This window comes from Kocuria sp. (assembly GCF_030538595.1).
Lineage (GTDB): Bacteria > Actinomycetota > Actinomycetes > Actinomycetales > Micrococcaceae > Kocuria.
On record NZ_JAUNTS010000013.1, the window covers coordinates 1 to 57,671 of the forward strand.

General features: G+C 61.6%; 53 protein-coding genes, 1 tRNA gene and 1 other RNA gene. 6 read left to right on the top strand and 49 right to left on the bottom strand.

The window, feature by feature from the left end:
* The first annotated feature begins 190 nt into the window (after positions 1-190).
* Complete coding sequence (locus Q4G32_RS10795) at positions 191-1,672, top strand: alanine/glycine:cation symporter family protein (protein WP_303351336.1); 1,482 nt, start codon at positions 191-193, stop codon at positions 1,670-1,672.
* A 113-nt stretch (positions 1,673-1,785) separates the two neighbouring features.
* Here Q4G32_RS10795 and Q4G32_RS10800 read toward each other — a convergent pair whose 3' ends face one another.
* From Q4G32_RS10800 to Q4G32_RS10820, 5 genes are all read right to left on the bottom strand, one after another.
* Positions 1,786-3,246 carry a cryptochrome/photolyase family protein gene (locus Q4G32_RS10800; protein ID WP_303351338.1) on the bottom strand — a complete coding sequence of 487 codons (1,461 nt, stop codon included), beginning with the start codon at positions 3,244-3,246 and terminating at the stop codon, positions 1,786-1,788.
* Between the two features lie 93 nt (positions 3,247-3,339).
* The gene (locus Q4G32_RS10805; RefSeq protein WP_303351340.1) at positions 3,340-4,038 is read right to left on the bottom strand and encodes a 2Fe-2S iron-sulfur cluster-binding protein; all 699 of its coding nucleotides are present in this window, start codon (positions 4,036-4,038) and stop codon (positions 3,340-3,342) included.
* Positions 4,039-4,077: 39 nt separating this feature from the next.
* Positions 4,078-4,881 carry a succinate dehydrogenase cytochrome b subunit gene (locus Q4G32_RS10810; protein WP_303351342.1) on the bottom strand — a complete coding sequence of 268 codons (804 nt, stop codon included), beginning with the start codon at positions 4,879-4,881 and terminating at the stop codon, positions 4,078-4,080.
* A 55-nt stretch (positions 4,882-4,936) separates the two neighbouring features.
* On the bottom strand, positions 4,937-6,553 hold the full coding sequence (locus tag Q4G32_RS10815; protein ID WP_303351343.1) for a glycosyltransferase family 39 protein: 1,617 nt from the start codon (positions 6,551-6,553) through the stop codon (positions 4,937-4,939).
* 88 nt (positions 6,554-6,641) lie between these two features.
* Complete coding sequence (locus Q4G32_RS10820) at positions 6,642-7,043, bottom strand: hypothetical protein (protein ID WP_303351344.1); 402 nt, start codon at positions 7,041-7,043, stop codon at positions 6,642-6,644.
* A gap of 243 nt (positions 7,044-7,286) precedes the next feature.
* Between Q4G32_RS10820 and Q4G32_RS10825 the strand changes: the two genes are divergently transcribed.
* Entirely contained in the window at positions 7,287-8,762 is a 1,476-nt protein-coding gene (locus Q4G32_RS10825) for an anion permease (protein ID WP_441327498.1), read from the top strand.
* A 79-nt stretch (positions 8,763-8,841) separates the two neighbouring features.
* Here Q4G32_RS10825 and Q4G32_RS10830 read toward each other — a convergent pair whose 3' ends face one another.
* The 14 genes from Q4G32_RS10830 to ffs all read right to left on the bottom strand — a co-directional run bounded on the left by Q4G32_RS10830 (position 8,842) and on the right by ffs (position 24,975).
* Positions 8,842-9,594, bottom strand: coding sequence for a succinate dehydrogenase/fumarate reductase iron-sulfur subunit (locus Q4G32_RS10830; RefSeq protein ID WP_303351497.1), 753 nt, complete (start codon positions 9,592-9,594; stop codon positions 8,842-8,844).
* 34 nt (positions 9,595-9,628) lie between these two features.
* Positions 9,629-11,575, bottom strand: coding sequence for a fumarate reductase/succinate dehydrogenase flavoprotein subunit (locus Q4G32_RS10835; protein ID WP_441327500.1), 1,947 nt, complete (start codon positions 11,573-11,575; stop codon positions 9,629-9,631).
* Between the two features lie 221 nt (positions 11,576-11,796).
* A complete protein-coding gene (locus Q4G32_RS10840) occupies positions 11,797-12,540 on the bottom strand; it encodes a succinate dehydrogenase cytochrome b subunit (RefSeq protein WP_303351348.1) in 744 nt (247 codons plus the stop codon).
* A 192-nt stretch (positions 12,541-12,732) separates the two neighbouring features.
* Positions 12,733-13,248 (bottom strand): GNAT family N-acetyltransferase, encoded by a 516-nt coding sequence (locus Q4G32_RS10845; RefSeq protein WP_303351349.1) that lies wholly within the window; start codon positions 13,246-13,248, stop codon positions 12,733-12,735.
* A 53-nt stretch (positions 13,249-13,301) separates the two neighbouring features.
* Positions 13,302-15,677: a phosphoribosylformylglycinamidine synthase subunit PurL gene (gene purL, locus Q4G32_RS10850; RefSeq protein ID WP_303351350.1), complete on the bottom strand. Its 2,376-nt coding sequence runs from the start codon at positions 15,675-15,677 to the stop codon at positions 13,302-13,304.
* Entirely contained in the window at positions 15,674-16,447 is a 774-nt protein-coding gene (purQ, locus tag Q4G32_RS10855) for a phosphoribosylformylglycinamidine synthase subunit PurQ (RefSeq protein ID WP_303351498.1), read from the bottom strand. Before purQ ends, purL begins: the two co-directional genes overlap by 4 nt.
* A gap of 31 nt (positions 16,448-16,478) precedes the next feature.
* Positions 16,479-16,751, bottom strand: a complete 273-nt coding sequence (locus Q4G32_RS10860; RefSeq protein ID WP_303351351.1) for a phosphoribosylformylglycinamidine synthase subunit PurS — start codon at positions 16,749-16,751, stop codon at positions 16,479-16,481.
* Between the two features lie 96 nt (positions 16,752-16,847).
* Positions 16,848-17,711 carry a lipid II:glycine glycyltransferase FemX gene (locus tag Q4G32_RS10865; protein WP_303351352.1) on the bottom strand — a complete coding sequence of 288 codons (864 nt, stop codon included), beginning with the start codon at positions 17,709-17,711 and terminating at the stop codon, positions 16,848-16,850.
* Positions 17,712-17,717: 6 nt separating this feature from the next.
* Complete coding sequence (locus Q4G32_RS10870) at positions 17,718-17,882, bottom strand: hypothetical protein (RefSeq protein ID WP_303351353.1); 165 nt, start codon at positions 17,880-17,882, stop codon at positions 17,718-17,720.
* Between the two features lie 619 nt (positions 17,883-18,501).
* Positions 18,502-19,374, bottom strand: a complete 873-nt coding sequence (locus Q4G32_RS10875; protein WP_303351354.1) for a 3-methyladenine DNA glycosylase — start codon at positions 19,372-19,374, stop codon at positions 18,502-18,504.
* A gap of 65 nt (positions 19,375-19,439) precedes the next feature.
* Positions 19,440-20,732 carry an aspartate kinase gene (locus Q4G32_RS10880; RefSeq protein WP_303351355.1) on the bottom strand — a complete coding sequence of 431 codons (1,293 nt, stop codon included), beginning with the start codon at positions 20,730-20,732 and terminating at the stop codon, positions 19,440-19,442.
* Positions 20,733-20,890: 158 nt separating this feature from the next.
* On the bottom strand, positions 20,891-21,487 hold the full coding sequence (gene recR / locus Q4G32_RS10885) for a recombination mediator RecR (protein ID WP_303351356.1): 597 nt from the start codon (positions 21,485-21,487) through the stop codon (positions 20,891-20,893).
* Between the two features lie 145 nt (positions 21,488-21,632).
* The gene (locus tag Q4G32_RS10890; protein WP_303351357.1) at positions 21,633-24,725 is read right to left on the bottom strand and encodes a DNA polymerase III subunit gamma and tau; all 3,093 of its coding nucleotides are present in this window, start codon (positions 24,723-24,725) and stop codon (positions 21,633-21,635) included.
* A gap of 153 nt (positions 24,726-24,878) precedes the next feature.
* An RNA gene (gene ffs, locus Q4G32_RS10895) (signal recognition particle sRNA small type) lies at positions 24,879-24,975 on the bottom strand.
* Positions 24,976-25,084: 109 nt separating this feature from the next.
* Here ffs and Q4G32_RS10900 point away from each other — a divergent pair.
* From Q4G32_RS10900 to Q4G32_RS10915, 4 genes are all read left to right on the top strand, one after another.
* Positions 25,085-26,026 carry a capsular polysaccharide synthesis protein gene (locus tag Q4G32_RS10900; protein WP_303351358.1) on the top strand — a complete coding sequence of 314 codons (942 nt, stop codon included), beginning with the start codon at positions 25,085-25,087 and terminating at the stop codon, positions 26,024-26,026.
* Between the two features lie 130 nt (positions 26,027-26,156).
* Positions 26,157-26,244 (top strand) — tRNA-Ser (locus Q4G32_RS10905).
* Positions 26,245-26,329: 85 nt separating this feature from the next.
* A complete protein-coding gene (locus Q4G32_RS10910; RefSeq protein ID WP_303351359.1) occupies positions 26,330-27,451 on the top strand; it encodes a tyrosine-type recombinase/integrase in 1,122 nt (373 codons plus the stop codon).
* A 169-nt stretch (positions 27,452-27,620) separates the two neighbouring features.
* Positions 27,621-28,061: an MmpS family transport accessory protein gene (locus Q4G32_RS10915; RefSeq protein WP_303351360.1), complete on the top strand. Its 441-nt coding sequence runs from the start codon at positions 27,621-27,623 to the stop codon at positions 28,059-28,061.
* A gap of 89 nt (positions 28,062-28,150) precedes the next feature.
* Here the strand turns inward: Q4G32_RS10915 and Q4G32_RS10920 are convergent, their stop codons facing one another.
* The 30 genes from Q4G32_RS10920 to Q4G32_RS11065 all read right to left on the bottom strand — a co-directional run bounded on the left by Q4G32_RS10920 (position 28,151) and on the right by Q4G32_RS11065 (position 57,476).
* The gene (locus Q4G32_RS10920) at positions 28,151-28,621 is read right to left on the bottom strand and encodes a hypothetical protein (RefSeq protein WP_303351361.1); all 471 of its coding nucleotides are present in this window, start codon (positions 28,619-28,621) and stop codon (positions 28,151-28,153) included.
* Entirely contained in the window at positions 28,618-30,168 is a 1,551-nt protein-coding gene (locus Q4G32_RS10925) for a GH25 family lysozyme (RefSeq protein ID WP_303351362.1), read from the bottom strand. Before Q4G32_RS10925 ends, Q4G32_RS10920 begins: the two co-directional genes overlap by 4 nt.
* Before the next feature lie 76 nt (positions 30,169-30,244).
* The gene (locus tag Q4G32_RS10930; RefSeq protein WP_303351363.1) at positions 30,245-32,461 is read right to left on the bottom strand and encodes a spherulation-specific family 4 protein; all 2,217 of its coding nucleotides are present in this window, start codon (positions 32,459-32,461) and stop codon (positions 30,245-30,247) included.
* 11 nt (positions 32,462-32,472) lie between these two features.
* Positions 32,473-33,435, bottom strand: a complete 963-nt coding sequence (locus Q4G32_RS10935) for a hypothetical protein (RefSeq protein ID WP_303351364.1) — start codon at positions 33,433-33,435, stop codon at positions 32,473-32,475.
* A complete protein-coding gene (locus Q4G32_RS10940; RefSeq protein WP_303351365.1) occupies positions 33,432-34,292 on the bottom strand; it encodes a hypothetical protein in 861 nt (286 codons plus the stop codon). Before Q4G32_RS10940 ends, Q4G32_RS10935 begins: the two co-directional genes overlap by 4 nt.
* Positions 34,292-34,945 carry a hypothetical protein gene (locus Q4G32_RS10945; protein WP_303351366.1) on the bottom strand — a complete coding sequence of 218 codons (654 nt, stop codon included), beginning with the start codon at positions 34,943-34,945 and terminating at the stop codon, positions 34,292-34,294. The genes Q4G32_RS10940 and Q4G32_RS10945 overlap by 1 nt, the downstream gene beginning before the upstream one ends.
* 23 nt (positions 34,946-34,968) lie before the next feature.
* On the bottom strand, positions 34,969-35,349 hold the full coding sequence (locus Q4G32_RS10950) for a hypothetical protein (RefSeq protein WP_303351367.1): 381 nt from the start codon (positions 35,347-35,349) through the stop codon (positions 34,969-34,971).
* Complete coding sequence (locus Q4G32_RS10955) at positions 35,339-35,677, bottom strand: hypothetical protein (RefSeq protein WP_303351368.1); 339 nt, start codon at positions 35,675-35,677, stop codon at positions 35,339-35,341. Before Q4G32_RS10955 ends, Q4G32_RS10950 begins: the two co-directional genes overlap by 11 nt.
* Positions 35,678-35,861: 184 nt before the next feature.
* A complete protein-coding gene (locus Q4G32_RS10960) occupies positions 35,862-36,092 on the bottom strand; it encodes a hypothetical protein (protein WP_303351369.1) in 231 nt (76 codons plus the stop codon).
* A gap of 11 nt (positions 36,093-36,103) precedes the next feature.
* On the bottom strand, positions 36,104-36,847 hold the full coding sequence (locus Q4G32_RS10965) for a pyocin knob domain-containing protein (RefSeq protein ID WP_303351370.1): 744 nt from the start codon (positions 36,845-36,847) through the stop codon (positions 36,104-36,106).
* Positions 36,848-36,850: 3 nt separating this feature from the next.
* Complete coding sequence (locus Q4G32_RS10970) at positions 36,851-38,635, bottom strand: glycosyl hydrolase family 28-related protein (protein WP_303351371.1); 1,785 nt, start codon at positions 38,633-38,635, stop codon at positions 36,851-36,853.
* 252 nt (positions 38,636-38,887) lie between these two features.
* The gene (locus Q4G32_RS10975; protein ID WP_303351372.1) at positions 38,888-41,212 is read right to left on the bottom strand and encodes a hypothetical protein; all 2,325 of its coding nucleotides are present in this window, start codon (positions 41,210-41,212) and stop codon (positions 38,888-38,890) included.
* The gene (locus Q4G32_RS10980) at positions 41,205-41,681 is read right to left on the bottom strand and encodes a hypothetical protein (protein WP_303351373.1); all 477 of its coding nucleotides are present in this window, start codon (positions 41,679-41,681) and stop codon (positions 41,205-41,207) included. Before Q4G32_RS10980 ends, Q4G32_RS10975 begins: the two co-directional genes overlap by 8 nt.
* A gap of 338 nt (positions 41,682-42,019) precedes the next feature.
* Positions 42,020-46,510: a hypothetical protein gene (locus Q4G32_RS10985; RefSeq protein WP_303351374.1), complete on the bottom strand. Its 4,491-nt coding sequence runs from the start codon at positions 46,508-46,510 to the stop codon at positions 42,020-42,022.
* Between the two features lie 53 nt (positions 46,511-46,563).
* Complete coding sequence (locus tag Q4G32_RS10990) at positions 46,564-47,016, bottom strand: hypothetical protein (RefSeq protein WP_303351376.1); 453 nt, start codon at positions 47,014-47,016, stop codon at positions 46,564-46,566.
* Entirely contained in the window at positions 46,920-47,354 is a 435-nt protein-coding gene (locus Q4G32_RS10995) for a hypothetical protein (RefSeq protein WP_303351378.1), read from the bottom strand. The genes Q4G32_RS10990 and Q4G32_RS10995 overlap by 97 nt, the downstream gene beginning before the upstream one ends.
* A 145-nt stretch (positions 47,355-47,499) precedes the next feature.
* Positions 47,500-48,105: a phage tail tube protein gene (locus tag Q4G32_RS11000; protein ID WP_303351380.1), complete on the bottom strand. Its 606-nt coding sequence runs from the start codon at positions 48,103-48,105 to the stop codon at positions 47,500-47,502.
* Between the two features lie 79 nt (positions 48,106-48,184).
* Positions 48,185-48,595, bottom strand: coding sequence for a hypothetical protein (locus Q4G32_RS11005; protein WP_303351382.1), 411 nt, complete (start codon positions 48,593-48,595; stop codon positions 48,185-48,187).
* Positions 48,592-48,888: a DUF5403 family protein gene (locus tag Q4G32_RS11010; protein WP_303351384.1), complete on the bottom strand. Its 297-nt coding sequence runs from the start codon at positions 48,886-48,888 to the stop codon at positions 48,592-48,594. Before Q4G32_RS11010 ends, Q4G32_RS11005 begins: the two co-directional genes overlap by 4 nt.
* The gene (locus Q4G32_RS11015; RefSeq protein WP_303351386.1) at positions 48,869-49,231 is read right to left on the bottom strand and encodes a hypothetical protein; all 363 of its coding nucleotides are present in this window, start codon (positions 49,229-49,231) and stop codon (positions 48,869-48,871) included. The genes Q4G32_RS11010 and Q4G32_RS11015 overlap by 20 nt, the downstream gene beginning before the upstream one ends.
* Complete coding sequence (locus Q4G32_RS11020) at positions 49,228-49,644, bottom strand: Gp19/Gp15/Gp42 family protein (protein WP_303351388.1); 417 nt, start codon at positions 49,642-49,644, stop codon at positions 49,228-49,230. The genes Q4G32_RS11015 and Q4G32_RS11020 overlap by 4 nt, the downstream gene beginning before the upstream one ends.
* A gap of 58 nt (positions 49,645-49,702) precedes the next feature.
* Positions 49,703-50,023 carry a hypothetical protein gene (locus tag Q4G32_RS11025; RefSeq protein WP_303351389.1) on the bottom strand — a complete coding sequence of 107 codons (321 nt, stop codon included), beginning with the start codon at positions 50,021-50,023 and terminating at the stop codon, positions 49,703-49,705.
* Positions 50,024-50,029: 6 nt separating this feature from the next.
* Complete coding sequence (locus Q4G32_RS11030; protein ID WP_303351391.1) at positions 50,030-51,076, bottom strand: major capsid protein; 1,047 nt, start codon at positions 51,074-51,076, stop codon at positions 50,030-50,032.
* Positions 51,077-51,093: 17 nt separating this feature from the next.
* A complete protein-coding gene (locus Q4G32_RS11035) occupies positions 51,094-51,462 on the bottom strand; it encodes a hypothetical protein (RefSeq protein ID WP_303351393.1) in 369 nt (122 codons plus the stop codon).
* Between the two features lie 26 nt (positions 51,463-51,488).
* A complete protein-coding gene (locus Q4G32_RS11040; RefSeq protein ID WP_303351396.1) occupies positions 51,489-52,544 on the bottom strand; it encodes an AAA family ATPase in 1,056 nt (351 codons plus the stop codon).
* The gene (locus tag Q4G32_RS11045; protein WP_303351397.1) at positions 52,541-53,626 is read right to left on the bottom strand and encodes a hypothetical protein; all 1,086 of its coding nucleotides are present in this window, start codon (positions 53,624-53,626) and stop codon (positions 52,541-52,543) included. Before Q4G32_RS11045 ends, Q4G32_RS11040 begins: the two co-directional genes overlap by 4 nt.
* Before the next feature lie 10 nt (positions 53,627-53,636).
* On the bottom strand, positions 53,637-55,043 hold the full coding sequence (locus Q4G32_RS11050; RefSeq protein WP_303351398.1) for a phage portal protein: 1,407 nt from the start codon (positions 55,041-55,043) through the stop codon (positions 53,637-53,639).
* Positions 55,044-55,055: 12 nt separating this feature from the next.
* On the bottom strand, positions 55,056-56,771 hold the full coding sequence (locus tag Q4G32_RS11055; protein ID WP_303351400.1) for a hypothetical protein: 1,716 nt from the start codon (positions 56,769-56,771) through the stop codon (positions 55,056-55,058).
* A complete protein-coding gene (locus Q4G32_RS11060; protein ID WP_303351402.1) occupies positions 56,771-57,244 on the bottom strand; it encodes a phage terminase small subunit in 474 nt (157 codons plus the stop codon). Before Q4G32_RS11060 ends, Q4G32_RS11055 begins: the two co-directional genes overlap by 1 nt.
* 25 nt (positions 57,245-57,269) lie before the next feature.
* Positions 57,270-57,476 (bottom strand): hypothetical protein, encoded by a 207-nt coding sequence (locus tag Q4G32_RS11065; RefSeq protein ID WP_303351404.1) that lies wholly within the window; start codon positions 57,474-57,476, stop codon positions 57,270-57,272.
* Positions 57,477-57,671: the final 195 nt, after the last annotated feature.

Sequence of the window (57,671 nt, forward strand, 5' to 3'; positions counted from 1 at the left end):
TGCGCAGTTTGATCCCCCATCAGCGCTGATGGGGTATCAAACTGCGCACGGCTTGTTTTGTGTCCGGGTGTTGGTGCAGCTCAGGGGCTTGAAACATCCGAGACAAGCAAGCTGATGTACAGTTCCCCGATCGGGTGCAAGCGTCCATGGTCTGCTCCCGTTTTCTGTCCCTCTCACCAACGGAGGAACCGTGGAACAGCTCATTGAACTGATTGGCCGGGTCGACACCTGGGTCTGGTATTTCGTTTTCGTCATTCTGGTGGGCTCGGGTCTATTCCTGACCATCCGCACCCGCGCCGTTCAGTGGCGCTCCATCCCCGAGATGTTCCGTGTTCTGGGGGACCCTCCCGGCGAAGACCCCGACGGCAAGAAGGGCATCTCCTCCTTCCGGGCATTCACTGTCTCAGCAGCTTCACGCGTGGGTACGGGCAACATCGCTGGTGTTGCTTTGGCTATCAGCCTGGGCGGCCCAGGTGCGGTGTTCTGGATGTGGGCCATTGCCGCGATTGGTGGCGCCAGTGCTTTTGTGGAGTCCTTGCTGGGTCAGCTCTACAAGCGGACTGGCAAGCACGGTTACTACGGTGGACCCGCGTATTACATGACGCATGGCCTCAACGCCAAGTGGATGGGTGCGTTGTTTGCAGTCATCATCACGGTGACCTACGCCTTCGTGTTCAACTCCGTACAGTCCAACGCGATCGTCGATGCACTGGCTGGCTCCTTCAATGTGGACACAGCCTCTGAGGACAGCCTCATGTTTCGGGTCCTGGTGGGCCTGGCCATCGTGATCCTGACTGCGCTGATTATCTTTGGTGGTATCCGCCGGATTTCCGCGTTCACCCAAGCAGTCGTGCCGATCATGGCGATTCTGTATGTGTTCCTGGGTCTGCTAGTCGTTGTTCTGAACATCACCGAGGTCCCCGGCATGATCGCCGACATCATCCTGGGTGCCTTCGGCCTCCGGGAGTTCGCGGTGGGCAGTTTGTTCGGTGTGTTCATGTTGGGTATGCAGCGTGGCCTGTTCTCCAACGAAGCCGGTATGGGCTCTGCTCCCAACGCCGGTGCCACGGCCTCCATCTCCCACCCCGCCAAGCAGGGTTACGTGCAGTCCTTGGGCGTCTACTTTGATACCTGGCTGATCTGCTCGATGACCGCGTTTATCGTATTGCTCTCAAACCCCACGTTTGGTGAGAGCGCTCAGGGGGCCGCGCTGACTCAGTCCGCCCTTGCTACTCAGCTGGGCACCTGGGCCATCCACTTCCTGACAGCGGCCATCTTCCTGTTCGCCTTCACCTCGGTGATCGGCAACTACTTCTACGGTGAAGCCAACATCATGTTTCTCACGGGGTCTCGAACCGCCATGACCATCTTCCGTGTACTGGTTCTGATGTTCGTGATGATGGGTGCTGTTGCAGCGCTTGAGTTGGTGTGGGCACTGGCTAACGTGTCCATGGCGTTCATGGTCACCATCAACCTCATTGCCATCGTGCTGCTCTCCGGTGTGGCCGTGAAGGTGCTGAAGAATTATGAGGCGCAGCGCCGCCGCGGCGAGGAGCCCATCTTCACGGGCTCCGACATTCCCGGCCTCAAGGGCCTGGATGCCTGGGACGGTTCCGATCGGGTGACCACCAGCATGTTCTGGACTCAGCAGTTGAAGAAGGTCAAGCGCTGATCTCCTGATCGGTACTTGGCTGCAGTTCACTTCACTGCAACAACGACGACGCCGGCCGCTCACCTCACCAGGTGGGCGGCCGGCGTCGTTGTTGTGATGTTGGAGACGCTCCGCTACTTGATGGACTGGTAGGCGTCCAGGGCATCGGCCCGTGAGGTCTTGAGGTCCACAATGGGCGCCGGGTAAAGCTCCACCGTTTGGGCCGGTCGTAGGTCGGCATGGGCAGGAAGAGCGGAGTCCGCCTCGTAGAGCTTCATGATGGAGCTGGTCTCCACCTCCGCCAGTTCAGGAACCCAGCGGCGGACGTAGGTGGCGTCGTCGTCAAATCGTTCGGCCTGGCGGCGCGGGTTGAAGATGCGGAAATAAGGGGCCGCATCCGCGCCGGTTCCGGAGGCCCACTGCCAGTTGCCCGGGTTGGAGGCGGGGTCGGCATCCACCAGGGTGTCCCAGAACCACTGCTCACCCAGGCTCCAGTGGACCCCCAGATTTTTGGTCAGCAGGGAGGCCACCACCATGCGCACGCGGTTGTGCATCCAGCCGGTCTCCCACAGCTGACGCATGCCTGCATCCACGATTGGATGCCCGGTGTGCCCGGAGCGCCACAGGGCCACTTGATCGGCTACGGGCTCCTTCTCCGGGGACTTCCACGGAAAGGCGTCAAACCGGGAATTGAGATTGCGCTCATGCAGGTCAGGGTAGTGATACAGCAAGTGATAGTTGAACTCGCGCCACAGAAGCTCAGTCTTGAACGTCTCCGCAGATTCGGAGGGCGCCCCCAAGGCGTGCTGCTGGGCCATCTCCCAGGCGCGGCGAGCGCTGATCTCCCCGTGGGCCAGATACGGAGACAGCCCCGAGGTTCCGGGTCGATCCGGAAGGTCCCTGGCGCTCGCGTAATCCTCCACGGGACCGCTGAGGAAATCCTCCATCCGTTCGACGGCGGCCACCTCCCCGGGCTGCCAGGTGAACTTGGCGGCCCAGTGGGGTTCTGTGGAACTCTCCAGTGGAGTGCCGAGCTCCAGACCGGACACGGTCTTGAACAGGGAGGTCTGTGATGTCACCGGTTCCGGGACACCCACCGGCTGCCCGTTGAAGGCTTCCTCCGATTCCATGAACCGTTTGGAGAAGGGCGTGAACACTCGGTAGGGCCCACCCTGGCCTGTGCTAACCGCCCAGGGGTCATGCAAGGTGTGGGCGGTGTGCCCCCGTACCGTGATGCCCTGCTCTTTGAGGGTTTCGGCCCAGCGCCGGTCCACGTCCAGGGCTGATTCACCCCACCGGCGGTTGGCGTGCACCGCGCTGAGTTGAAGTTCTTTTACCAACCGGGGGATGAGTTCATCCACGGGAGCGCTCACGGCCAGCATGGGGATGCCCAGGCTTTCCAACTCCGAGCGGAACAGGGCCAAGGACTGGGAGGTCCACCAGGTGAATGCCGCACCGGGTGCACGCACGTTGGTGTCTTGGCAGACCAGCGCCACCACGGACTCCCCGGAGGTGCTGGCCTGTTCAGCCGCGTGGAACAGGGCGGGGTTGTCATCAACCCGCAGATTCATGCCGAGCACGGCCAAGATTGTCATGAAGCAACCTTATCGTTCGGCTGGAATCCAAACTCTCTGGGCCCCATGCACCCCTGGCTGTAGTGGCCGATCACGGTCGGCACCGGTGGTGGATCAGCGCTTGCTCTGATTGCGCAGATACTCCCGTGCCACGGCGGAGAGGTTTTCCACCGGCAGACCTGCAGGGCACACTTCCGTGCAGTCCCCGTAGGTGGAACACGGGCCAAAGGTTTCATCGGCCGTGGTGATGACTTTGTCGGTGCGCTCACGCCGTTCGTCGTCGTCCTTCATCAGCGGAGGAAGTTCGGTGAGCAAAGAGCCCACGAACAGCTGCCCCGAGCCGTTGGGGCAGGCTGCCACACACGCACCGCAACTGATGCAGCCGGCGTTGCTGAGAGCTTTCATGCCGGCCGGTCCGCGGGCTGCCTTGACCACGGTCCGCAGGGCTTTGTTCTTGTCCACGGACAAATCGGCTTTGACCGGAAAAGCTACAGCGCGCAGCGGTTCTAATCGCACCCGGTCTCCGTTGCGGAATGCCCGAACGTGCTGCTGGCAGGTGGCTTTGTTGTACTCGGGACCGTGAGCCACACCGTCCACCATCACACCGCACTTGCCGCAGTTGCCCTCGCGGCAACCGTCGTCGTACGTGACAGGTGCAGCGCCGTCCGGAAGCTGTGCGTTGAGTAGGTCCAAGAGCTCCAGGACGGTGGTGTCCGGGCTGACTCCGGTGACGTCGTAAGTGACAAATTGGCCCTGTGCCTGGGCAGCGGACTGGCGCCACACTTCCACCGTCACGGTCTTGGTGATCTTCACGCTGAATTCTCCTGCTTGGAACGTTTGCGGCGGCGGCGCTCAGCGCACCAGCCGCAGCTGGATGGCCACGGGAATGCTCGCGTTGCCCAGGGCCACACCGGTACCCACCAGGCGCCCCGCAAGCTCCAAGACCTGGCGAGTGCGGCGATCTGCGGACAGTCCGGTGTCATTGCCCACCTGGGTGATCCCCTGCGCCGTATGCGCTGCCAACGCCACCATGGCAGCCAGGTACAGGGCGGCCACGGACGGCCTCTGCAGGGAAGTCACCAGGTTGCGGTAGGCGGCACCGGGTGTGTGCTGGGCGGCTGCGGGCCGGACCCCCAACGTCAAATCGGCAAGATGGTGAGCGGCAAACAGGCCCAACACCGTGCCCGTGGAGCGCATGGAGCGCTTGGCCACCTCCCACGCCGTACGACGACGCCCCCGCGGTTGCGTTCGTTTCTGGGCCCGGGGACGTGAGGCGGACTGCTGCGCCCGCACCGTCAACGCCGCAGCGCAACTGAGGTGTGTGGCGGTGCTGGCCAACAGCCCCACGCGGAAGAACCACAGGACGGTTCCGCGCGGCAGGACCGGGGCCCCTACGGTGCGTAAGAAGTGGGCGTAATCGTCAAATTTTTGTTGACCCAGATAGACCTGAAGGTTGCCCAGCATGTGCGCCACCGTGAAGGCAGAGAAGATGGTGCCACTGGATGCCATGGCCAACTTCAACTGCGGGGAGGGCGGCATCTTGTCCACGGCGTTCTGGGCAAGCTCCAGCACGGCACGCAGCTGAGGCTGGGTTGCGGCTGCCGAGGTGGTCCCGCGAGCGCTGGCGGGAGCCGCTGCTGAAACGGAAGAGGTCATGCCCAGAAGCCTATGCCGTGGTGGCTACCGATCAGGAACTCGGCGTAACAGGCTCTCACTGACCGGCAGGTTGAGCTTGGTCCGCCGGGTTGGTTTGGTCGGTCTGGTCGGGATCGGTCTGGTCCCCCGGAGCTGTCTGGTCGGGATCGGTCTGCGGGCAGTCGAAGGTGGTCACCCGGAAGCGCAGGTATTGCGGTTCCCGCCTGGTGTCATCCGTCAGGGTGCACTGGTTTTCCAGCAGGTGATCTTCTACCAGGGGGTAATTGGGGTCGTCGCTGTAGGAGACCACGGCAACGGAGCCGGTTTGATCCATTTCCCAAGCCTGCTCGTAGGGGATGTTCACACCCCACAGGCTTTCCGAGTCCTGCGGGTCGATCGCCAGCATGGGATCGTTGTAATCCTCCTCCGGCGGGTAGGCGATGAACAGCCCACGCAGCGGTGGAGCCATGAACACCACGGTGTCTGCCTGAGCGGCTTCCTCCGCGGAGGTCCGGTAACCGTCCTCCTTGGCGTACTCGCCGTTTTGAGCCAGCAGGGAGGGAACGGACAAGCCCACCAGTGCGGCAGCCAGCACGGCGCCCAAAACCCGCCACGGGATGGCCGCCAAGCCCATGGCAATCAGCAGGATCAGTGCCGGAGTGGTGAAGGTCAGATAGCGTTCCTGAAAGAACTGACGCCCGGACATCTGAGCTGCCAGCACAATGGCGCACGGGAGCAGAATCATGCTGGCCACCCACAGCAGCATCCACCGGGCCCGGCTCAGTGCAATGCCCGCCACCACCACCAGCGCAGTGAGTGCCGCCAAATACGGAGCCACGGCAAAGACGGCGTCGGAATACTCGCCCGTGATGTTGCGGGGGCTGATGAAGTACAGGGTCAGCACCATGGCCCGGAAGACATCCGCAGTTGTCAGGTTGATCCAGTCCACCTGCGCACTTTGGGTCATGCCAATGAAAGCCAGGGGCAGGCAGGCGGTGGCCACCAGGGCACACGCAATCAGAATGTTGAGCCAGTGCCGCCATCCCCACCGCAGGGAACGGAGGAAAAACACCGGCAGCAAAAAGATCGAATACATGGAGAAACCCGTGGCAGCTGCCATGCTGACGCCGAACCCCACCACGAGCAGCCCGTTGCGAGTGGCCGCATAGCGTTCAAAAGCCCACCAGGCCAGAGCCACACTCATGACCGCCATGGCGTAACCGCGAGCCTCCTGACCCGCCCAGCTCAGCCCCGGCAGCACCGCACCGACCACAGCGATCATCAAGCCGGTGAAAACCACCCGCTGTGTCATGAAGCGCTGGGCATATGTCATGCCGATTCGGGTCAGGGCAAAGGCTGCGATCATCAGCGCAATGGCCGAGGGGGTCCGCATGGCCAGCTCGGAGGTGCCGAACACCCGAACCCACGGAAACATCACCGCGTAGTAGAGACCGTGGACGGCATCAATGTCTGAGAGCATGCCCACCAATGAACTCAGCGGGCGCTCCACCGCGGAGATGGTGGCGGTTTCATCAAACCAGAACTGGGGTTTGGTCATCCCCCAAAAGGCCACCACTGCGGTGAGGGCGGCTGCCAGCCAGGCGGGCCACCACGGAAGCCGAAGCACCGGTGCAGCAGAACTGCCGCGTTCCCGAGTCTGGGTGGCGTCCGCCTGTTGTGAACTGATGCTCATTGCACTCCTAGAGAAGATCAGAACATACAGTACGACGCCGGGTAGGCACCCGGGTGCGTAGGCCCACCCCCTGCCCTACAAAAGTGGTTCAGACCCAGCCTTGTTCGCGTGCTTTGAGGGCCAACTGGAACCGATTACAAGCCCCCAGGTGGGTGGTGAGTTCCCCCAGCAGGCCCCGGTACGTGCACATGTCCAGGTTGAGGCGGTGGGCAATGATGTCATCCGTGCAGCCGATGCTCAGCAACTCCAAGATGACCCAATGCACCTCTGTGGGGAAGTCCTGGTCAGGATCGTCCTCCGTAGGGAGGGCGGTGACATCCATGGGCTGCCCCGTCTCCGGGGCCTCTGCGTTGCCGGTGGGTTCTTGGGCCTGCCGTCTGGCGTGGCCAGCGGTGCGGAATGCGGCTGAAATGGGCACCACGACGTCGTCGGAAATCGCCGGCGCACGGTGGCCGTTCGATGGATGCAGATCCCGCGACAAAGGTGTCATAGGTCTCATCATGGACTGTGGGAGCGCAGTTCGCCACACGGGCAGACACCTGTCAGCGCAATATTGCGCGGGGTTCCCCACGGCCTGCGGTGGTGGAGGCAGTTCGATGTTGGGTTGTGTGGGTATTCGCGGCAACCGAATGAACTGTGAAAACAACCGGAGTAGCGTGAGAGTTGCGCCGTGGTCAGGCCACACGATTGACCGTGACGGTGCGGTTACTCCTAGAGAACAGAGAACATTGTCATGACACCCTCGGCCCCGAAAGACACCACCGAGGCCCCGGCGCCCACCGCAGCAAACACACTCAACCGCAACATGATCATCAAAGTGGCCGTGATTTTGGCTACGGTGCTGATCATCTGGTTCATTCCTCCGCCGGAGGGTGTGGACCCGCGCGGCATGCACATGGCCGCCATTTTTGTGGGCACCATTCTGGGGCTGGTGCTGCAACCGTTGCCCACCGCAGCAGTGTCCATCATCGGTTTGGCCGTAGCAATGATCACGGGAACCATGAACGTTGGGGAGGATGAAGCTCTCACCGGCTTTTCCTCCAGCGCCGTGTGGCTCATTGTGGCGGCGTTTTTCATTGCGGACGGTTTCCTGCTGACCGGACTGGGCCGCCGTATTGCCCTGTGGTTCGTGACCAAACTGGGGAGATCTTCATTGGGCCTGGCCTACGGCATGGCCGCAACTGACCTTCTCATGGCCCCGGCAACGCCGTCGAACACCGCACGCGCCGGTGGCGTGGTTTTCCCCATTGTGAAGTCCCTGGCCGTGGTGCAGGGTTCCACCCCGGAAACCGATGAATCACGACGCCGCTTGGGCGCCTTCCTGTCCATGTCCACCGTTCAGGTCAACACCATCACCTCCGCCATGTTCCTGACTGCCATGGCCGGTAACCCGCTGGCCCAACAGTTTGCCGCGGAACAAGGCGTGGACATCACCTGGGGCAACTGGGCCCTGGCCGCGGTGGTCCCCGGTCTTGCCGCCCTGATTGTGGTTCCGTGGGCGCTGTCCAAGGTGTATGCCCCCACCCTCAAGAAGACTCCGGAAGCTCCGGCTCAGGCCAAAGAGGAGCTGGCCAAGCTGGGCAAGCTCACCCGCCCTGAACTGATCATGGCCCTGACCTTTGTGCTGCTGTTGCTCATGTGGTCCGTGGGCGGCTCCTTCGGTGTCAATGCCACGGCTACTGCCTTTGTGGGGATCGCCATTTTGCTGTGCACCCGCGTGCTGACCTGGAAGATCATGGCTGCCAACGGCGGTGCATGGTCCACTCTGATCTTCTTTGGTGTGCTTGTGGGGATGGCAGGCCACCTCAACACTTTGGGAGTCATCACCTGGATCGGTAACTCAGTGTCCGCAGCTGTGGGGCACCTGCCGTGGGGCCTGGCTTTTGTGGTGCTGGCACTGGTCTACTTCTACGTCCACTACTTCTTTGCCTCCAACACCGCGCAGATTGTGGCCATGTACGCCGTGTTCTTGGCGGCAGCCATTGCGGTGGGCACTCCGCCGTTGCTGGCCGCGCTCATGCTGGGCTTTGTGGGCAACCTGTTCGGCGGCCTGACGCACTACTCCTCCGGTCCGGCCGGCGTGATCTTTGGCTCCGGCTACGTCAAAACCCCCGAATGGTTCCGAGTGGGCTTCATCATGTCCGTGGTGAGCATCCTGGTCTTCGGGCTGGTGGGCTTTGCCTGGATGGGCGTGATCGGGATGCTCTGACCCAGCGACGACGACGTCCCGGGAACCTCACGTTCCCGGGACGTCAGTTGGTTGGACGGTTAGTTGTCTGGCTGGACGATCAATTGTCCCGATTGCGCAGCACGGCGGCGCGGGCTGCCTCCCGGTTCACAGCGCTGATCGCGGAGATGGGAATGCCGGCCGGGCAAACCTCCACGCATTCGGCGTAGACGGAACAGGGCCCGAACTCCTCCTCCGTGGTGGCCACCACCTTGCGAGCCCGCCGCGCCCGTTCCGGTTTTCCCTGGGGCAGCACGGACATGTGAGACAACAGCGCCCCGGAGAACAGATGAGCGGCACCGTTGGGGCAGGCGGCAATGCAGGCGCCACAGCCAATGCAAGCGGAAAAATCCAGGGCGGTTTCCGCCACTTTGAACGGTACCTGCCGGGTGTCTGCATCCGGGGCGGTCCCGGCATCCACGGAGACATACCCCCCGGAGGCAATCACCTTGTCCAGGGCGGAACGATCCACCACCAGATCACGCACCACTGGGAAGGACGCCGCACGGAAGGGTTCCAACTTGAGGTGGTCGCCGTCGTTGTAGCTGCGCAGATGTTGGCGGCAGGTGGGGGTGTTGGGCACCTTGCCGTGCGGGACGTTGTTGACGGTGATCCCGCAGGTCCCGCAAATGCCCTCCCGGCAGTCGGTGTCAAAGGCAATGGGCTCTTCCCCGGCTTCCACCAGTTGATCGTTGAGCCGGTCCAGCAGCTCGGGCAGGGACATTTCCGGGGTGGCGTCGTCCACCTGGTAGGTCACGAATCGCCCGTCAGCTTCCGCGTTCTCCTGCCGCCAGACCTCGATTGTCAGCTTCATCATGTTCTCCTCGTCACGCCAGCTCCCGGCGGGCTCAGGCGTAGTTTCTGGTCTGTAGGGGCACGGCCTGGAAATCCAGGGGCTCCGCGTGCCGTACGGGGCGTCCCGGGTGCATGTGGTCACCGGTGGTGTGTTCCCAGGCGGAGACAAAACACCACTGGTCGTCATTGCGCAGGGCTTCACCGTCCGGGGTCTGGTGCTCTTCCCGGAAGTGAGCGCCGCAGGATTCATCCCGGTCCAGAGCATCCAGGCACATGAGCTCGGCCATTTCCAGGTAATCCGCAATGCGGCCTGCCCGCTCCAACTCCTGATTCAGTTGCCGGCCTGTGCCTGGAATGCGCAGATCTGTCCAAAAGGCTTCCCGCAGCGCCTGAATCTCCTTGATGGCGTTCTTCAAACCGCCCTCCGTGCGGGCCACGCCGCAGTCGGTGTAGAGAATGTCTCCCAGCGCACGGTGGAAGTGATCGGCACCTTTGGTGCCGCCAATGCTCAGCAGTTTTTCGGTGCGCTGTTTGACCTCCGCCACCGTGCGTTCGACGGCGGGGGAGTCCAGCCCCAGCGGTTCCTCACCCAGATGGTTGGCCAGGAAGTTGGGTACCGAGTACGGCAAGGTGAACCAGCCGTCCACGCAGGCCGACAGCAGGGAGTTGGCTCCCAGTCGGTTGGCGCCGTGATAACCCCAGCCGGCTTCACCACCCACGAACAGACCGTCCACGGAGGTCATCATGTTGTAATCGCTCCACAGCCCGCCCATGGCAAAGTGAGCGCCCGGCGCAATGCGCATGGGTTCGGTGTAGGGATCCTCACCGGTGGCATCAAAGTACATCTCAAAGAGGTTGCCGTAGCGCTCCTCAATGGTATTTTTCCCCAGGCGATCAATGGCATCGCGGAAGTCCAGGTACACGCTGTTCTTCAGCGGCCCCACGCCGTGACCGGATTCGATCTGTTCGCGGGCTGCCCGGGAGGAAATGTCACGCGGGGACAGGTTTCCGTAGGAGGGGTATTTGCGCTCCAGGTAGTAGTCGCGTTCCTCCTCCGGTATCTGGTTGGCCGGGCGGTCATCATCTGGATTCTTGGGCACCCAGATCCGGCCGTCATTACGCAGGGACTCACTCATCAAGGTGGTCTTGGACTGCCAGTGCGAACTCACCGGCAGCGCCGTGGGATGGAACTGGATATAGGACGGGGAGGCAAAATACGCCCCGCGCCGGTGCGCCCGCCAGGCTGCCGTCACATTGGAGTTGTGCGCCAACGTGGAGCGGAAATACACGTTGCCGTAGCCACCCGTGCACAGCACCACCGCGTGGGCTGTCTCAGCTTCGATCTCACCCGAGTACAGATCCCGGACCACCACACCCTGAGCGCGGCCGTCGTCCACAATCAGATCCAGGACCTCACGGTGGGTGCGCAGATCCACGGTGCCCAATCCCACCTGGCGTTGCAGGGCGCGGGCAGCGGCCACCTGGAGCTGCTGCCCGGTCTGGCCACGGGTGTAGTACGTGCGGGACACCTGGACACCGCCGAAGGAGCGGGTGCGCAGTTCGCCACCGTATTCGCGGGCAAATGGTGCACCAATGGCATCCATGTGGTCGATCACCCGTACGGATTCTTCACCCAACCGGAAGCAATCCGCCTCCCGGGCGCGGAAGTCACCACCCTTGACGGTGTCTTTGACAAAACGTTCCAGGGAATCGTTGTCCACCTTCTTGGCACGGGCCGAGTTGATGCCACCTTGGGCAGCCACCGAGTGGGCGCGGCGTGCGGCGTCGTGAAAAGTGTAGGAGACCACGTTGTAGCCAAGCTCTCCCAGTGCGGCAGCGCACCCGGCGCCGGCAAGGCCGGTGCCCACCACAATCACCTTGAACTTGCGCCGGTTCAGCGGGCTGACCAGTTTGTAGTCGAGTTTGCGTCGGGCCCAGGCGGTGAGGGGGTCGCCGTCGGGAACATTGCCGTTGAGGGGTTCGGGGGCGTAGCTGACCAAGCCGTCCGTGCTGGTGGGCTGCTGCTGGGTGAGGCCACGAGTGCTGGCTGGGGGTGTTCCGTCACCAGCGGCACTTTGCTGTGCGGAGGCCCGCTCCTGGGGAGCCTGCAGATCAGGTGAATCTTGCTGAGGCTTGGCCACCGCGGTCTGCTCAGTGGTTTCCGCAGGCTGAGTCTGCCCCACCGCTGCCCGGAGCTTGGAACCAAAATTGCGGAAAGTACTCACTGGATCACTCCTGTCAGAACGGCCACGGGAATGGTGATGTTGCCAATGGCCACGATCAGTCCGAACAGCAGCCCTATACCGGCCAGGGCTGAGAAGACACGGGGCCGCAAGCCCACCCCAAAATCGACGACGGCGCTGACCACCCCGTGGGCCAGGTGCAGGGCCAGGCAGGCCATGGCGATGATGTAGAACAACGCCACCGGCCATCGGCTGAAGGAGGCCACCAGATTGGCGTAGGCGTAGGAGGCATCGTGAGTGGCGTGCTCAAAGCCTTCCGGACCAGCCGGGGCCATGCCCAAGGTCAGATCCAAGATGTGGAAGATGATGAACAGCAGCAGCACCACGCCCGTGACCATCATGGTGCGCGCAGCAAACACATCCAGCCCCAAGCCTTTGCGCTTCCAACGGCCACGAGCCGTGGCACCCCGGCGCCGTAGCAGCAGCGCGCAGTAGACGTGGGCCACCAAACAGGCCAAAAGCACCACGCGCATGATCCAGAGCAGACCCTCGTAGGGAAGCACCGGATAGAAAGCCACCCGCAGCCAGTGAGCGTAACTGTTGAAAGCCTCTTCACCCTGGTAGATCTTCAAATTTCCGATCATGTGCACCAGAACAAAGATGGCGAAAATGGCGCCTGTGGCGGCCATGATGAGTTTGGCGTAGACAGATGGAAGGCCACCGCTGCGCCCTGCGCGCGGTGTTGAACTGACCTGAGACCCTGCATTCAATAACGTGGACATGGCGGCTCCTGGCGGCATTAACAGGCGCCGGTTCCGTCCGGATGGTCCGGTAAAACACCGGCACCTGTTTCAACCCTATGGACAGGTGCCCGGGGGGCGAAGTCAGTTGCACAGTTGCCAGGTGGGCCGTCCCGTCACATGACAGGACTCATGTGTTTTGGGTGTGGGCAGGGCGCCGGGAGCGCGGGGAACTTACCGGTTCATACGGTATTCGGCCTCCGGACCCACCGCCTCCGACTTGGTGAAGCCGGCATCCACCAGCAGATCCTCAATGTGCTGATTGTCCTGGGGCACGGAGGCTCGAATGACCGTCACGTGAGAGTCGGCAAAAGCCAGTGCCGTCAGCGCTGCCAACCCTTCAGCGGCAAATCCACGGCGCCTGCTTTCGGGAGCCAAAAATCCCACGATCTCCAGGGCACCCTCAATGGGGGCAGCTGCAAAACCTGTGGAGCCAATGACCAAACCGGTCTCCACTTCAATGCAGGCCAGCGCCGAATACATGGTTTCCGTGAAGAAGTAACCGCCCGCTTGGGCAATGTCCTTGAGTTGGTCCACTGACTCTGGAATGGGGAACCCTTGCGCAAAGTGTTCCAGACTCACTCCGTCAATGACTGCCTCAATTTCCTCCGCGGTGAAGGGCCGTAGGAGCAACCTTTCGGTGCGAACGTGCTGGGCACCCGGAGGGTCCTGCTGCAGGTTGTGGGTCACGTGAATCGAGTACCTTCCAATGCGGTCCCACCCTTTGGGCTGGGCCTGAACTATTAGCCGAAGTAGCGCGGGAGCGTGGATTCGTGGGCTGCACGCAACTGCGGTAGCGCAATACGTGCGGTGCCCATGAGATCGAGGGCGTCATTGACTGCGTCAACAACACCAATGCGTGCGAACGGGTAATTGCGCATGGTGCACATGTCCTTGAAGCGGACCTCCTCCGAACGCGGAACGGAGACCACCGCGCGGCCTTGGGACTCGGAGAACAGCATGGTGAATTCATCCACGCCGTCGCGCTCTGCCACTTCCCCCAGGCCGATCCGCGCTCCGGTACCAAACCGCAGGCACATCTCTGAGAGGGTGGCTGCCAGCCCACCCTCGGAGACGTCATGGGCGGCATCAATCATGCCGTCCCGGGACATGTTGATCAGCAGATCGCCCAAGAGCTTTTCCTGCGCCAGATCCACCGCGGGCGGGAGGCCACCCAGATGCCCGCGCAGCCGCGCCCACTCGGAACCATCCAGTTCATCGGCGGTGGTGCCCAGCAGGTACACGGCTTGACCATCAGCACTTGCGTCCCAGCCGGAAGGGGTACGACGACGAACGTCGTCGAGCACGCCCATCAACGCCACCACCGGGGTGGGATGAATGGCCTCCGTGCCGGTCTGGTTGTAAAGAGAGACGTTGCCGCCGGTCACGGGAACACCGATCTCCAGGCAGCCATCCGCCAGCCCACGTACTGCTTCGGCGAACTGCCACATGACTTCCGGGTCCTCCGGGGAGCCAAAGTTCAGGCAGTCGGAAACTGCTGCGGGCCGGGCCCCCGCGGTGGCCACGTTGCGGTAAGCCTCAGCCAGTGCCAATTTGGCACCGTTGTAGGGGTCCAAGTAGGCGTAACGGCCGTTGCAATCGGTGGACAGCGCCACCCCCAGGCCGGTCTGTTCGTCCACGCGGATCACGCCGGCGTCATCGGGCATGGCCATGGCGGTGTTGCCCTGGACGTAGCGGTCGTACTGGCTGGTCACCCAGTCCTTGGAGCACAGGTTGGGGGAGGCCATCAGTTCCAGGACGGCGTCCTTGATGGCGGAGCCTGCCGGACGATCCGTGTCTGCGGCGGAGCCGGTGAAGTGATCGGCCTGCACGGCATCCTGGCGTTCGGGGCGGTGATACGGGCGTTCGTAGACGGGACCGTCATGAGCCACGGTGCGGGGATCGACGTCCACGATCACCTCGCCCTGCCAGTCAATGATCAAACGGCCGGTGTCCGTGACCTCACCGATCCAGGAGTACTCGACCTCCCACTTGTCCAGGACGGCCTCAAAATCGGCAACCTTCTCCGGGGTGACCACGGCCATCATGCGTTCCTGGGATTCAGACATCAGGATCTCACCCGGGGTCAGGGAGGGATCACGCAACAGCACGGAGGACAGGTCAACGTGCATGCCGCCGTCGCCATTTGAGGCCAGTTCCGAGGTGGCGCAGGAAATCCCGGCTGCACCCAAGTCCTGGATGCCCTCCACCAGACCTGCCTGGAAGAGCTCCAAGCAGCATTCGATCAGCACCTTTTCCGCGAACGGGTCGCCCACCTGAACGGCCGGGCGCTTGGAAGGCTTGGAATCGTCAAAGGACTCGGAGGCCAGCACGGAGGCGCCGCCAATGCCATCCCCACCGGTGCGGGCGCCAAAGAGCACCACCTTGTTGCCCGTGCCGGAGGCATTGGCCAAGCGCAGGTCCTCGTGCCGCAGCACGCCCACGGCCAGAGCGTTGACCAGCGGATTGGCCTGGTAGCAGGGGTCGAACTCGACCTCACCACCGATATTGGGCAGCCCCAGGCAGTTGCCGTATCCACCCACGCCGGCCACGATCCCGTGGACCACACGCTGGGTGTCCGGATGGTCAATGGCCCCGAACCGCAGCGGGTCCATCACAGCCACCGGGCGGGCACCCATGGAAATGATGTCGCGGACAATGCCGCCCACACCCGTGGCAGCCCCCTGATAGGGCTCCACGTAGGAGGGGTGGTTGTGGGACTCGATCTTGAAAGTCACCGCCCAGCCGTTCCCAATGTCCGTGACACCGGCGTTTTCGCCCATGCCCACCATCAAGTCCTTGGTCATCTCCGGGGAGACCTTTTCCCCGAATTGACGCAGGTGGACCTTGGAGGACTTGTAGGAGCAGTGCTCGGACCACATGACCGAGTACATGGCCAGCTCCGCTGCCGTGGGGCGGCGGCCCAGGATGTTCACAACTTGCTGGTACTCATCTTCCTTCAAACCCAGTTCTGCCCAGGGCAGTTCCGTGTCCGGGGTCTGTGCGGCGTGCTCCACGGTGTCCAGGTGGAACTGCTGCTGAGCGGAACCGGGCTGCTCGGTTGAGTGTGTCTGCCCGGTGGATTCCGGCTGCTGTGCGGAATGGTGCTGCTGGCTCATGCGCGGGAGCCTCCGTTGATCAAGGTGTTCAGAACTGAGGTGAACAGGCCCAGGCCGTCCGTACCTTCTCCCATAGCTACCTGGCCCTGGGCGGTGGAGTCGGGACCGAAACCGGGTTCCACGGCGTGCTCCGGGTGCGGCATCAGGCCCACCACGTTGCCCCGTGCATTGGTGATTCCTGCAATGTCATTCAAGGATCCGTTGGGGTTGTGACCCACGTAGCGGAAAGCCACCCGGCCTTCCGCTTCCAGCATCTCCAGAGTTGCTTGGTCACACACGTATTGGCCGTCATTGTTCTTCAGCGGAACCACAATTTCCTGGCCGGTTGTGAAATCGGCTGTCCAGTTGGTCTGTGCGTTCTCCACCCGCAACTGCTGGTCCCGGCAGATGAACTTCAGGTGGTTGTTGCGAATCATGGAGCCCGGCAGCAGGTGGGACTCCGTCAAGATCTGGAAACCGTTGCAGATACCCAGGACCGGCAGGGCGGCACTGCTGTTTGCGGCGTCGATGATTCGGCCCATCAACGGTGCAAAGCGGGAAATGGCGCCGGCCCGTAGGTAGTCGCCGTAGGAGAAGCCGCCGGGGAGGATCACGGCGTCCACACCGTGAAGGTCGGCATCTGCGTGCCACAGGGCCACGGAGGTGCCCCCGGCGATGTCCACGGCGCGGGCGGCGTCGCGGTCGTCCAACGTGCCGGGGAAGGTGACAATCCCCACGCGCAGATCCTTCAGCGTGGCGTCCGGTGCGGGGGAGGACAGGTCAGCCACCAACGGGGCTTCAAAGGTATTGGCGCTCACGGATTCAGGCCTGGGGGGAGGGGTGGGCGTCGTCGATCACGCTGACGTTGACCACGTCCTCGATCACCGGGTTGGAGAGCATGGTCTCGGCAGCCTGGCGGGCCGTGGCCAGCACATCCTCCGTGACCTCACCATCCACTTCCAGTTCAAAGCGCTTGCCCTGGCGGACCCCGGAGAAAGCGGTGATCCCCTGGTGTGGAAAGGCCCGCACAATGGCCTTCCCCTGTGGGTCAAGAATCTCTGGTTTGGGCATGACGTCAACAACAATGCGGGCCACGGGCGCTCCTGTGCAGGATGGTGCGGACGGGTCGATCACTGGTCAGGAGACCAGCTGTGGCGCTCCTGGATCATGTGATCGACGGATGTCACGAGTCTACCCACGTGAAGGCCCGCGGTCCTGGACCGGGGAACTCCCGACTCTGCCGGTTGCGTGTGCCAACTTGCGCAGGGCCCTGCCCGTGGTCAGAACCTTGTGGGCCAGGGGACGTAACGGCCGATCCCAGGCGCCAAGGTGCTCCACCACGTGGCCACCGAATGAGGCTTTGAAGGCAGTGAATCCGCTCCACGGGTGCGCTGGATCGTCAGTGGGGGCGATTCCGTACAGATCGGCCAGGTCCAACCCTTTGTCCCGGGCATCCAGCACCGCAGCGGTGACTGCGGACTGATGGGCGCGCAGCTTACGAAAGTCTGGGTCGGTTGCACCGTGCGCAAAAATCCGAGTCCCGCCGCCGTCCACCACCAACAGTGCACCGATGACGCGCTCTTGGTGGTGGGTGAGGAAAAGAGTCGACAATTTTTGAGGCAACGTGGCCTGGGCCAACGCTTCCAACTGGGAGTGGTTCTGTGGAGTGAATCCGCGCTGCATGGCGGTCTGGTCAATCAGTCGCGTCAGGTGCACGGTGTCTGCAGGATCGTGACTGGCATGGATCACCAATCCACGTTTGGTTGTACTGCGGTGCAAGGTGCGGTTGGTGCCCGTCATGTCTCCCAGGATGGAATCCACATCCCGGCGTAGGTCCAGGCACCGCGTGCGCCTGGGCTGAATGTCCGACGGCGCAGGGGCAAAGCCCAGCTGAGACAGTAGAGCGCGGCCACCGGAAACTTCCAGATCCACGGTTTCCCTGAGCCAGGAACCAGGTGTTGCCGGCTCCAGACGGACGAACATGGCCTTGGCTTCACGCGCCGCCTCCGTGGCCCAGTGAACTGCACGGATGAAGGCCTGGTGGTCGCGGGCCACGGGGCCTTAGGGCAGGTACAGGTAGCGTCCCAGTTTGCGTTCTTCCAGTACTGCAAGCGCATCCCAGCCCTCCCCACTTTCCCTGATGGTGGGTTTGCCGCGCGCCGCGCAGACCTTCTCCCATGTGGCGGATTGCAGTGGGGAGATGGGTTGATCGGCAGTGATCACCATGAGGGCGTCCTTCCAAGATGCGCGGACCTCACCGATCGTAAGCCAACTGTTTCAAAAAGTGAAGTAGTTTGGTGGATGCCAGACTGTGGTTCATGACCTCTCCAGAGCTGACCTGCACGCCGCCCCAGCTCAATCAGACCCAGATGCTGGAGCTGGGAGCGCAGAACCCGCAGTGGTTCACCGGTCCCGCGTCCCGGCTGAGCTGTGAGGTGCTGGGGCGTGGGGAGTCCTTCACGGCCTGGCTGTTGCGGGATGCCGGTGGCTCAGAAGTGGTGGTTCGGGTCCCCACTCGACCCGTTGCTGAATTGCCACAACCCCTGGACGCTGAATTTGCTGCACGAAATCATGTTCACCTCCGCTCACTTTTGGCGTGTGGCGCAAGAAGGCGGAGCGGATGCAGAGCTCTACGCTCGGCGATCTGCCCTCATGCGCGATCGAGTCAGCCACTACCTGTCCGACAGCCCGGAGGGTGCTGGCTTGAGTTGGTACGCAAAAGGCCACTGATCGAGGCGATTCTTGGTTTTTTGCGTACCCATTGAGGGCGAATGCGCACCGCAGGTGGAAGCACGACCCCTGCTTGAACTGCTGAGATGCGCGTTGGGTTCGCAGGGGCGTTACATCAAGAGCTTGAGTTCAAGCGTGCTGTGACGTCCAGCAGGCGCTCGCGGATCGGTTGTGCTCGGCGCGCAAAGTTCTTCTGCCGTCTGACGTACTCGGCTTTGCCTTCGGGGGTTTCAACCGCAACGACGCCGTATCCCCAACCGGAGAGGTCGTACGGGGAGGCTTCCATGTCCGTGGCCCGGACCTCCAACGCGAGTTCAAAAGCATCAGCCATCAACTCAGAAGGCACCGCCGGATAGAGCTTGTAGGCCCATTTGAACAAATCCATGGTGGCGTGCAGGCACCCGGGTTGCTCCAGGTCACGTTGGGTTTCACGGGTGGGTTGCAGTTGATTCAAGGGGGCGGCTTCCGGGGCAAAGAACCGGAAGGCATCAATGTGGGTGCATTTGAGTTTGTTGGCTTCCACCACGGCGTCGGTGCCGTCAGCCCCCAACCGCAGCGGCAGTTGTTCGTGCCGCACCCCGTTGAGCCTGGAGCGGTAGGCCATGGCCCATTCGTGCATTCCAAAGCATCCGAACAAACCCGGGCGGGCGGCGGTGCGCCGCACCAGCATGTCCATGAACTCCACGGCACTCCCGCGGGCGGCCAGGAAGGCGGCGAGATCAAGGGTGACAGCGCGGTCGTCGTCGTGAATCCCCAGGTCAGCGGCCTCAGATTCGCGGACAGGTCGCCAAAATTTCTGGCCTTCAAATTCCTGGGCCGCGCCCAACAAAACGACGCCGACCCCCGGGCTCCAGCGCTCGAACTTGCCGGGGGAGAAGGAGTAGTAGGTGAACAGGAAGTCGTTGACGGGATGCTTCAACCCCTGGCTGCGGCGCTGCCGAAAAGGCTCGGTCCAGGCGCGTACGCGCTCCTGGTGGGCTGCGCGCAATGAATGCCACTGCTCCGGTTGCAGAATCGGGGCAGTGGCATCTGCGGCTAGCGGTGCGCTGTGACTCAGCGGCCCGTTCCCGCGTAGACGGTGGCGTCCTGCTCCGAGTCCAAGCCGAATGCGTTGTGAACCGCGCGCACGGCGTCATCCAGGCGGTCAGCTGCGGTGATCACAGAAATGCGCACCTCAGACGTGGAGATCATGTCAATGTTGATGTTGTTGCTGGCCAGCGCATCAAAGAAGGTGAAGGAGACTCCCGGGTTGGACTTCATGCCTGCACCCACCAGGGAAAGCTTGCCCACCTTGTCGTCGTATTCCAGACCTGCGTAGCCGATCTTCTCCTCAGCTGCGCGCAACAGGTTCAGGGCGAGTTCACCCTGGGTCTCCGGAAGCGTCACGGACAGGTCCGTGGTTGGCTCATCCGCCACGGAGACGTTCTGGACAATCATGTCCACGTTCACCTTGGCATCAGCCAGGAGGCGGAAAATGGTGGAGGCAATGCCTGGGCGGTCGGGGACACCAACCACGGTGACCTTGACCTGGCTGCGATCGTGAGCGATTCCGGCGATCAGGGGCTGTTCCAAGGGAATCTCCTTCATGGAGGTGGAAAAAGTGGTGTCGTCTGCACTGGGGATCACCCAGGTGCCTTCTGAGCGGGTGAAAGAGGAGCGGACGTGCAGCTTCACGCCAAAGCGCCGGGCGTACTCCACGCAGCGCAGGTGCAGAATCTTGGCGCCGTTGGCCGCCATTTCCAGCATTTCCTCGCTGGAAATCTCATCCAGCTTGTGCGCTTTGGGGGCAATCCGAGGATCTGCCGTGAACACGCCGTCCACATCCGAGTAAATCTCGCAGACATCTGCGTTCATGGCCGCAGCCAGAGCCACCGCGGTGGTGTCCGAACCCCCACGGCCCAGCGTGGTGATGTCCTTGGTGGACCGGTGCACACCCTGGAAACCCGCAATGATCGCAATGTTTCCCGCGTCCACGGATTCCTGGATACGTGCCGGGGTCACCTCCACCAACGACGCCGCACCGTGGTCACCATCAGTGATCATCCCGGCTTGGGAACCCGTGAAGGACTTGGCGGGAGCCCCCAGATCATTGATCGCAATGGCCAGCAGGGACATGGAGATTCGCTCACCCGCTGTGAGCAGCATGTCCATCTCCCGGGCGGGCGGATGCGCGGAGACTTGAGTGGCAAGGTCAATCAGTTCATCCGTGGTGTCACCCATGGCGGAAACCACCACCACGACGTCGTTCCCGGCGTCCTTGGTCTCCACGATCCGGCGTGCGACGCGGCGGATGCTGGCCGCATCCGCGACCGATGATCCACCGAACTTCTGCACGATCAAGCTCATCTACTCTGGCTCCCGGGTTTGCGCTGTGTTCTGCGGTCCGCCGCCCGGTTGAGGCCGGGCGGGCTCGGTCAATGGTACCGGCGGGTGCTGCGGGATTCGTAACGGGATGACGCCAGGCCGCCCGGGTGCAGATGTTGGTTCTCTGGCTGGCGGCAGATCTAGGCCACCACGGTGCGGCCCTCAAAAGCTCGACCCAAGGTGACCTCATCGGCGTATTCCAGATCGCCACCCACCGGTAGCCCGGAGGCCAGGCGGGTGACTTTGATGCCCAGGGTTTTCAGCATGCGGGCCAGGTACGTGGCGGTGGCCTCACCCTCCAAATTGGGGTCCGTGGCCAGCACGATTTCCTGAATGGACTCATCCGACAAGCGCGTCATGAGTTCCCGAACCCGCAGTTGGTCTGGACCAATGCCTGCAATGGGATTGATGGAGCCACCCAGCACGTGATAGAGGCCGCGGAAGGACTTGGTACGTTCAATGGCCATCACATCCTTGGATTCCTCCACCACGCAGATCACGGTCTGATCCCGCCGGGCGTCCCGGCAGATGGCGCATTCATCCTGCTCGGCTACATTGCCGCAGATCTGACAGTGTTTGACCCGCTCCTTGACCGCGCTCATGGCTTCAGAGAGCTTCTGCACATCTGCCTTGTCTGCGTCCAGGAGAAAAAAAGCAATGCGCTGGGCGGACTTGGGGCCCACGCCGGGTAGGCGGCCCAGTTCATCAATCAGGTCCTGAACAGCACCTTCATACACGGGATTCTCGCTTCACGGTCAGGGGTGATTCAGCGCTACCGGCTTCTGGGAGTGCCAGTGCAACTGCTGGTGGGTGGTACACGCTGCTCCGGGAGTGCAGGGGGAACTCCCGCTGCATCAGCCACGGTGACAACAGCTGTCACAGTTACAACAACGGTTGGTGGGGGCGTTCTTCCACCAGCCGTCCGCCCAAGATTTTCTCGATCATGGCACGGCCCTGCAGGCCGGAGTTTTCCACCGCAACATCGTCCTCACTGGGAACAAAATCTTCATCCGAGGATTCGGTGGTATCCGTGGCCAGGGCAGTACCCCCGCGGTTGGGGCTGTGCGCGGAGTCAGCGCGTGCGGCTTCGATCTGCGCAGCATGGCGCTCCCGGAAGCTGGGCTTGCGGGAGGGTGCGGGGGCCTTTGCGGGTGTCGCTTTGGTGGTGCTGGCGTGACCCGATGACGACGACGGCCTCCACTGCTCCGGGGGTAACTGGTCATCAGTGGCTTGTTGTTGCGTTGCCGCTGCGGTGGGTGTCCGGGGCGCCGTTGCACGCGAAGGTCGCCCTTGTCCGTGAGAGTCCGCCACGGGTGGTTCGTCTTCTGGCGGTGGTTCATCCGGCCAGGGAATGTCATCGTATGGACTTGCTGGAGGGTCGCTCACGTCTTGTGGTTCGGAAGGAGCCTGTGGGGCCGGACCTGGACGCCGGTTGGGTGCTTTGGGAGTGGGCTCTGTCTTGCTGGGTGTGGCACCGGGGCTGGCTCCATTGGAACTGGGCTGCGCTCCACCGGAGGTGGTTTCCGATGAGGCATGTGCCCGAGCAGGAGCTTCCGGCGCCGGCGCTGATTCTTGTGCGGTGTCACCCACCTGAGCGGCTGGTTTGGCCGGGGCGCTTGGGGAAAAAACCTCCGGTGCGTCCGGCTGGTCTTCAGCTTCATCTGACCGACTTGAATCAGCGGCCGATCCGTCGCCACTGGGGATGGTGGCCACCACCCACGAGTCAACTGCATCATCCTGTTCGGGCTGGTGCGCCTGAACGGAACTCTGTTGCCTTTCCTCTTGATCGGAACGCCTGGAAGCAGCAACGCGGTGTCCACCCGAGGGGCGCTCACCGCGCGGTGCTCGGGCATTGTCAGCTGCCTCACCCGAACGTGCGGAATCAGGTCCAGATTCAGGCACAGACGCACGCACAGACCCAGACTCAGGCACAGGCCCCGACTCAGACGCAGGTCCAGGCTCAGATGCAGGCCCGCTCGACCGTGCGGGATCACCCGAGGGCGCAGGTGAATTGCGGGGTGGTTTCGATCCACCCTCCGGGCCGCCAGATGGACGACTGCCGCCCTCCCCGGGGCCCACGGCCTCCACCCTGCAGGAGACCCCCAAAACCTGTTGGATGGCCGCCACCAGGTTGGGTTCAAAGCGCGGGAAATTCTTACGATCCCCGGCCGCATCAAAGACAACTTGGAGCACGGAGCCGTCGAACGCCACGGGGGTGGCACGCATGACGGTCATCCAGGACACTCGGTGAATGTCCGCCAGAGTGTTCACGATTTCTGTCCAGGAGCCACGGATCATGTCGATCCCGCCGCCACTGGATGGACCCTGAGCGCTGGACGGGTCTGCATGCGGAGCCGCGGCATCCCCGCTGCCGGTCTGAGATTGCGGGACGGGCCGCGACTCTTTCCGCTCTTCCCGCAGTGGTGCAGTTTGGCGGATCTGCGGGTCCCCGGAGTTGGATCGCTCCTGGTTTTCACCGGGTGAGCTCTGCGGGGTTCGGTGGGCGGATTGTCCCGTGGTTTCTGTGGCGCCGGACTGTTCAACGTCGGGTCCGCTTTCCGCGGGGGAAGTCCCTGACGATGGAACTCTCACAGGAGAGGCGCTGCCGTGACGTGGAGCAGCGGTGCTGCGTTGGCGATTGGACGGCGCGTGATCTTCCCACGAGTCATCGGCCCACCCTGCACCGGCTGTTGCTTGGCTGGCTTGTGGGGCGGGCGACGTGGGTGCGCGACTGGCCGATGCGTCGTCGTCGTGCGCGGCTGATGACTGGGGCTCCACACCCATCAAGGGGCCGGTGGGAGCCCCCGTGCGGCCCATGTTCAGGCGCCGCTCCAGGCGGTCAATGCGGGCACCTGCGCCGCGGGTGGTGTTTTCTGCGGATGGCAGCAGGAGGCGCGCGCACAGTAGTTCCAGGTGAAGCTGCGGGGAGGTGGCCCCGGTCATCTCCGTCAAAGCCTCATTGGTGATGTCCGCAGCGCGGGACAGTTCCGCGGCTCCCATCAGCTGAGCTTGATTGCGCAACCGGGCCACCTGATCCTCCGGCATGCCGTGCAGGATGTTGGCGGCGGACTCCGGTACCGCATCAACAATGACCAAGTCGCGGAAGCGTTCCAGGAGATCCTCCACAAAACGCCTGGGGTCCTGACCGGTCTGAATCACACGATCCACTGCACGGAACACCGTGGCGGCGTCACCGGAGGCGAACGCATCAACGACGTCGTCCAGAAGCGCCCCGTGGGTGTAACCCAGAAGGGAGACAGCCAGGTCATAGGTCACGGAATCCGAGTCCGTACCAGCCATGAGCTGATCCAGGACGGAGAGGGAATCGCGAACCGAACCACCGCCGGCCCGGACCACCATGGCCAGGACTCCCGGCTCCACTCCCACGGACTCCTGATCGCTGAGTTGCTGCAGGTAGTCCATGAGCGGTTCCGGCGGAACCAAACGGAACGGGTAGTGGTGCGTACGGGAGCGAATGGTGGGCAGCACCTTGTTCGGCTCCGTGGTGGCAAAGATGAACTTGATGTGCTCCGGGGGCTCTTCAACGATCTTCAACAGGGCGTTGAAGCCGTCCCGGGTGACCATGTGGGCCTCATCAATGATGAAAATCTTGTAGCGATCCCGCACGGGAGCAAAAGTTGCCCGTTCACGCAGCTGCCGGGCATCATCCACGCCGCCGTGGGAGGCGGCGTCCATCTCGATCACGTCAAGGGAACCAGCGCCATCCCGGGAGAGGTCCACGCAAGATTCGCAGCGCCCACAGGGGGTGGGGGTGGGGCCCTCCACGCAGTTCAAACAGCGCGCCAGAATGCGAGCGGAGGTGGTCTTGCCACAACCGCGCGGCCCGGAGAACAAATAGGCATGGTTGACCTTGTTCTTGCGCAGGGCGGTCATCAAGGGGTCGGTCACATGCGACTGCCCAATGACGTCCTGGAACGTTTCTGGCCGGTAGCGGCGATACAAGGCTGTGGTCACACAAACACCTTAACCAGGGGGTAGGACATCACAGTGGCTCAGTACCAAACCTGTGGACTTCTTGGGCTGTGATCGTTGAGAACCAACGGTCTGGGCCATGAAACGGTCACAAGCCGACGCCGGTGCTACTGCAGACGGTGTCTGATCCGGGAATGTGAAGACCCCTCGTGCACCCGTCAGAGCCCACGTACCCTTGCTGCCTTCCGGCCCTGGGGGAGTTCCGCAGGATGACGCCACACGAGGGGCTGGGCTCAAGGGTAACGGACCCTTGCGCGTGGTGAAAATCCACGACGTCGTACTCCCGGCTGCACCACACAGGATCCGGTGCTTTCCACACCCACTCTCCGTATGCTCACTGTATGAATCAAGCAGCGGGCCTGTCTGCACAACTGGATGGTTTACGAGCGCAGCTGGAGCGCACTGAGAAGTTTCGAGACTCCCTCAACATCGAAGGGGCCATCGAAACTTACCGGCGCTTACTGGGTCTGCTGTATCCAAATCTGGAGCAGCTGCGGGTTGACGCTGGTTTACCACCTACTCCCTCCGTTGCTGCTGCCGGTCGTGCCATGGTGGCGGCAGTGTCAAGGTCCGCGGCTCTCACCTCACGGCAAATGAGTGATCCGCCCGTCTACTCCTTCTGGGACTCTCCCCTGGAGGAAGCGCCGCCCATTGTTCAAGCCTGTATGGATCAGCTGTTGAAGGTCTACCCGGGGGCGCAAGTGCTGGACGTGGCTGCGGTACACAGCCTCATTGACGTTCCCCCATCCGTGGGGGCTTTGCTCGATCAAGGCCGTCCTGCGCACTACTCCGACTACATCAGGACTCGCATTTTGGAGGAATACGGCGGCGTCTGGGCTGATGCCACGGTCTGGTTGCCCGGCCCGTTGCCTGCTGGGCCTCGCAGCGTGTTGCGAGCCGACACTGTTTTTCCGCGGTACTCCGGCTCGTACATCGCAAATTGGTTCATTGCCTCCCGCGCCCAGAGCCCCATCTTGGCGTTGCAGCGGCGTGCACTGGATGCTTGGTGGGGAACTTATACGGACCTCCCTGACTACTTCCTGTATCACCGGATCTTTGAGACTTTGAGTTTTCTGGTTCCAGAATTCCGCGGTCGCTGGTACGCTGCCCCGCGAATTTCGGCCACTTCATCACGCCTGCTTCAGCTGGAGATGATGCAGCCTTACGATCCGCAACGACTCCGGTGGATCATGAATGCCGCACCAATGCAGAAACTCAGCTACAAATACGACGACGTTCTGCCCGGCTCAGTTCTGGAGCATCTGCTGGGCGGCCGTCAGTAGGAACGTGAGGTCGAGGTGGGTGTTCGTCACCGCAACGGGGAGGACGATTTTCCTCCGCAGCGTTCATCGACTACGCTGTTCCGTGCATGTTGACGCTGCGGCTTTGCCGTCTGTGGAGGCTTGCAAGCCTGGAGGATTCGCCTAGCGGCCTATGGCGCACGCCTGGAACGCGTGTTGGGTTAACGCCCTCGGGGGTTCAAATCCCCCATCCTCCGCCATATTTCGCCTTGTGAGAGGCGGCGTAACGGCCCCGGTGTTGACGCCGGGGCCGTTTTCGTTGACGCGCGGCCTATGATTCACGGCATGGCTAGTATCAGGAAACGCCCCCGCAAAGACGGCACCGTCGTGTGGGCAGTGCTGTGGCGCGACGCTGACACCGGCCGCCAAACTTCACGGGCCATGCCCACCGAGAAAGACGCGCAGGAGCTGCGCGACTTCCTCAACGCCAACAATCAGTCCTTTGCTCTGGCTGCCCAAGCTGCCGGGCGGCTGCGCTCAACGGCGCCATCACTCGACACCGCTATCGCCAGTCACATCTCCCAGCTGACCGGCGTGCTAGAGCAAACCCGGGCCAAATATCGGCGTGATGTCGCGCGGTGGATCTCACCCACCCTCGGCGCCATCCCCGTTGACAGGCTCACGCGGACAGACGTCGCAGACTGGCTCAATTCCCTGCCCCTGGCGGGGAAGACCAAGCGCAACCATCACGGCACCCTCTCCGCAGCGCTGAGCACGGCAGTGCAGGATGGTCTGATCCCCACGAACGTGGCCAAGGGACTCAAAATCTCCGACGACGGACGACTCAAAAGACAACCCGTCTTTCTCAGTCGAGAAGAGCTTGACCTCATCGCCGAGAACGTGCGCCCGCACTACAGGCTGCTCTTCGAGTTCTACGCGGGCACTGGGCTGCGCCTCAGTGAGGGCCTAGCGCTGGACGCCGGCGACATTCTCACCACAGGCGCGGGCAAAGATCGACGCGCCGTCGTCAACGTCTACAAGGCATGGAAAGACGGACCGACCGGCCGATACATAGGCACCACCAAAACCAAACGCGGACGCCGCACCGTCACGCTCTCCCGCGACCTCAGCGAAAAACTGCTCACTTTTATCGCAACAGCCGATGACGGCAAACCCCTCCCGCCCAAACATCTACTCTTCACCACACCAAACGGTGGACCAATTTTCGGAGGCTCCCTACACGAAGACGCATGGATTCCCGTAGTGAACAAACTGGCAGATCAGCTGCACGACCGGCCACGCATCCACGACCTGCGACACTCCCACGCCTCATGGCTCATCGCAGCAGGAATCCCACTGACCATCATCCAACGACGCCTCGGTCACGAGTCCATCAAAACGACATCAGACCTCTACGGGCACCTGGCTGATGGAGCCGACGCGGCAGCGGCCGCCGCGCTGGACTGACACAGAGCTGTCAAACCATCCACGGGCAGACGAGTATTCATATACTGCCAAGTAGCTGAACCGTCAGCGACGCTCCCCATGCTCGTCCCTCGAAAGGCCCACTGTGAGCAACGCCTACCCTCCGCAACCTCAGAAAAAGCCCCGCAATCCGTGGAAGATCGGCTGCCTCGTGCTCGTCGCACTTGCCGTCCTGATCCTCGGCGGCTGCGGGGTGATCGTTGGACTTGCAGCCATCTCTGGCAGTGACAACAACTCCAGCACCACCCAACAAGTGCCCACCACTGGCGATGGCGAGACAGCCGAGACCACAGGTGAGCCACTGGCCGTCGAGGACGGTGACACGGTCCTCCTGGAAGCCACCACCACCGGGCGCACCGCATCCGTGCACTACGGTCCTCTGGGCACATCCAGCACCGCTGACATCTCCGGCGACTGGTCACATGAGGTCACCGAACCCGGCGACGAAACGTACAGCGTCAGCGTGCAAGACATGTCCATGGACGACTCTGCAGAGGTGACCTGCCGTGTCACAGTCAACGGCGAGGTAGTCGAAGAGAAATCCGCTACTGGATCTGCAGCGATCGCCATCTGCACCCAGCCGCTTTTCTGAGCCCAGCTGCACGATCGGGCTGATACCGTGCCCCTGACATGACAAAAGAGCCCCCCCCCCGGTGAAGGGTGGGGGGCTCTTTCATGGGGTCAGTCCTTGGCGGCGTCAAGGTCCGGGCGGCCGAGCTGGCCCCAGACACCGCCGTCAAGGGCATCGACATCTGGAGGGGTGGGCGCCTCGGGATCTCCCACGGCCTCCGGTACTGCCTCTGCACCTGGTGATGCGTCAATTTGGACGTGCTCCGGGCGTTTCGGTGCCAGCGCTGCAGCGAGCAGAGCCGCCAGGTCTTGCATGTCCAACCGGAACTGGGCTGCCGTGGCCGCAGCTTCCAAACTGCCCTGCTGCGACGGGGTGAACTTGCCGCCCAGCAGGGTGCCGATCGACATGAATACTGCAGTGACCGCGCCACCAAGAACGGCCGCGGTGGCGGGATCGGACTCGACCCCGTACTTCACCAGCACCCAGGCGATCAGGATGCCCGCCGGCGTTGTCGATGCGCCACCAGCGATCGCCCCTTTTGTCACTGGGCCGACCTGGCGTCCCGTTTGTACGTCGCTCATGCTTCCTCCTTTGAATGCTTGCCAGCGGACCCGGACGACAAGATGGACGCCAAGGCATCGAGTTTCGCCTCCACACGAGCGAGGTCCTGGCGGTCCTTGGCACGGGCTGCAATGGTCTGGCCCCGCTCGTCACGCACATGCTCACGGTGACGACGCAGCGTCATCGTGCCGGTGGCTGATCCGCGGGGCTGGATCACTGTCCCGTCCTGGAACCGATCCAAGACCTTCTTGTTGTCCTTGGTGTCGGCCCCGAACCAGTGATTGATTGCGAGATTGATGCGATTGTCGATCGCATCAAGGTCTGACTTGCTGAGTGGCATGTCTCCTCCTGTGGTCCACAACGCCATGCCCGGCGTCGTGGGTAGTGTGATGTTGAGGTCCAGATCTCCGGAGTAACCAGGTAGGCGTCCTCGGTCCGAGTACTGCCACGCCCCGACTGTCCACCGGGGGTCCACGCTCGGGGTCCAGTCGGCGTTACTCGCGTAGCCGTTGCGTTGGGCGTTGTTTGCGTACCAGGCCAGCCACATGGTGTGTCCAGTACCGAACGCCGTCCACGAGGGGACAGCTGCGAAAGACTGTCTCTGGTAGATCACGCGCCGCACTGCGGGTGCGTTTTTCGCCAGGTGCCACAGAAACGCCTCAGCCCACTGTGTGCGGTGCTGCTGGCCTTCCTCTTCCCAATCCAGGACCAGGTGATTAAACAGCGGGTCGCTCAGATGCGGTTTCACCACGCGTAAGAAATGGGTGGCCTCCGCCTCCGGTGTATTTCCGTAGGACGAGCGGGCGAAGTGGTACAGGCTGAATCGGGTGCCTTTGGCGCGTGCCGCTGCGATATGGCCGGCCATGTTTTTTGATGACCAACCGGTGCCTTCAGTGGCCTTGATGCTCACCGCATCCGTGGACACGTCACGGATTACCGTGGTGGGCTGCCAGTCAGAGACGTCGATCCAATTCCGGGGGCCATGCACGGCGACCTGGGCGACCTGCTGCACTGTGACTGAGGCTGCGCCAGATCGCCGATCGGCACCGGTATAGATCACTTTTTCGTGGCGTGGACGGAGCCACCCCTGCGTCTTTCCAGCTCCACCATTGGATGCGTATCCAAATCTGGCTTGGTGCGCGGGCTTGTGGCTGTAATAATTCCCGTCTGCGTACCGCACTACCGGCGCAGCAGCGCCGTCCTGCTGCACGACAGTGACCCCGGACGTTGTTCCAGCCATCACCACGGCGGTGTGCCCGTAATATTTCCCGTCCCACAGTGGAGATGGGCCGTCCCACACCATGATGTCGCCAGGCTCCGCCGCGAACCCCTCTCGGTAGTAGTACTTCACAAAGTAGGTTGGCGAGGCGTTGTTGAGGTGGTCAATCGCGTTGCCCCAGCCGAGTGAGGTGTACTCGCTGACTCCGAAAATCTCCCGGCTGTACCCCTGCGCCAGGGTTGTGCACTGGTTGCCCCACTGGCCACGGAAGGACCGGCCGATGGCCTTGGCCAGCCACTCCCGGATCTCTGCATCAGCCTGGGCCTTAGTCGAGCAATATGCGACCATGCGTGGACTCCTTTCATGAAGAAACCCTCACTGCCTGATCGGCGTGAGGGTGGTGATAAACGTGTTGGTCGGCTACTCAGACCATGACATGCGTCTGGGAATTCGTGGCGCGCTCATTGAAATTGTCCGATGGCAACAGAGGCGGGCCCGTCAGGGAGCCAATGTTCGCAGCATCTGTGCGAATCCCTCGGATGTCCCATTTCGCGTTCGACCATGCAGCGGGCCACGATTCGGTGCCAGAGAATGCAATCGGCGCCGATGATGAGTTCTGAAAATACAGCGCATCGTGGATGAACTGCCCAAAGGAACCAAGTTGCCAGATCCGATTTGGCGTCGATACGGTCCGAGTTCCGTCCAAGGCTGTGACCGAGCGTGACTGTGACGTGTTGATCCGCATGGATGAAACCTTGATGAAGCCGAAGATCACGTCAAGATCAATCATGGGCCCCTTGGGTGCGCCTAGCTCTTCAAGATGCACATCATCAAAAACAATTTCAGATAGTTCCCGTGCCCGGAGAAAACGAGCCGGTGAGCCCTCAGCTATAACGTGCTCCAGATGAAGGTTGCCGCCCGTGACTGAGTCTGCCCCTGAGACCACCGTGTTGGGTGCGGCAACTGTTCCAGGTGAGCCCACCACAATGTTGTTGCCCTTGATGTTGTCAAGGTTCACATTCTGGACCCACATGTCAGTGGGACGGCGGGAGGCGGAAACATTCTCAGTAGATCCCGCTGGCAGCGCATAAGCTCCCTGCCCGTCTGTCACTAACCCTCCTGAATGGCCGTGCACAATACCGTGAGAGCAAAATGCGATGCGAAGATTCTGTAGCCACACCACATACGAACCAAGGCCACGATACCCAGCGCCTCGAAAGTTGCTGATGATCCCAGCCCCACCGATCCCATGCACCACGTTGCGGTTATCCTGCATGTAGGAGCGGATCGCATCGTAAACATGTGCAGCATCTGGCGCAGACCCGCGGGTCTTAAACTTCCCGACTGTCAGTCCAGCATGTGAGTGCAGCAACACACCACACCAGTTAGTTGTGGGTGTGGCGGGATAATCAAAAACAAGGGTCGCCTGATCGGTACGGAACTCCACACCCCGAGGCACAACGAGGCTTGGCCCACCATCCGCCGGAGCGCTGACCCGGTAAATTCCGGGTTTCAGCACGACCGTCCCGCCGTTGACCTCAAGAATTGACCAGTAAGACCTCCGAGCACCATTGACTACACCGTCTAGCGCCTCCTGAATGATCTCCCGAGAGTCCGGGGCACTGGAGGGGACCGCGAAGGCTGAGTCCAAAGTGACAGGCGTCCCAATGATCTCAACCTCCGCAGGATCTCCCTTATCCCCTTTTGGACCGCGGCGAGCAGCTGTCGCCCAGTCCCGTTGCGTCTCCAAAAGCCATGCGGCAGGAGGCACATCGTAGGGATTGCCCCACATCTCATCCGGGGCATGAGCGTTGCTGTCATCCGTGACATACAGGTGGCCGACGCCAGCTCGTGACGCTTTCTCCAAGACCGCTTCCGCTTGATCCGGCCCCTCCACATCGTGAATCATGTGCCAAAACATGGCATCTGGAAAGGTCCGGTAGTGGTCCGGGCGGAGCTGCGACACCGAAGAGTCGAGATACGCCTCAGCGGTGTTCTCGAATGTCACCAGCACATCAAAAATTTCTGCGTATTCCACCCGCGTATTGACACCGGGATTACCCACGACCACCAACTCAGGAAAATTATCCCGAACAGTGCTCACCAGCTTCTGATACCAGATGTGATCATCGACCTGAGCTTCCGACCACCCATTCGATACCTCATCCAGGAAAATCCCGTCAATTCCATACCAGCCAACGTACTGACGGATCTCCCTCAGAATAGTGTTTGGATCACGGGAACCATCCCGGGCAATCCCAGCGTTCGCATAATCCGTGGACACATATCCGAGGACAGTCGCACCAGCACCCTTGGCAAGACGCACCTGCTGCTGCCAATCCTCACTCACATCATCACCAGGTCCCGAGTTCGGGTTGATGATTACAAACCCCACGGATGACTCGTCAGCCAACGTCGTCGCCCAGTGGTCCAGGCTCGGATCTGACTGATAGTAAGAAGCCCACCAATACGACGGGTACGAGATCCTGCGCCCAAATTTGGCATACCGGCGCACCATACCCGGCACACTCTCGGCCATAGACTGCGCGGTCGCCAGTGAATCTGGGTCCAGCGTGGGGCGCTTAGCACCTAACCCAGCAATCCACCCTTGGTCGTCCAGCATGATCGGTGTGTATGACATGATAAAACTCCTTAAATGTTGTCAGGGTCGAACCCATCAAAGGCCGCGATAGACCACCCTGCGGGCATGGTCTTGGTAAACGTGCGACCTACCCGATGATCGCCCACGTACATCACGGTGTAGACGTTCCCGTAGAGCCCCACCTTGGAGTGCGTCATCGCCCACTGGCCGCCGGCCTGCCGAGGGGAATCCACCCACCCGCCGCCTTCAGTGCGATTGCCCTGTGCATCTCTGCGAACCACGTCCAGAGGATGGCGATGCCCTCCTAAAATCGGGATCCTGTTCCAGCCGCGAGCCGGGTCAGACCCGTAGGAGACCCAAAGGTCTCCCCACCCGCCATCTGCGGCGTATTCGTAGCGGTACTGACGGACAATCTGCACCCACTGCCCCAGCGGAAATGGCGCATTCCAGCCTAGATATGTTGGATCATTGCCCATCCTCAGATAGGTCTTTCCATCAGACGGGTTGAGGACCACCATCAGCCCCATGGCAGATGAAGTCACATACGGACCACCGTGAGGCTCAAAAAAATTGATCCAATCACCAGCTGACTGCCACGGAAACGCCGAGTCCAGCCAAACCCTGGCGTATTCAACATAGACGCTGTTGGCGTTCCCCCAGATCTGATCCGAATGCGCCACAGGTGCGATACACGGCGTGGTTTGCACCTGTGATCGTTGGTAGGCATTGCCGTTGGTGAGGTGCCTGGAATTATCGAACCATAGGACAGTCTCGCCGTCGCCGGCTGGCGACTGACCGATTCCGTAGTCGAGATCAGCGACGATGCTAGAAGGATTACGTTCCGCATAGTTCCTGAACCCTTTGGTTTGGATCTCGGCCGTAAAAATGGGGTCCTGCTGGACCTGACCGACTTGTTCATTCGCCAAGTCCTGCGTGCGATTTGGCCAGACCACACGCCCAGCCTTCTTGGCGTACAAGGCTGGGCGCCCACCGTGATAGAGCACTTGCCTCATATCGTCACCAGGTATGTGATGTTGGGATCGTCCCGCTCCACCTGGGGGAGCGCATTATACTGAGCCCGGGTCAGCACACGGATATTTGATCCCCCCATGGTTCCTTCGGGCATGATTTGGGCCCATGCGGCTTGCGCCGCAACTGCATCTGCGTCGGCCAAAGATTTCGCCGTTGCAACAGCGGAGGACTGGTCGGTGGCGTCTGTGACATCTCCGACTTCCACGTTGTCCGCACAGAGGTCTGTGACCAGGTTGCGTGCGCTGACCCCAATGCGTGCTGTGGTCGATTCTGATGCGACCCACTGGATCTCGACTTCGGTCCACCCATCAATTGCGACTCCCTTGCTCGTCAGCGTGGTGTACGGAGTCGATTGCCAGAAGACCGCAGCATTAGACACTGACTTTGCAATGAGGAACCCGAATTGCGCGCCAGTGATGTCTCCGCTTGCGCGCAGCCACATTCGTAAGGCGTATTTGCGACCAGAGGTCACGGGGACGTCAATGTTGATGTAGCCGTGTACGGGCTTGCCTGTGGCGGTGTTGGTGTTATTGGCTGGTAGTACGAAGTATCTGTTTCCGCTATAAGCCAGTGCCGCATCTGTCTTGATCCATGACCCGTAGGATGCTGTGAGTTTGGTGGTGTCCTCCATGTCGAAAGCCAGCACGGTGGGACCCCGTTGCGCCAATCGTGCATCGAAAATCGCACGCTCATGAGCTGCTTTTGAAGAAGCGGCGACCTTCGACTTCGCGATAGCGTCGGCCAACTCAAGCTGAGGGCTCACAATGCCACGAACAGCTGCTGTCGCTCGTGCGTCCAACCCATCGTCGTTCACCGTGGCTGTTGTTGACCATGCCATCACGCAGCCTCCTGCACGAGACGCCCAGAATCAGGGTCGAGAACATAAATCGAGTCGTGGGTAAGTGCTGCCCCGTCTTCGAGGCCCTTCACTCGGGTTTGGAGGTCCGAAACTGTCTCCTGATCAGCCTTGGCCATCAGCTCAGCGGTGGTCGCGTAGTCGCTGAGATCAATCTGCCCGCCTGAGCCTCCGTCAATGTTCACCGCACCCGTCAGCCCATTGACCGAAGTTACCGGGGCAACCGGCGCCGAAACGCCCGGGACCACAACACCGTCCGTCACCAAATCCAGGTCTATAGTTCTTTGGTCTGGCAAGGGCTTAACGGTTTTATCCCACTTGTACGTCGTCCGATCAACAAATGTCACAGTGACAGCCACGTGGTATGCCCAGGGCCCCGGCTCCTGTCCTGAGCCATCACGCCACCCTGTGGGGTCACTGGATGGCACGTGGAACTCAAGGTAGCCACCGGCTTGCGACTTGAACCGCTTGGCGCGGGCCAGCATCGGGGCGCCAGTGGCTTCGTGGGTGATTTTCCTTGCACCACCGCCAAGGATGGGCGTCACTTCTGCTTCCAAAGTCACGGCATCCGCCCACCAGTCCACCGCGGTGCCGATGGTCAGAAGCGTCTGCGGGATGATCGCTGGATACGACATAACTAGGGTCCTTTCCTCAAAGCTCAGACAAGTGTTTGTTCTTCACCGGGCAGCGCCCGAATGAGGTTGCGCCACCGCCAGTTGACTGCCTCTTTGGGCACGTGCCGGCCAGCAGCCACGTCGATCATCACCGGAATCGCATCTTCCACGAGTTCGCCACGATCACGGGCCAGATCTTTGACCTCTCGTAGCTCACTCAAGGCGGCCTCCAGCTCAGCTTGGAGGTTATCTACGCGCTCTTCGAGCTTGTCCTGACGTGCTGCTTTAATTTCTGCTGCACGAAGATCTTTTTCTGCCTGGCGATCCGACCGTTTAGCGATCCAGCCGAGACCGCCCACGATCAGCGCAACAATGGCGCTGAAACCGGTGGCCATAGCCGCTACCACGGAGGGATCAACCACCATCCACCTCCTGGCCAGATGCTCCGCGGCGCGCAGCGCGGAGCACACGAGAGAGCATCACTGTGGTTCCGGTGTGCACCATCAACGCCCATGCGCAAATCAACCCCCATGAGCAATACGCCACCCCAGTCACCCATGCTTGTGGGCTGCCCTTGTCATGCCAGGCCTCCGGTGGCGCACCCGGTGGCGGCCAGCCGGGTGTGGGGTCCAGTAAGTACAGCAGTGTCGAGCCGAAAAAATACACAGCGATCAGCATGGGAACCAGCACCGTGATCGTGCCCGCTGCGATGACCACATTGCGGTGACGCGAGCACCGCTTCGCACTCACCATGGCGCCTAATCCAGCCGAGACCGCTGCCATCGCCCACATCGCGGAGACCATCCCTGTAGTCATCCATCCGGCGACCCATTCGATACCTGCCGCCCGTCCAGGCGTCGGCGACACAAACCATGTGACAGCGAGGACACAGTAGTTCACTGTCATGATGGCCAAAAAGCCCGCGTAGAACGTTCCCCTAGAGGATGGGTGTGGCATTGCCATCAACCTCCACGCTAGGGTTTTCTGTAAGAGCATCCAAAAGATCCGCAGGATCCAAACCAGCAGCGCGCCACCGACTCGCAGCAGCTTGAATCTCAGCAGGGACAGCCGCCAGGTTCGCTCGTTTCTCTTGTTCGGTGAGGACTTGAACGCGCAATTCGTCCAGCTCAACATTCGTGAGAGCTGCGAAATCGTATGCTGCAGTCATAACTACTCTCCTTAAACCGGGGTACCCGGGTACGCCGACGCAGCAGGAAAAGTGTCGGCCGTGTGCCAACTGTGAACAGCATTAAGATCTTTGCCCGTTGTGTACGACCTGACCTCTATGACCCCACCTGCTGTGCATCGGGCTGGGCGGGCCTCGGACGTGGTCCAGAACGCTGTCGTTGTGAAGAACTCGTGCCATCGCGGACGCCACCCTGTGGGCAGCGATGCCAACGTCAAATTGCCGGCACCGCTCAAGGTGATGCCCTGCAGAGCCATATAGACGGACTGCCCAGCTCTACGGACACACAGACGCCCCTTAGAGCCCTCGGGCAACGTCAATTCGCGCCACCCCGTATCGGACAGCCCCATAGGCTTCCACGGTTGCCAGACCGTCGACACTTTGAATCGCTCGAAAACTCCACGATCCACCATCGGGTGGAGAACCTGCTTAGACTCGTTGTTGTTGTACTGGTAGTGCAGGATGAGCGACCCGACTGCGACCGGGGCGCCGATGGTGGCAGCTACACCACTGTTGATCCTCCCGAATCCCGTCGCATCTAGCCCGTCAAGCTGGGCTGCGGTACCCAACCACCCATGGTCCTTCATCGTTTTATCCAGAATCACAGACGGGTCCACTTGCGGCATATCCGGGAACTTGATCCCCGCCACCGCATTTTGAACGGAGTCCTTTACCCATTGACCCGTGGCGCCGATAAGAGCGCCTTCACCATCAATCGTTGGCACGCGAATCGCCATTGATCAGTCTCCAATCCAATATGCTCCAGCTACAGCAGTGTCGGGCGTGATCTGAACTGCCCCGGGCCCCGTGCCAGCCGCGAGCGCGGGGAACATTTGTGTTCCGGAGGGGCCTGCGACCACGTTTGCTGCTGTGGCGATGGTGCCGTTGTTGGCGCCTGGTTGAGTTTCGATGAGGAACGTGGCGGTGCCGGTGACGACGTTTCCTGTGATGATTGGGTCGCGGGTGCGGGCGCCCACACGGACAGGGATGGGGCGGGAGCCGCTGAAGTGCATGTGGTTTCCTGTGATGGACATGCCGCGTGTGCCTTGGGCTGTTCCGTTGGATGTGTGGATGCCGCATGCATCGTCTTTGTCTGTGGAAAACCAATTGCCTGCGACTGAAAGTGCTGTCCATGTGGTGGACAGTGCTGCATTTCCGCGGATGATACGGATGGCTGTGAGGAAGTTGTGGAAGTAGTTTCCTTCGACGTGGATGTGTAGTTCTCCGTGTCGTTCGGCGACCTCGTTTCCGTCTGAGGATCCAAATGAGTAGTCGAAGCCTTCCACGGTGTTTCCTGTGACTAGCAGGTGGTGTCCGCCGCCGTCGAAGCAGTGGATTCCGTAGGAGCCGCCTGAGAGGAATGTGCCGGTTGTGCCTGTGCGGACGGCTCCGCGGAGTCGGTTATTGCGGATGACGGAGTAGGGTGCGCGCACTCCGATTCCTGATGCGGTTTCTTTGAAGTTTGAGAACCGGAATTCGTTGTTCTCTATGATTGCGCCCCATACCCCGGGGTGAAGTGTTACGCCGTTGGAGTCGAAGCCTGTGAAGGTGCAGTTGCGGACGACGCATGCGATGGTGGGGATCATGAAGGCAGACAAGTAGGTCATGTCTACAACTTGGCTTCCGCCATCAGCAGTGCAGCGGTCGATGACGACTTGCTGTGAGTTCATCACCTTGAATTGGTTTCGTGCGTAGTAGTTCACTGTGTCTGGGCGTGCTGAGGCGTATTTGGTGTGAACGTCTTGTACGAGGCAGCGGTAGGCCCCACAGGTCCCTACGACATATCCAATGTCGTTGGGGCGGGTTTCGGTGATGTCGCGGACGACGCAGTCTTTTGCGAGTTCTAGGCGGATCGAATATGTGTTGGAAACTGCGATGCTGAATCCTTCTATCAGCGTGTTTTCGTTCCACGTGATCCGGTTGAGCGTGGTCCGTTCGCGGGCATTAGTGTGAGTTTCCTGCGTTTTGTTGTCGCGGTACCCGTTGAAAATCAGGCCGGAGGACACCACGACTTCGGTGGGGGAGGGGACTTCCCTCACGGTCAGATACTCGCCGAACCAGGGGGTTCCTGTGTTCGATGTTGACATGCCCAGGCGGTCAGAGGGTGGGGCATCTATGGATGCGGCGCAGCGCTGCCCTACCAGCCTGAATGTTTCTCCGACCGTGAGGCGGTGCGGGACGGCTGTACGGAGGGTGTGGGCACCAGCGTTGTACGACCCCACAAGGTTCACGTCTAGGGGGTCTGCGGTGCCCGCTACCGCGAACACTGTGTGCATGTATCGGTCAGACACGATGCGAGCGCCGTTGCCGCGGACGATGCGTCCGGAGGGGATGTTGAGTGTCCCAGAGATCTTGTAGGTGCCCGCTGACGAGAACTCGACGGGGGCGCCTTTGGTGTTGTTGAGTGCGGCTTGAATAGCGGCGGTGTCATCAGCCACGCCGTTGCCGATGGCGCCATAGTCGGAAACCAGGGCAACATTTGCTTGTCGGTCGCGCCAACCTGCGGAGACGAGGATGCGTTCCACTGCGGCGTCGATCTGCTCCGGTGTCGAGGAACCAATGACCGATGCCCCGATTGCTCCATCCGTGTATGACTTTTGCCGTGATTCAGCGGCCTGCACTTCGGCGGTGACTGCTGATTGGATGGAGGTAGAGATCTGTGTGATGGCTGTGTCGGTGGAGTTTGCCAGTGCAGACCACCACAGTTCTGAGGGGTGACGATCCCCAGATGTGGGGTAGGAGATTCCCAGGCGGGTGGATGAAGGCATGCTCTTCTCCTATCTGAGGGGGTTGGAGTCTTTGTTGGCCAGAGTCGTGGTTGTCCCGAAGGTGACGTCCACGCCCGCGAGGGATCGCCCGGAGTACCAGTCGTCGTATTCACCCAGGGTCACGAACTGTTCTGAGACGCTAGTGATGAGCAGATCGACGGTCATGGTGTGCTGGCCTGCGGCGATGTTTTGATCCACGGTGATGATCACGCCTGTGAGTTCCAGACCGGTTTTCACCGTGTCTTGGACTCGGATCCTGTCGCCCAACATCAGTCGTGGGTCAGGGAGAATTTCTAGTCCACGAACATAGGGTTTGGGGGCTTTCAGCTGATCGGCAATGTATGCAGCCAAGGCTGCGGCGCGATCATCGCGCTGGATGAACCACCCGACGTCATGGGTGTATTCACGTGCTGATGCAGGTCCCAGGTTTTCCGATGTGGCTTCTGTTTGGGTGCGTGTGGCCCGTCCCATGGCGCGAACCAGGGGGAGCCCAAGCCCGCGGTATGGCGGTTTAATCGGGGAGTTCTCGCTTGTCGTGGATGCTGTTTTCAGACGATCTGCCCCTGTGGGCAGTCGCCTGACATCGAATGCCCACCGCCACGCTTGTGGGCCGATACGCGCGAACTCCCATGTGGTTGAATCATTTGTTGCGGCCCACGAGATTTCTTCACCCTGAGCATTCAGTGCGGTCCACCCGTAGAAAGATCCTTGCCCCGAATTCATTTCGGCGGCGCCACGGGATCCGAAGATCTCACGTGGGGTGGAGTCCACCATGACCCACTCTTCGTCTGCCGGGGGAGAGATGATGCCAGCGGGCGCATCGCCTGCTGCGTATTCATCCTGGCTACCCTCGTGCACCACAATCGTCGAGCGCGTCGTGGCGCGGGCCGCGTAGGTCTGATAGCGCACTGTCACATTGCGTTTCACGTCCTGTGTGTCCAGGATGATCTCCGCATCAGCCAGCTGGGAAGCCGCGAGAGTAGCGACAATGGGGGATGACACCAGGCGGTTGTGCCCGCGCCAATGCAGTTCACCATCCTCGTCCAGCCACACGGCCGCCAGTTCCGCTTCCGCCTGACGATTCAGCAGAGAGCCAGCTTCCACCGATGTTTGTGCAGGCATCACGGTCAGGGACGACAGCGGAGTATCTGGGCGAAAATGAAACGTCCGCTTGAACCGGGACGCCGCAGGTGCCGCCGTCGTGTACGAAACCTGCACCCCGTTCACACCACACCCTGCCGGGACATACACCCTAGTGCTGTCCCACTGCCGTGAGCGCAGTTGTGTTGATCCACCGGTGTACGTCCCCGTGACCGTTTCACCGGTGTCAGTGGTGATGGTCATAATGATGTGATTGGCGGCATTCGTCGTGACCTGCAGAGTCACGTACTCCCAAGCGCCAGCCCGGGCAGCCGACAGATAAGCAACCGTCGTGGTTCCCGCCGAAGTGACGAACTGTGCACCCAAATTGCGTGAGCCCGTGACGGCCAACCGGATGTCTTGAAAAGAATCCGTCAGGTTCCATCGGCACCCGACATACGAACTGGTGGCCTGGTTCTGACGGGCACCGAACGTAATGCACAGTGGACGTCCAGCATTGAGCCCATTGGGCCACGGGTTGGCGTAGACGTCTGGGAAGTAGGTCGCGTACACATCAGACAGATAGATGCTGGCCGGGGTGGAGTCAGTAAATGCTCCGGGGTGATAGCGGGCCCACCCATCAATGTTGCTTGCCCGGTAAGAGTCATTCAGGACACCGCGTTCCGGCCACGTGGACCCCACAAACGGTGCGGAAATCACACAAAATCCGTCCATCGCTGGTGTGTTGTAGTACCCGGCCGCCCGCGCCGCAAGATTCGGCACGTAGGTGTTGAGAAGCCCCGTCAGCCGTTGCCGACCCGTACCATTTGTCGCGCGCGAAGGCATCTCCCGAAACAACGCCTGGTGAGAAACCTTTGCCGAGAGGCGGTCCGAGAAATCCACCAGCCCGATGCTCGCCTTACCCGAGCGCATCCGCGAGCGCGAGGTATCGAATTGGCCCGTGAAAATCTGGTGGCGGTGTGTTCCATCGGTGGCTGTCACTGCTATTTGCTGGCCGGCGCGGGGCCAGTTCCGGCGGGTGTAAGGAGTAGCTGTTGTTTCGGTGACGGTGCGATCTTCGGCCAGGGAGAAGTCGCAGGTGGAAGACTCCCACCCACCAATGGAGGCTGCTTGTCCCGGCAGGGGTGACGGGATGGCGCGTCGTGTTGAAACCGCGTCACCGGTGCCTGTGATGCCAGTCAGTTCCGCTGATACTTCCCTGACGCTATCGGTTGACCAGCTGCCGTTACGCACCTCGACCCACCTCCGTGACTGTTGCGCTGTAGGACATGCGTTGGGTGGATTGGGACCACCGGGATGCCTGGTCCTCAGTGTCTGCATAGTCGTGGATGACGACTTGTGCGGCGCCGCGGCCGGGGGACCAGGCTGGTGGTGTTTCCGTCCAAGTGATGGAGGGGCGTGCAGCAGTGAATGCTGCTGTGGACAGCAGTTCAAGGCTGGCGCTGACCGTTTCAGCGGTGGGGTGCAGGGTGAGGCCCACGTTGCGCATTTCACCTGGTTGGACGGAGACTTCTGCGCGGGTGGTCCATGATCCAGCAGCGTTGCGACCTTGGAGCATGACCCGGACACGCTCGGAGGCAGCGATCCAGACTGATGCTGAGATGGGGCGACCGGGCCACACGGGTGTGCCGCGTCCAATCGGCATCGTGAGAGATGCTGATCCCACGGCTGCGCGCACTGACCCGATGTTGGGTAAGGTCATGGCCCCGGGTGTGCCGTTCACCGGTGTCGCTGTCATCGTGGAGACCGATGGTGTGAGCATGTTGGTGATTTGGGCCAGCGGGGTGTGAAAGAAGAATGGCCCGTTCCCTCGTTCCCCGATCACGAGGGACTGGAACTCCGCAGCCATCGCCGGGCGCGCGCCGGCCATGGAAATATCCCATCGCCGCAGTGTCCTCCCGGCACGCGGCGGGATGAACGCTGTGCGGGCACCGTCGAGCCCTTCAAAAAACGAAGGCTGGGCACCCATCGAGACAGCCTGTCGTTGCTCGAATTGCGTTGCTTCAACTAACGCCCCGATGGTGCCCAGCACAGCGCCCATTAGATGGCCTCCGTCATCCTCAGTGATCTTTTCGTTGACCGCAGCCCTTTGATCAGCTGCACCCCATCCAGTTCCTTGCCAGCCAGCAGGGCAGCGAGGATCTGGCGCAGCAGCTCCACTGTGGGGTCACTGGCCGCATCAGATGTAGTCGCCGCTTCTGCTGCGGGGTCGTGATGTATGGATTCCGGTGCAGGAGGTGTGACCATCGCGGCCATTGCCGACTGCACAGCATCGGACTCGTGATTGAGCCCAATCACGAACCCTTCGCCCGTGAATCGGCCGATCTCCATGAATACGCGTGATGGAGATCGGATCTTCAACAGCGCTTTCGCGCCATCAATCGCATCACCAACAACGCCCTTGGCTGCCTCGACAGCAGCCCCGGCCATCGACTTGATGCCGTTGATGAACCCACGGATCATGTCCGCGCCCGCAGTGACCATCTGCGATGCGACATTTCCGATGGTGCTGAGGATGTTTGACCCCATGTCTTTGATCGCTGACCATGCCGACTGAGCCCCGGATGAGATCGCCGAAACCAGAGCGCTCATGGCAGACGACACTGCGGACACGATGGTGTTCCAGATCGACGACACGAAACTCGAAATGGCAGACCAAATCGCGGACCACGTTGCCGAAATCGCAGACAGTACCGACGAGACCACGGCCAACACCGCCGAAATCGCAGCCGACACCGCAGCAACAATCGACGCCCACACCGACGCCACAAACGCCGACACCGCAGACCAAATCGCGGACCACGTTGCCGAAATCGCAGACAGTACCGACGAGACCACGGCCAACACCGCCGAAATCGCAGCCGACACCGCAGCAACAATCGACGCCCACACCGACGCCACAAACGCCGACACCGCAGACCAAATCGAGGACCAGAGCGTCTGGATGAACGTGAGTGCTGTCGTGATGATGGACTGCAACCACGCCAGGGCCGCGATAACCACTGCAATGATTGGTGCGAATACTGCCTGCAGAATTGGCAGAAGGCTGTTCCACACCAAGTTCCAGGCACCCTGGATCACACCTAGCCCTGCCCACAGAAGCATGGACAGGAAGGCGAGAGCCGTCAGCACCGCGTTCTGGATTGCAGTCCACACGGTCGTGACCGTTGTGACCAGCGTGCTCCAGAAGGTCTCCCAGATCGCTTGGAGCACCGTCAACCCGGTGGTCACCACCGTCTGGATAAACATCATCGCGGTGGAGATCGCCATCATGACTGCGTCCCACGCACCGGTCACGGCGTCCGTGAGAGTTGACCATGCGATGTCCCACAGCGCGGATACCACAGCCATGCCGGTCGTGATCGCGTTCACAATCAGAGGCCAGGCCATGACAATCGCGTCGATGATGGGGCCCCAAGCATCCTTGGTCTTTTGCAGCATCTCGTCCCACGAGGTACCCCACGACGCGAGTGCAATGTCCATGGCCCCGGTGAAAAGAACACCCAGGAACTCGGACAGGGACCCGAAAATGTTTCCAAGGTTCTCGACCCAGTCCTTGACGATCTGTCCGGCCCGTTCCCACAGCCCTGCCCAGTCACCTTCAATGGCCAATGCCACAATGTCGATCAAGCCCGTGATGGTGTCCAAGATCAGTGCGACGACATCACCCAGGAACCCGCCGAAGGCACCGAAGATCTCCATCAGAGTCCCCAGATGACCGCCCACGGTCTCGAAAGCCGGGCCCAAGCGGTCCATGATCACGCTGGCCAGATTGCCCAACGCCGTGAACAACTCGCCCACAGACGTCCGAAGCTCCTCGGAGTTCGTCCACATCGCGGCCAGCACCGCAACAATTGCCGCGATTGGCCCTGCGAGGCGACCAGCCACAGACAACACGGCGCGGAAAGCAGCTCCAAGGCCAGAGAAGGCGCCACCAGCTGCCGTGGCGCCTTTCAGCCCACCAATTGCCGCACCAATGCCTTTGAGCCCACCGACGAGTGGGCCAATGATCGGCAAGAGCTTCACCAGGCCACCGACCAAAGCCCCGATGGCTAGGCCCACGAGCAGAATCCCCGCGGCCAGTTCGGGATTCTCTGCTGCAAAATCGGCCAGGGCGGAGGCGACATCGCGGACGATGGGGCCAATGGCCTCCAACGCCTTGATCAGCCAATCCGTGAGGATCGGGATCAACGGCTCCACTGCGTTCATCACATCGGTGAATGCCGGGGCGAGTTCCCGTATGGCTGCCGCCAGGACAGGCCCGAATTCGCGGGCCATCGTGCCCAGGACCCGGAACACGGCACCCAACGCGGTCCCCACTTGCGGCGCCACTTCCTGCAGCGACCGCAGCCCGTCCCGAATCCCGGCAAACAACCAGATGGCGCCGTTGACGAACCCGGGGTCTGTGATGACGTCAGCAAAACCTTGAAGCAGAGCCGCACCGGCTTGACCGGCCAGGATCGTGATTTCCCGCAGCGCCGGCGCCAAGATCAGGAACGCATCAGCCAATGCGGACACGCCCGGAGACAGGGCATCCACACCCTGGCGCATCCCCTCAAATACTGTGATGAGCGCGCCTTGCCAGAGCGGGCCGTCTACCGCTTCGTGAGCCCGGCGAAGCCCGTTAGCCAAAGCGACCAGACCACCGGACCCAGCAATGGACGCAGCGCGGGAGAGCCCCGATAGGAACCCGGAGGCATGCCAAATGACCTGACCAAAGGCCCGGATGTTGACGATCGCGTCATCAACCCACTCGAAGAATCTCCCGGAATCTACGGCTTCGGCAGCCCAGCCACTGAAATCTTCCGCCCACTGGTTGAACCACGATGCCAGGCGCGGCAAATATGCTGACCCTCCGCGGACCATTTCCAGGAAACCAGATGTGAAATGTGAGATCCCCTCACCTGCCAGGTCAATCGACTTGGTCAGGTTCGAGAACAAGGTTTCCACCGCGGCCATGCCGCGCGTGGATGTAAAAGCGTTTGAGAGACCGCGGGTGAAATGACCCAACTGCGTGGCCATCCGCGGGAACCACGTATTGGCTAGAGGCATCAACGCCGAAACGAAGTCACGAACTGCGGACTCAGCGACAGCCCAATAACTAGAGCTGATGGAGTCCTGCAAAGCAGAGAACTGTGGCCCCAGATCAGCCAAGATTTCCTTGGCATCCAGCAGCGCCGGGATGAGAACCCCGAAAGAGACCCCGATAGCGGCCAGAAGTGCGGGGAGTACCAGTGCCGCAGAAAACATGGATGCGAGTCCCGACCCGATGGTCAGAACATTCCCCAAGCCCGTCCCCAGCAGAGACACCAAGTTGGTGATCCCTGTGGTCAGAAGCGCAACCTTGGGCAGCGCCTGATCCAGGCCCGTGACCATCCGACGAATACCACGCCCAAAGTCACCCAGCATCCGTGACCCAGACAAAGCCACCAATGCCGTGGTGACCTCGGCAACTGATGTGCCCGACAATCGGGCATGCAGAGTGATAAAACGATCACGGGTCAGAACCGCAATACGTGCGGCAGCGAGCGCCGTGTCCAGATGCACCTGCATCTCGGGATCTTGGCTATCAATGTGTTCAGCGAGCCGATCAGCCTCGTCCCGGGCCAGCGCAGTATCCGCTTGGATACGCAATTCAGCAGCACGTTCCTCAACGTCGCGGACCATCTTTGCGACCTGAGCGCGGAAGGCCGCGGACTTTTCTGCTTCAACGGGGATTTCGGCTTGGATGTTGCGTTGGGCGTCCTCGACTAGTCGGTTGAGGTCAGCACGCAGACTTTCACCTTCAGGGGTGGTCGGGATTGATGCTTCAATGCCTCGCACGGCTGCTTTCACGTCCCGCTGCAGTCGGGCACGGAAGGCCTTGTCCATCTCCGACACTACAGGGATCTCGATGGGGTTAGCCTCCGCGATCTCCTCCGCGCGCTGTGCCGCGACGCGGGCGGAGCGCTCCGCCTCAGCAGTGTCCACCTGGACCTTTAGCTCGGCCCGGGTCTTTTCCACCTCGGACACCATCCCGGCAACACTGCGCCGGAAATTAGCTGCTTCCTCCGCATCCACAGGGATCTGTGCTTCGAGCTTCGCAGTGGCCGCTTCCACCTGCTGGTGGAGCTGTCGGCGCAGCCCATCCCCGTCCGTGCCGACCGGAATCAAGGCTTCCGCTCCACGGGTGGCAGCCCGCAAATCCTTGCGCATCCTGGCCAGGAACGACTTGTCCACCTCGGACACCACTGGGACTTCAACCGGGTTGCTCTTAGCCTGTGCCTGAGCCTTCTTCGCTGCTTTCACAACGTCTTTGGTCAGACCCTTGGCATCGGCCACCACGTCGACCATGACATCGGCGGTATCAGACGCCTGCTTCGCAGCCTTGCGGACCATCGCGGTCAGACCCTTGGAATCAAGCTGGGCCTGAATCTGGACCCGCGCCTGTCGCTCGATCTTCTCCAGCTGTGCCTTGAGCTCGCGCCGGAATCCTTTGGTGTCCGGAACGGCCCGGACACTCATCCGCCCCACTTCATTGCCCTCGGCCATGGGCGGGCACCTCCTCCGCGGTCAGGCCCACATACGACGGGGGCGGATGAGCATCACGAAAAGAATGACGAATCCACGTCATCCAACGACAACGGTGTGTGCCGAGACGACGGTCGTTCCACCGGCTTGATCTTGCGTGGACGCTTTTTGCTGCCCTTGACGGCCACCATGTTGTGCAGTGCCTGAATCTGGTCAGACACGCTCTCCAACATCATCGTGTCCCGCGAGCGCCCAATGTGGGTATGGTCGCCGAGCTTGTCGATCGCTCGGTAATGGGAGTTGACGTCGTTGGGGAGGCGGTCGATCAGTGTGAGAGTGAGTTCAACGTCGTCGTCGGAACCGGTGACGGCTGCGAGTCCGTTGACCCCGTAGAGGGCTGCAAGGTCTGCTGTGGCGTTGGGGTAGCGGGTCAGGAATCGGTGGATTGCGAGCCTTTTCCCATTGCGCTCACGTACCCCATGACCAGGGTCTGGGTCCGGTTCAAGGCTCCCTCGCCGGACGCCCATTGCCAGAATGCATCGGGGTCGATGGAGTACACGTCTCCGACGTACTCGACGAGGTCTGCCATGGCGTCGAAGTTGAAGTCTGATGCCTTGACGGTCTGGCCAATGGACTCGGTTGATTCGATGTTTTCGATCGTTCCATCTCCGAGGACCTTGAGTAGGCGGCCCTGCAGGCGCATCATGTCCGGCGCGCGGAGGGAGGTGATGGGCTTGAGCAGCTCATGGCCCTCGATCTCGGAGAATTCCAGCTGCTTTTGCTCTTGCGAGGGCTGGTGGTCCTGTGCCGGCTTGCGGGTGCGAGCAGCGGACTTGGTGCTGGGGGCCTTGGCAGGGGTAGTCATGGTGTGAGCCTTCCTTTGGGGAGACTGATGGGCGCAACAGATCGGTTGCGCCCATCAGTAGGAGTCGTGAGCCGGGAATGGTGTTGGGGGTTCCCTGTGGCGCGGGGCTCACACCACGTCACAGGGAACGTTTTTCACGCCGAGATCAGTCCGAGAGCACGGCCACGGCTGCGGAGAAGGGGCGCACCGGGTACCACTTCATCTTGAGCGGGCGTCCGTCTGCTGCCAGCAGAGTGTTGGACGACAACGCTTGGAAGCCCATGGGAATCTCGAAGAACTCCTCAATGTCCACAGAGGGGGCATCACCCAGGCCGATGGAGCAACGCGGGAAGTACAGACCAGCGCGCTTGGCACCCTGCACGAAGATGAAGAACAGCGCCTTTTCGATCTTCCCGTCGCCGGAGACCTCGTAGGACTGATCTTCGTCGTTCCATGCACCGTCCGGCTGCGCGAGCGCAAACGTCTTTTGCGTCATCTCCAATGCGTTGACCGCGCCAGACCACGCAACCGACTCGTAGCTGACATCAACGGCGTCCTGCTCCCACGTCCGCTTCTGGTTGGCGTCTCCGCCATCCTTCTCAAATTCCGGGGGGTTCTCAGCAGATGTGTGCCCCAGGCTGTTCCAGCTTTCTCCGTACGTGGACGGGTTACCGATGACGAACTGCGCAGGATTGAACGGCAGCGTGTCCGGCTCTGCTTGCAGCACATTTCCGTACCCAGGGATGATGATTTTGCTTGCGTCGAGTGACATGGTTTTCGCCTCCATGAATGACAGAAGGCATGGTCCCACATGGGGCGATGCCTTCAAAGAACGGTTAATGAGGATTGGCTCACACAGCGGTGCGGACGGTGATGAGCTGGTTGTACTGACGGATGTCCTGGGCCACCAGGTCGGATGCAGGTGGCCGGAACGGCAGGGATTGCACCGTCACCGAGGCGATCGCCGCGTGCGATTCGGACAAGTGCCCAAGACTCGGGGCCTGAACCAGTGCGTCCATGACGTCCCAGGCCAATTCCGAGGCCGCACTGTTGGTCTCGGCGGCTGTCACGATGGCCACTGTCCAGATCTGCCCGGCTGCGCCCGCAGCATTGGCCACGGGCACCCCCGTAGGGATCTGCAGCCACACCACGGGCAACCGGCCGGCACTGTCTGCCGGCGGATCCGATGTGACGAACGCGCCTGTTTCGGCAGCCATGATGACGTCTCTCAGCGCCTTGTACGGCGAGATGGGCCGAGTCATCCGCTGATCCCACGTGTGAATGCGAAATGCCCGGGCACCGGCTTGCCAGCCTTCGTGACGTACCCGAACTCAATGGCCAGCGCACCAGGATCGGTCGAGTAGATCACTCGGTCCTGTACCCCACGTTTTCCAGCGACGCGTTTGGTCCTGATCGACTGCGCAAAGGCACCAGAGTGGGTTGGTGCCAAGCTCACGATCCGAGCGCGCCGACTTTCTACAACCTTGTCGAACTGCGCCGATTCACCGACCATCCGCGCGGCTTGAACCGACACATCACGGTCGAGTTCCACCATGAGGCACCACCTTCCGTGGCTCGCGTGCCGAGATCAGCACACTGTCGTGCTGCGTACGCGATGACATCCGAAAACGGGAGGGCTCACCCACCTGATCCCACCACCGGCCGTCATAAAAGACTCGGGTGCGGTGATCACCGGGCCAATCGCGCGCCGTGATGCGGTAGGTCTCCGTTGTCAGGACACCCAACGCCTCACGCTCATCAGTTGAGAGCGGATGCACGTTGCAGCGGACCTCAACCGGTTCACCAAGGGCGTGAACTTCCTCCACGCCCTCGTCATCCGATCGGAGGCCGTAGAGCTGCACCAGCACCGCATGCCGCGGTGACGACAACAACGTCACGCCATCCACCCCGCCCACGGGCGACGCGGCTTCACCCGGCCGGACCCAATGAAACTGTCTGACGCCGTGCACCCAATCGCTTCAAGATCCCCATCCGGGAACCACAGATTCGGAGACACCGCGAGCGCGTTCTTCGAGTAGGAGTACCCGCCCTCGGACTCAGATTTGATGGAGGGGTCCTCGTCCCTGACGACGCGCAGGACTGCGTCGAGCACGACGTCCTTGACGGTGTCGATGTTGACGGTACCTGCGGCGATCCGGCGGGCGAGGGTTGGACATTTGCCCAGGAGTTTCCGGGTGGCTTTTTCGAGTTGGTATTGCAGGTAGTCCACCGTGTCGGTGTCCTCCATGTCGATGCTCTTCTCGTAGGCGGCATCCAGGTCTTGGACGGTGAGGTTGATGATCTCGATCATGCGTTGCTCTCCTGCCGTCCAGGTGTGGCCCGGTATGTCGCCGGGCCACACGGGTCAGTCACTTCTTGGCGGGTGCGGACTTCGAGGACGTTGACTTGGTCTCCGTCTTCTCCTTGTCCGCGGTGTCGGCAGCGTCACTGTCGGTGGTCTTGACGACCTCCGCGTCTGGGCTGCCATCGGGCGAGCTGGCCGAATCAGCGCCCGTGTCGCCGCCGGTGGCTTCAGCAGTCTGGGTGACCTCTGGCTTGGGCTGAGTCAGCACTGCCGGGTTGGTGATCAGCTTCTCCGCCCATGCCGGGCAGGTCGCGCCTTCACGCAAGAACACGATCTCCCCGGTGCCCGGGTGACGCAGCACAGTGGATGCTTTGATCTTGGCCATGGTCGATCAGAGCACCTTCACGGACATGGAGAGATTCGCGTTGGCCAGCACCGGCAGACCGATGGCATCCGAAATCACCTCAGTGATCATCGGAGGCTTCTCGTTCTGGTACACGCCAGCGACGATTCCCGGCTGCTCAGAGTCCTCGATACCGTAACTGGGGTTCTGAGCAGTGAGCGTGGTTCCCCACACGGTTCCGCCCAGGGGCGTGCCGCTCTCGGACGTGGTGGGCCCCGGAGCGGGCAGCAGCAAGATCCGATCTTGCGGCAACACCGGCGTGGCCACACCGCGCAGGGATACCCGACGGTCATAGCGCATGACACCAGGCAGTCCCTGGCCGAGCAGCATGTCATTGACCTGCTGCTCAGAGGCCGGCCGCGCGCCACCATTGAGCAGCTGGGTCTGGAACTCGGTTCCAGTGGTCAGTGCCCGGATCACACGGTTCGATGCCAGGATCACCCCGGGATCCTCACCGTTGATTTCACGGTAGAGATCCACATACGTGGTGAGTGCGTCCAAACGGGACTGCGAGGTGTCCGACCAGTCGTCCTGACCGGTGATGGTCAGACGCTCATCGCGGCCGAAGTCGTCGTTGGAGAACTCGACCACCTGGCCGTTGACCACGCTCGTGATGGTGGCCCGGCCAGTGGACAGGACCAGGCCGCGCAAATGCTCCATGCGGTTGGCCACAGCCGTGACCACACGGTCCGTGGTGGCCTGCACGGCGTTGAGGATCGCGTCATCGGAGGCATGCCGCAGACGTAGTTGCTGGTACTCCGAGATGGGGATGTTCTGTCCCAGTGCTGGCAGTTCGAGCGTCACACGCTTGCCGCCAGCAGCGCGGCCGATTTCCGGCTCAGCGTCGTAGGCACGGAACTCCGCAGCGTCAATCAGGCCGTTGTCTCCCTGTACGAAGCGGGCCACAACGTCTTGGACCGTTCGGTTGGGTAGCCAGCGGGCCAAAGATCCCTTGGCTTGTTCCTGCTGTTCCAGTGATGCGCGGGCGTAACCGGTCAGGGTCGCCGGGTCAATGAGGTCAGTGTAAAGAGCCATGATTCAGTGCCCTCCTCTCAAATGTAGACGATGGTCGTGTTGGCCTGGCTGGTGGGGGCAGTGAAGCCTTCAACCGGGAGGAAGCGCGTGCGGACGCGACCGTGATCGTAGAGCGGCACGCTGATGTTCCCGGAGTCAGGAAGCTGCTGGTCCGTGAACAGGTGACCGGCCAGCACTTCCGTGCCACCGGACCCACCGGCGTTGTAGGGCTTGAGCAGCCCGCCGACCTCAGCCACGGGGTACCCGGACAGCACAACGCCGTCCTTGGCCACCGCAGTGAAGTCCTGTGATTGCAGGACTGCGGTGCGGCAATTGGCGATCCCGTGGCTGGTTCCCAGCCACCGCTGGTCGCCACCGGTGAAACTCTCAGTCTTCAGACGAGGCATGGTGATCTCCTCTCAGGAGTCTTGAATCAAGCGGATTTCGGAGTGCCCTGGCGGGCTTCAAAGAGGGCCCGTCCAGCGGCCACGGAGGATGCCCCTGCGTGGCGTTGGAAACCCTGATGTGTTGGGCGCGGGGTGCCGCGCTGTTGCGCCGTGTCGGCAGAGTTCAGAAGAGACAAGGAGTCGGCCACCTGGTCTACGTCGACGGTTCCGTCAGCGCCGATGTAGGAGGCTAGGTTCACCCTGGACAGGAATTTCTCTAGCGCCTCGGGAGCGATATTGGCCCCGCGGGCCTGGAATGCAGACCGGACCCGCTCGTCGGCCACTTCGGCCAGCGTGTCAGCGCGTGCCTTGGCGATCGCGGCATCCAGTGCCTTCTGGTCCGGGGTCTTGCTGGCCTCTTGGAGTTGATCGAATTGCTCCGCCTTGACCTTCAAATCGTCGTAGTCCGCACGGTCCTTCACGGTCTTCTCATGCTTCCGTGCCTGGTGCTTCCAGTAGGCCTCACGCTGCTCGCCAGTCATTTCCGCCAATGGCGTCTCAGCAGGAAAACCCGTTCCCTGATCGGCCGGCGCTTGACCACCTTCGGGCGGAACTTGGTTGTTCTCATCGTCTTTGCCCGACTGATCGCCAGCGGTCTTGTGGTCTTGCGGCATGCTGTTCTCCTTGTCAGGTGAATGTGTGCCCGTGTCGGGCGTGATGTGCGTTTCCCCCTCAGTAGGGGAGTACCTGTCCCACCAGCGAGTGATGGCGTCGGCACGTTCGTCGTTGCCGTCACGATCACGCGCCCTTGCGGTTGCAACATCGGCGGGTGTTTCCAGGACGACAACCTCATCGGCACCGACCCGGCGGGCGTGGTCAGCACGCTGGCCAGCGTCAGCCAACGTGCGAATGATCCACACGTCCCCGCGGTCGTACTCCCGTGCCTTGGACTCCATCAGCGAGCGCACCGACCGGGCGAGGTCGTCAGTCCCGTACTGGTCGCGCAGCGCGTCCAGGTCAATGACGAGGTCCGCGGGTTGTGCGTGGTCAGCTACCCATGTCGTTTTTCCGGCCCCGGGTGGGCCGCACACGGTGCGGATCATGCTGCCCCTCGCTTCTGCAGTGCCGCCACTTCCTGCTCATAGCGGGTGATCCGGCGCTCTGCGGTCTTGCGGATGAAGAACGCCCGATCGTCGTCATCCGGCAAAGAGTTGGCGTAAGCGATTGACTTGCGTGCCGCTGAGATCCGTTTCTCGATCTCGCTGATCCGTTCCCCGGTGTCGGGTAGGTCAGCAGCACGGGCGTCCACGATCTTTTTGCGGCGCGCATCAGTCATGTCCGTGACCTTCTTGGACGGGCGAGCCATGAGCACCGGGCCCAGTTCCCCGTTCTCCTCGATGACAGGCCTGACGCGCTTGAGCGCTGCGGCGTTGGTCGATCCTGCGGCCTCATAGATGCGTTCCAGGTCCGACTGATTCAGCTGCAACCCTGGATCGCTGGTCGCTGTAACCGGTGCGACAGTGCACACGCATCCGTCGTGGATCGCCTTGAGGTCTTTGAGGGAGTAGAGGCGGGTTGCGGCGGCGACACAGAGACCGCACGGCCCGCCTTTTGTGAGTTCCGGGTGCAAGATGCGCCTGTACCCTGTGGCTTCGCGTCGTTTCCGACCGGTGGCCTTCTCCCGCTTCTTGGCCTCCAACATGTCGCGTGTGCTCGCCTTGGCGGTGAGAACGTCATGCTCTTCGTCGCGCTGGGCGAGGGCCATGTCCATCTCACCCAAGTCCTTCACGTTCAACGACACGGCTTCGCGTGAGACCTGCTCAGACCAGCCCTCTGACCGCATCCGCCGGTAGCGGCGAACTGGACGTTCCCAGACCTCTTCTGGGCTGACTCCGCCGCGTTCTCGGGCGTACTTGAAGGGCAGCATGTCGGCGTCTTGGAGGACTGCGTCATCCGGGAAGATCGCTTCGGCGGCGTCGTAGACCTGCCGTAGTGTGGCGATGGTCTGCCGGCGGGCCTGCGCTTGTGCGGCTTCCACCAGAGCGGCGGATGCCCGGGCCTGTGCCCTGACCAGTTCGCCGTCGTACCAGCCGTCGAACGCTTCCCACAGTTCTAGGAGTTGCTGGATGAGCTTGGCGGTCAGCTTTGCCGTCGTTGCCGCCTGCACGTCAAGCAGCTTCGTCAACAGCCGCAGATCAGCCACTGAGCGACATCCCCTCCATCAGCATGTCTTCGTTGCGCTGTAACTCCGCATCCCGGATCTCCTGGGGATCGAGCTGCACGAACTTCTCCATGCGTGTTCGCCACGGCACACCCGCATCCTTGGCAGCTCGGGCAGACTCGGCGCGCTCCGTCAAGGAGGCACGACGCGGATCCGCGAACACAGGCCGCAGTGACATCTCATCCGCCCGATCTGCGAGCGCGACCAGGCGAAGTGCTGTGGCCATTGACGCTTTCATGGGCCCGCGGAACTCGGTAATCAGGTCCTCGCACTCGAAAACCAACCCTTCACGTTTGAGTTCAGAACCGTTGGCCGACTCGTTGGCAGACTCAGGCGCCAGTAGATGCAAGGGGGTGTTGGACACAGCACCGAGATGCTTGATGTCGTCCCGGACCGCGTTGAGCACTGGCGTGATGTCGGTCGTCCCGGACTCCCACAGCTCAACCGCTGCGGGGAGGATCCAGAAAGACCCAGGATCTGACTCGAAGATGTCTTCGTAGTCGATTTCCTTACCATTCTGATCGTGCTTTGGGGCCCCCTTCAGCCCGCGCTGACGGAAGGCCTGAAGCGCGATCAGAATCATGCGCTGCAGGATGGTGTGGTTGATGCGTTCCATGGAACCGATGTGCTGTTCAAAGCACGCCTTGCCATCCTCTGGGCGCAGCTCCACAACCGGCACATAGTCCACGGGGAGTGGCCACAGGTCGTTGGAGAGCTGCCACAACTGCGGCACAATCCGCCACGTCCGAGCCGTCCCATGGGGGAGGATGGAACCACCAGGATGAATCGCAATCCGCTGGTACCCAGGCCTCCACAGCACGACCACGTCACGGTCGGCAACATCGTCGCGGTAAATCTTCAACGCCGCCAATGGCCTGAGAGGATCCGACGGGTTGGGCTCCACGATTACCTGGGACGGGTGTTCAGCCGAGATTCGCACACCACCCTCGGAACCATGTTCCGGCATCTTGTGATCGGTGATCAGGTACCCGGCGCTCAGGCCGACAGCCCAGCGCAAAGCGCGCCGGTACTCGTTCGTGGCATCTGAGCCCTCCATGATGCGATTGACCTCGTCATCACCGTCAGCTGACGCATCCACGGCCGTCTTGAAGGTCAGCAACTTGATGCGGTGCAGACGAGCGTTCGTGATCACCTCGGCATAATTGAGGTTCGCAATCTTCTGCAGCCTCTGGAAGTTACCGCCCTTGTCCGGCCACGGGATGGGCGGGGAACCGTCCAACCATTGCTCGTTCTTGTGGATCTGCGGCAGCCGGTCACCGAGCTTCTTGGCCAGGTACTCCATCCACCACTCATCGCTACCTCGCTGGACCAAGGAAGCCGGCGGATACTCGCCAAACCCTGCAACAAACCGCTGCTGCATCTCGCCTCCTCATCAACGACGACGGGACCCGCCCACACGAAACGGAACGAACGTCTCCGGCTGTTCTTCTTCGGGATTGTTCAACACAGCTGCACGGGCCTCGTAGGCGAGAGTTGCCGCCATAGCGCCGTCCATCTTCTTGACGGAATGCTTGGCTTCCTTCCCGATCACGATGCCCCCACGACGAGACCACCGTCGGGCGTTGATCAGATGCCGCACCAAGACCGGGTTCGCACTGATCTTCACCTGGGCTTTGGCAATCACGTCATGCAACCGTTGGAGCGCGAGCGCCATCTTGGTGTCGAGCTTCGTCCACCACTTCACTGCGGAGTTCCCCGATGCCTTCGCCCGGTAACCATCGGCATATTCGCGTTCCCATCGCTCGACTTGGTCGATCCAGTGCGGCGGATCCGCGAAGAACGCCACCACTTTGTATCGCTCGTGGGCACGCCCCACAGCGGCATCCACCGCCAGCTCGTCCACCCGCCAGTCCTTGGCCTCCGGCCCATCCGGGCACTCCCAAATGCCGATCTCAAACAAATACCCGTCCGAGACCCTGCACCCCACCAGGGCGGTGGCGTCATCGGTCTGGGCGCCGTCGAAGCCGAGAGTGATTTCCTCGCCCTCGGCTACCCTGTCCTCACCTCGCCCCGGCATATCCCGGATGGCATCCGAGATCTGCGCGGGAGTCACCCAAGCGTTGTGCGCCTCGGTCAGTGCGTTGAGGAAGTACCGGCGGGCGTCCTCCGGCGTGTTTCGGGGGTCAAAGATGTCGTCAATGACGCCTTGCTTGGAGTTCCAGTCGAGAGCTTCTCCGTAAGCCTCTTCAATCGCAGCTTCGAGCTTGTCAAGATCAGCCAGATCTTGGAGGTCCGACCATCTGTGGTCGTACAGCATGCGGATCCGCCCACGAAACTTCGGCCGGCCACCATCAGCGAGCGCGGCCAACGATTCTTCGATCAGTTCCGCGAACTTGTAGGTGGCCTCAGCCACCGATTCTTCACCAGGTGCATACATGGTGGTGGTCTCGATGTACCAGGTCTGATCGAGTTTCTTCCGCTTCACCAGGTTGCGAGTGACAGTGTTGTGCATCTTGCGCAGCTGGGGAGTGTTGTAAAGGTGCGATTCGTCAAAGACAACGAACGTTTCTTTGCCACCGTCCTTGGACGCGGATCCTGCCGTTGACGGCGTGATCTCGCCACCGTAGGGCAGGATCACCCTGGTGAGTCCGGCGTCGAGCCCGTAGGCCTTCATCTCGCTGAGAGGGCCATCTGTGAGGTTGAGGTGCACCTGGTCGTAGACGTTTCCCGTCTGGCCTTCCTCTGTGGCCATGACGCGGACAAATGGCGCAGTGACCTGCCTGCCCATCGGCTCGCCAGCCTGGTATACGTAGGTCTGCCCGAGGAACTCGTACTTTTCCCCGCCCTGTGCCCATCCCTCGAACCGGCACGGACCCAGAGCCTCGAACAGCACCAACTCCGCGGCCAACCCAGACTTGTTACAGCCCTTCGGCCGGGAGAAGAACGCGGAGTCAATCAAGCGACGCCCATCCCCGTCCAGGGAGTAGCAGTCCACGATGAACTGGGAGTACTCGTCACCATGGCGGATCGGCTCCCTCTGGACGGGACCGGGCCCGTGGACGACGAACGTCTCCACCCACCACAGCGCCAGCCACCCCAATGACCGTGCCCTGGACGCGGCAGGTGGCCGCACAACTTTGTGCGGCATCAGTCGGCCATCCTTGAGCGCCGGTCCTGGATCGAAGTGACAGTAGCGCCTGGGCCGGTTCCGACTGCAGTTGTAGGCGGTACCTCAATCTCTGACTTGAGCCGGAGTCTGTCTTCCACCGTGGCACCAAACTTGGCGACGCGGATCCTGATCTCGGAGGCGTACTCCCACTTGCCCTTAGACCACATGATGTGGTGCATCAGAGCAGTGTCCAGAAGGAAGTCCCAGTCCGGGTCAGAGAGCATCCGTGATGCTTGCGGTGAGCGTCGCCAGTGGTTCCACCAGCGCCGCGTGAGCGGGTGCCAGTCCTCACCGTTGGGCAGCACTTCCGGACCCTTCGGCAGATCCGGGCCAAAGTACTTGGTGCCACGGACAATGCGCAGATTCGTGTTGTCCTGCTGCAGCTGGGTGCGCTCTGACTGGTCACGTGACCGCGAGCGCCGATCTTTCGGTGCCGGGCCATTCCCAGCCATCACTCCACCTCCGTGTCGGTGCAGGTCAGGCGCGTGCCGCAGCCTCCTGCTCGGTGCGTGGCATCACGCCACTGATCAACCCGCGCAATCGTGCGTTCGCCTCAGCGATCTGCTCGTCCAACACGGGGATCTGTCCCTGTTCCCACTTCCGTCCATTCGCAGCAACCTCAGCGCGCCGCTCTTCCAGGCCGGTGAGCCTGATGTTTGTTCGCTTAATCTCATACTCAGCCAATCGCCTGCATTCAACTGAACAATACTTTTGCGGACGACCATTTGAATGAATAGCCAGGAATGAAAAACCGCACATTATACACATGCGGTCTCTTTGTTTCTCCTGCACATTCTCCCCCCAGACCCACGCGCACAGCGATCGGCAGAACGTAGCGGCGTGGAAGCGCGGCACCCGGGGGAGAGGGTCCCCGCCCCC

Coding starts and splice junctions, on each gene's coding strand:
- Q4G32_RS11040 (WP_303351396.1), bottom strand. CDS start 52,544: ATGATCCGCACCGTGTGCGGCCCACCCGGGGCCGGAAAAACGACATGG.
- Q4G32_RS10900 (WP_303351358.1), top strand. CDS start 25,085: ATGAATCAAGCAGCGGGCCTGTCTGCACAACTGGATGGTTTACGAGCG.
- Q4G32_RS11010 (WP_303351384.1), bottom strand. CDS start 48,888: ATGGTGGAACTCGACCGTGATGTGTCGGTTCAAGCCGCGCGGATGGTC.
- Q4G32_RS10910 (WP_303351359.1), top strand. CDS start 26,330: ATGGCTAGTATCAGGAAACGCCCCCGCAAAGACGGCACCGTCGTGTGG.
- Q4G32_RS11030 (WP_303351391.1), bottom strand. CDS start 51,076: ATGGCTCTTTACACTGACCTCATTGACCCGGCGACCCTGACCGGTTAC.
- Q4G32_RS10995 (WP_303351378.1), bottom strand. CDS start 47,354: ATGACTACCCCTGCCAAGGCCCCCAGCACCAAGTCCGCTGCTCGCACC.
- Q4G32_RS11050 (WP_303351398.1), bottom strand. CDS start 55,043: ATGCAGCAGCGGTTTGTTGCAGGGTTTGGCGAGTATCCGCCGGCTTCC.
- Q4G32_RS10825 (WP_441327498.1), top strand. CDS start 7,287: ATGACACCCTCGGCCCCGAAAGACACCACCGAGGCCCCGGCGCCCACC.
- Q4G32_RS11025 (WP_303351389.1), bottom strand. CDS start 50,023: ATGGCCAAGATCAAAGCATCCACTGTGCTGCGTCACCCGGGCACCGGG.
- Q4G32_RS11035 (WP_303351393.1), bottom strand. CDS start 51,462: ATGCCTCGTCTGAAGACTGAGAGTTTCACCGGTGGCGACCAGCGGTGG.
- purL (WP_303351350.1), bottom strand. CDS start 15,677: ATGAGCCAGCAGCACCATTCCGCACAGCAGCCGGAATCCACCGGGCAG.
- Q4G32_RS10990 (WP_303351376.1), bottom strand. CDS start 47,016: ATGGGCGTCCGGCGAGGGAGCCTTGAACCGGACCCAGACCCTGGTCAT.
- Q4G32_RS10800 (WP_303351338.1), bottom strand. CDS start 3,246: ATGACAATCTTGGCCGTGCTCGGCATGAATCTGCGGGTTGATGACAAC.
- Q4G32_RS10880 (WP_303351355.1), bottom strand. CDS start 20,732: ATGAGCTTGATCGTGCAGAAGTTCGGTGGATCATCGGTCGCGGATGCG.
- Q4G32_RS11000 (WP_303351380.1), bottom strand. CDS start 48,105: ATGTCACTCGACGCAAGCAAAATCATCATCCCTGGGTACGGAAATGTG.
- Q4G32_RS10980 (WP_303351373.1), bottom strand. CDS start 41,681: ATGACCTTACCCAACATCGGGTCAGTGCGCGCAGCCGTGGGATCAGCA.
- Q4G32_RS11020 (WP_303351388.1), bottom strand. CDS start 49,644: ATGATCGAGATCATCAACCTCACCGTCCAAGACCTGGATGCCGCCTAC.
- Q4G32_RS11005 (WP_303351382.1), bottom strand. CDS start 48,595: ATGACTCGGCCCATCTCGCCGTACAAGGCGCTGAGAGACGTCATCATG.
- Q4G32_RS11055 (WP_303351400.1), bottom strand. CDS start 56,771: ATGCCGCACAAAGTTGTGCGGCCACCTGCCGCGTCCAGGGCACGGTCA.
- Q4G32_RS10955 (WP_303351368.1), bottom strand. CDS start 35,677: ATGGTGAGTGCGAAGCGGTGCTCGCGTCACCGCAATGTGGTCATCGCA.
- Q4G32_RS11060 (WP_303351402.1), bottom strand. CDS start 57,244: ATGGCTGGGAATGGCCCGGCACCGAAAGATCGGCGCTCGCGGTCACGT.
- Q4G32_RS10945 (WP_303351366.1), bottom strand. CDS start 34,945: ATGTCGTATCCAGCGATCATCCCGCAGACGCTTCTGACCATCGGCACC.
- Q4G32_RS10940 (WP_303351365.1), bottom strand. CDS start 34,292: ATGGCATGGTCAACAACAGCCACGGTGAACGACGATGGGTTGGACGCA.
- Q4G32_RS10935 (WP_303351364.1), bottom strand. CDS start 33,435: ATGAGGCAAGTGCTCTATCACGGTGGGCGCCCAGCCTTGTACGCCAAG.
- Q4G32_RS10815 (WP_303351343.1), bottom strand. CDS start 6,553: ATGAGCATCAGTTCACAACAGGCGGACGCCACCCAGACTCGGGAACGC.
- Q4G32_RS10870 (WP_303351353.1), bottom strand. CDS start 17,882: ATGGTGATCACTGCCGATCAACCCATCTCCCCACTGCAATCCGCCACA.
- Q4G32_RS10810 (WP_303351342.1), bottom strand. CDS start 4,881: ATGACCTCTTCCGTTTCAGCAGCGGCTCCCGCCAGCGCTCGCGGGACC.
- Q4G32_RS10930 (WP_303351363.1), bottom strand. CDS start 32,461: ATGTCATACACACCGATCATGCTGGACGACCAAGGGTGGATTGCTGGG.
- Q4G32_RS10920 (WP_303351361.1), bottom strand. CDS start 28,621: ATGAGCGACGTACAAACGGGACGCCAGGTCGGCCCAGTGACAAAAGGG.
- Q4G32_RS10965 (WP_303351370.1), bottom strand. CDS start 36,847: ATGGCGATTCGCGTGCCAACGATTGATGGTGAAGGCGCTCTTATCGGC.
- Q4G32_RS10985 (WP_303351374.1), bottom strand. CDS start 46,510: ATGGCCGAGGGCAATGAAGTGGGGCGGATGAGTGTCCGGGCCGTTCCG.
- Q4G32_RS10820 (WP_303351344.1), bottom strand. CDS start 7,043: ATGACACCTTTGTCGCGGGATCTGCATCCATCGAACGGCCACCGTGCG.
- Q4G32_RS10960 (WP_303351369.1), bottom strand. CDS start 36,092: ATGACTGCAGCATACGATTTCGCAGCTCTCACGAATGTTGAGCTGGAC.
- Q4G32_RS10830 (WP_303351497.1), bottom strand. CDS start 9,594: ATGAAGCTGACAATCGAGGTCTGGCGGCAGGAGAACGCGGAAGCTGAC.
- Q4G32_RS10950 (WP_303351367.1), bottom strand. CDS start 35,349: ATGGTGGTTGATCCCTCCGTGGTAGCGGCTATGGCCACCGGTTTCAGC.
- Q4G32_RS10840 (WP_303351348.1), bottom strand. CDS start 12,540: ATGTCCACGTTATTGAATGCAGGGTCTCAGGTCAGTTCAACACCGCGC.
- Q4G32_RS10925 (WP_303351362.1), bottom strand. CDS start 30,168: ATGGTCGCATATTGCTCGACTAAGGCCCAGGCTGATGCAGAGATCCGG.